Origin of the sequence: Bradyrhizobium sp. AT1 (genome assembly GCF_001590795.1) — a bacterium.
Classification (GTDB): Bacteria; Pseudomonadota; Alphaproteobacteria; order Rhizobiales; family Xanthobacteraceae; genus Bradyrhizobium.
In genome coordinates this window covers 5,521,680-5,577,436 of sequence record NZ_JXDL01000001.1, presented here as the reverse complement: position 1 = coordinate 5,577,436, position 55,757 = coordinate 5,521,680, and the positions used below count along the sequence as shown (strand labels likewise).

At 65.0% G+C, this 55,757-nt stretch carries 52 protein-coding genes and 1 riboswitch; of the genes, 19 read left to right on the top strand and 33 right to left on the bottom strand.

Annotated features, from left to right (window positions below; genetic code table 11):
- Positions 1–31: 31 nt before the first annotated feature.
- Positions 32–448 carry a PAS domain S-box protein gene (locus tag SE92_RS25760; protein WP_063199690.1) on the bottom strand — a complete coding sequence of 139 codons (417 nt, stop codon included), beginning with the start codon at positions 446–448 and terminating at the stop codon, positions 32–34.
- Between the two features lie 105 nt (positions 449–553).
- Entirely contained in the window at positions 554–1,690 is a 1,137-nt protein-coding gene (locus SE92_RS25755) for a 2'-deoxycytidine 5'-triphosphate deaminase (protein ID WP_157095677.1), read from the bottom strand.
- Positions 1,691–1,770: 80 nt separating this feature from the next.
- Positions 1,771–1,850, top strand: a riboswitch (SAM riboswitch).
- Positions 1,851–1,925: 75 nt separating this feature from the next.
- Between SE92_RS25755 and SE92_RS25750 the strand changes: the two genes are divergently transcribed.
- Positions 1,926–3,113, top strand: a complete 1,188-nt coding sequence (locus SE92_RS25750; RefSeq protein WP_063199685.1) for an O-succinylhomoserine sulfhydrylase — start codon at positions 1,926–1,928, stop codon at positions 3,111–3,113.
- Between the two features lie 118 nt (positions 3,114–3,231).
- Here the strand turns inward: SE92_RS25750 and SE92_RS25745 are convergent, their stop codons facing one another.
- The 3 genes from SE92_RS25745 to SE92_RS25735 are packed head-to-tail and all read right to left on the bottom strand — an operon-like array spanning position 3,232 to position 6,275.
- Positions 3,232–4,230, bottom strand: coding sequence for an SGNH/GDSL hydrolase family protein (locus SE92_RS25745; protein WP_063199682.1), 999 nt, complete (start codon positions 4,228–4,230; stop codon positions 3,232–3,234).
- A gap of 12 nt (positions 4,231–4,242) precedes the next feature.
- Positions 4,243–5,019, bottom strand: a complete 777-nt coding sequence (locus SE92_RS25740; RefSeq protein WP_063199679.1) for an SGNH/GDSL hydrolase family protein — start codon at positions 5,017–5,019, stop codon at positions 4,243–4,245.
- A complete protein-coding gene (locus tag SE92_RS25735) occupies positions 5,019–6,275 on the bottom strand; it encodes an OpgC domain-containing protein (RefSeq protein ID WP_063199676.1) in 1,257 nt (418 codons plus the stop codon). The genes SE92_RS25740 and SE92_RS25735 overlap by 1 nt, the downstream gene beginning before the upstream one ends.
- Before the next feature lie 179 nt (positions 6,276–6,454).
- On the opposite strand from SE92_RS25735, the gene apaG reads away from it, so the two are divergent.
- On the top strand, positions 6,455–6,847 hold the full coding sequence (gene apaG / locus SE92_RS25730) for a Co2+/Mg2+ efflux facilitator ApaG/CorD (RefSeq protein WP_063199673.1): 393 nt from the start codon (positions 6,455–6,457) through the stop codon (positions 6,845–6,847).
- Between the two features lie 962 nt (positions 6,848–7,809).
- Here the strand turns inward: apaG and SE92_RS25725 are convergent.
- The 3 genes from SE92_RS25725 to SE92_RS25715 form a co-directional block, all read right to left on the bottom strand.
- On the bottom strand, positions 7,810–8,826 hold the full coding sequence (locus SE92_RS25725; protein ID WP_063199670.1) for an Hsp33 family molecular chaperone: 1,017 nt from the start codon (positions 8,824–8,826) through the stop codon (positions 7,810–7,812).
- A 163-nt stretch (positions 8,827–8,989) separates the two neighbouring features.
- On the bottom strand, positions 8,990–9,925 hold the full coding sequence (gene argF / locus SE92_RS25720; protein WP_063199667.1) for an ornithine carbamoyltransferase: 936 nt from the start codon (positions 9,923–9,925) through the stop codon (positions 8,990–8,992).
- A complete protein-coding gene (locus SE92_RS25715; RefSeq protein WP_063199665.1) occupies positions 9,925–11,133 on the bottom strand; it encodes an aspartate aminotransferase family protein in 1,209 nt (402 codons plus the stop codon). Before SE92_RS25715 ends, argF begins: the two co-directional genes overlap by 1 nt.
- A gap of 455 nt (positions 11,134–11,588) precedes the next feature.
- Here SE92_RS25715 and SE92_RS25710 point away from each other — a divergent pair, with 455 nt between their 5' ends.
- Positions 11,589–12,101, top strand: a complete 513-nt coding sequence (locus SE92_RS25710) for a GcrA family cell cycle regulator (protein ID WP_014491301.1) — start codon at positions 11,589–11,591, stop codon at positions 12,099–12,101.
- 251 nt (positions 12,102–12,352) lie between these two features.
- On the opposite strand, the gene phoB is transcribed toward SE92_RS25710, so the two are convergent.
- The 10 genes from phoB to SE92_RS25660 form a co-directional block, all read right to left on the bottom strand.
- Entirely contained in the window at positions 12,353–13,060 is a 708-nt protein-coding gene (phoB, locus tag SE92_RS25705; protein ID WP_018316913.1) for a phosphate regulon transcriptional regulator PhoB, read from the bottom strand.
- A gap of 23 nt (positions 13,061–13,083) precedes the next feature.
- Entirely contained in the window at positions 13,084–13,800 is a 717-nt protein-coding gene (phoU, locus tag SE92_RS25700; protein WP_063199662.1) for a phosphate signaling complex protein PhoU, read from the bottom strand.
- An 11-nt stretch (positions 13,801–13,811) separates the two neighbouring features.
- Complete coding sequence (pstB, locus tag SE92_RS25695; protein WP_063199660.1) at positions 13,812–14,633, bottom strand: phosphate ABC transporter ATP-binding protein PstB; 822 nt, start codon at positions 14,631–14,633, stop codon at positions 13,812–13,814.
- Entirely contained in the window at positions 14,630–15,481 is an 852-nt protein-coding gene (gene pstA / locus SE92_RS25690; protein ID WP_063199657.1) for a phosphate ABC transporter permease PstA, read from the bottom strand. The genes pstB and pstA overlap by 4 nt, the downstream gene beginning before the upstream one ends.
- Positions 15,482–15,485: 4 nt before the next feature.
- A complete protein-coding gene (pstC, locus tag SE92_RS25685) occupies positions 15,486–16,475 on the bottom strand; it encodes a phosphate ABC transporter permease subunit PstC (protein WP_063199654.1) in 990 nt (329 codons plus the stop codon).
- 169 nt (positions 16,476–16,644) lie between these two features.
- A complete protein-coding gene (pstS, locus tag SE92_RS25680) occupies positions 16,645–17,658 on the bottom strand; it encodes a phosphate ABC transporter substrate-binding protein PstS (RefSeq protein ID WP_063203756.1) in 1,014 nt (337 codons plus the stop codon).
- A 150-nt stretch (positions 17,659–17,808) separates the two neighbouring features.
- Complete coding sequence (locus SE92_RS25675) at positions 17,809–19,101, bottom strand: ATP-binding protein (RefSeq protein ID WP_063199652.1); 1,293 nt, start codon at positions 19,099–19,101, stop codon at positions 17,809–17,811.
- A 45-nt stretch (positions 19,102–19,146) separates the two neighbouring features.
- A complete protein-coding gene (locus SE92_RS25670) occupies positions 19,147–20,202 on the bottom strand; it encodes a lysylphosphatidylglycerol synthase domain-containing protein (protein WP_063199650.1) in 1,056 nt (351 codons plus the stop codon).
- Between the two features lie 467 nt (positions 20,203–20,669).
- Complete coding sequence (locus SE92_RS25665; protein WP_063199647.1) at positions 20,670–20,966, bottom strand: hypothetical protein; 297 nt, start codon at positions 20,964–20,966, stop codon at positions 20,670–20,672.
- A gap of 2 nt (positions 20,967–20,968) precedes the next feature.
- Entirely contained in the window at positions 20,969–22,363 is a 1,395-nt protein-coding gene (locus SE92_RS25660) for an OmpA family protein (RefSeq protein ID WP_063199644.1), read from the bottom strand.
- A 163-nt stretch (positions 22,364–22,526) separates the two neighbouring features.
- Here SE92_RS25660 and SE92_RS25655 point away from each other — a divergent pair, with 163 nt between their 5' ends.
- Both SE92_RS25655 and SE92_RS25650 read left to right on the top strand, forming a co-directional pair.
- Complete coding sequence (locus SE92_RS25655; protein ID WP_063199641.1) at positions 22,527–23,585, top strand: polysaccharide deacetylase family protein; 1,059 nt, start codon at positions 22,527–22,529, stop codon at positions 23,583–23,585.
- A gap of 251 nt (positions 23,586–23,836) precedes the next feature.
- The gene (locus SE92_RS25650) at positions 23,837–24,637 is read left to right on the top strand and encodes an SDR family oxidoreductase (RefSeq protein WP_063199638.1); all 801 of its coding nucleotides are present in this window, start codon (positions 23,837–23,839) and stop codon (positions 24,635–24,637) included.
- 206 nt (positions 24,638–24,843) lie between these two features.
- Here the strand turns inward: SE92_RS25650 and boxB are convergent, their stop codons facing one another.
- From boxB to SE92_RS25625, 5 genes are all read right to left on the bottom strand, one after another.
- Positions 24,844–26,295: a benzoyl-CoA 2,3-epoxidase subunit BoxB gene (gene boxB, locus SE92_RS25645; RefSeq protein ID WP_063199635.1), complete on the bottom strand. Its 1,452-nt coding sequence runs from the start codon at positions 26,293–26,295 to the stop codon at positions 24,844–24,846.
- Positions 26,296–26,443: 148 nt separating this feature from the next.
- Positions 26,444–28,132, bottom strand: a complete 1,689-nt coding sequence (boxC, locus tag SE92_RS25640; protein ID WP_063199633.1) for a 2,3-epoxybenzoyl-CoA dihydrolase — start codon at positions 28,130–28,132, stop codon at positions 26,444–26,446.
- 117 nt (positions 28,133–28,249) lie between these two features.
- Positions 28,250–28,774 (bottom strand): DUF309 domain-containing protein, encoded by a 525-nt coding sequence (locus SE92_RS25635; protein WP_063199630.1) that lies wholly within the window; start codon positions 28,772–28,774, stop codon positions 28,250–28,252.
- Between the two features lie 18 nt (positions 28,775–28,792).
- Positions 28,793–29,611 (bottom strand): alpha/beta fold hydrolase, encoded by an 819-nt coding sequence (locus tag SE92_RS25630; RefSeq protein ID WP_063199627.1) that lies wholly within the window; start codon positions 29,609–29,611, stop codon positions 28,793–28,795.
- A 221-nt stretch (positions 29,612–29,832) separates the two neighbouring features.
- Positions 29,833–31,374, bottom strand: coding sequence for a benzoate-CoA ligase family protein (locus SE92_RS25625; protein WP_063199624.1), 1,542 nt, complete (start codon positions 31,372–31,374; stop codon positions 29,833–29,835).
- Between the two features lie 138 nt (positions 31,375–31,512).
- Here SE92_RS25625 and SE92_RS25620 point away from each other — a divergent pair, with 138 nt between their 5' ends.
- From SE92_RS25620 to SE92_RS25610, 3 genes are all read left to right on the top strand, one after another.
- On the top strand, positions 31,513–32,421 hold the full coding sequence (locus SE92_RS25620) for a helix-turn-helix transcriptional regulator (RefSeq protein WP_063199621.1): 909 nt from the start codon (positions 31,513–31,515) through the stop codon (positions 32,419–32,421).
- Between the two features lie 219 nt (positions 32,422–32,640).
- Positions 32,641–33,036, top strand: coding sequence for a group II truncated hemoglobin (locus tag SE92_RS25615; RefSeq protein WP_063199618.1), 396 nt, complete (start codon positions 32,641–32,643; stop codon positions 33,034–33,036).
- 105 nt (positions 33,037–33,141) lie between these two features.
- A complete protein-coding gene (locus tag SE92_RS25610) occupies positions 33,142–33,822 on the top strand; it encodes a transglutaminase-like domain-containing protein (RefSeq protein WP_063199615.1) in 681 nt (226 codons plus the stop codon).
- On the opposite strand, the gene SE92_RS25605 is transcribed toward SE92_RS25610, so the two are convergent.
- Positions 33,823–34,608, bottom strand: a complete 786-nt coding sequence (locus SE92_RS25605; protein WP_063199613.1) for an IclR family transcriptional regulator domain-containing protein — start codon at positions 34,606–34,608, stop codon at positions 33,823–33,825.
- 110 nt (positions 34,609–34,718) lie between these two features.
- Between SE92_RS25605 and SE92_RS25600 the strand changes: the two genes are divergently transcribed.
- Together SE92_RS25600 and SE92_RS25595 are read left to right on the top strand one after the other, a co-directional pair.
- Positions 34,719–36,077, top strand: a complete 1,359-nt coding sequence (locus tag SE92_RS25600) for an aromatic ring-hydroxylating dioxygenase subunit alpha (protein ID WP_063199610.1) — start codon at positions 34,719–34,721, stop codon at positions 36,075–36,077.
- Positions 36,078–36,207: 130 nt separating this feature from the next.
- Positions 36,208–37,644 carry a glutamine synthetase family protein gene (locus SE92_RS25595; protein ID WP_063199607.1) on the top strand — a complete coding sequence of 479 codons (1,437 nt, stop codon included), beginning with the start codon at positions 36,208–36,210 and terminating at the stop codon, positions 37,642–37,644.
- 32 nt (positions 37,645–37,676) lie between these two features.
- Here SE92_RS25595 and SE92_RS25590 read toward each other — a convergent pair whose 3' ends face one another.
- From SE92_RS25590 to SE92_RS25550, 9 genes are all read right to left on the bottom strand, one after another.
- The gene (locus SE92_RS25590) at positions 37,677–39,965 is read right to left on the bottom strand and encodes a TonB-dependent siderophore receptor (RefSeq protein WP_245324688.1); all 2,289 of its coding nucleotides are present in this window, start codon (positions 39,963–39,965) and stop codon (positions 37,677–37,679) included.
- 110 nt (positions 39,966–40,075) lie between these two features.
- Positions 40,076–40,960 carry a helix-turn-helix transcriptional regulator gene (locus tag SE92_RS25585; RefSeq protein WP_063199605.1) on the bottom strand — a complete coding sequence of 295 codons (885 nt, stop codon included), beginning with the start codon at positions 40,958–40,960 and terminating at the stop codon, positions 40,076–40,078.
- Between the two features lie 134 nt (positions 40,961–41,094).
- Positions 41,095–41,808: an ABC transporter ATP-binding protein gene (locus SE92_RS25580; protein ID WP_063199602.1), complete on the bottom strand. Its 714-nt coding sequence runs from the start codon at positions 41,806–41,808 to the stop codon at positions 41,095–41,097.
- Positions 41,801–42,568 carry an ABC transporter ATP-binding protein gene (locus SE92_RS25575; protein WP_063199599.1) on the bottom strand — a complete coding sequence of 256 codons (768 nt, stop codon included), beginning with the start codon at positions 42,566–42,568 and terminating at the stop codon, positions 41,801–41,803. The genes SE92_RS25580 and SE92_RS25575 overlap by 8 nt, the downstream gene beginning before the upstream one ends.
- The gene (locus tag SE92_RS25570) at positions 42,561–43,505 is read right to left on the bottom strand and encodes a branched-chain amino acid ABC transporter permease (protein ID WP_063199597.1); all 945 of its coding nucleotides are present in this window, start codon (positions 43,503–43,505) and stop codon (positions 42,561–42,563) included. Before SE92_RS25570 ends, SE92_RS25575 begins: the two co-directional genes overlap by 8 nt.
- Positions 43,502–44,419: a branched-chain amino acid ABC transporter permease gene (locus SE92_RS25565; RefSeq protein ID WP_063199594.1), complete on the bottom strand. Its 918-nt coding sequence runs from the start codon at positions 44,417–44,419 to the stop codon at positions 43,502–43,504. The genes SE92_RS25570 and SE92_RS25565 overlap by 4 nt, the downstream gene beginning before the upstream one ends.
- A gap of 444 nt (positions 44,420–44,863) precedes the next feature.
- Positions 44,864–45,082 (bottom strand): hypothetical protein, encoded by a 219-nt coding sequence (locus SE92_RS25560; RefSeq protein ID WP_063199591.1) that lies wholly within the window; start codon positions 45,080–45,082, stop codon positions 44,864–44,866.
- A 1-nt stretch (position 45,083) separates the two neighbouring features.
- Complete coding sequence (locus SE92_RS25555; RefSeq protein WP_063203754.1) at positions 45,084–45,743, bottom strand: acyl-homoserine-lactone synthase; 660 nt, start codon at positions 45,741–45,743, stop codon at positions 45,084–45,086.
- 85 nt (positions 45,744–45,828) lie between these two features.
- Positions 45,829–46,566, bottom strand: coding sequence for a helix-turn-helix transcriptional regulator (locus SE92_RS25550; RefSeq protein WP_063199589.1), 738 nt, complete (start codon positions 46,564–46,566; stop codon positions 45,829–45,831).
- 168 nt (positions 46,567–46,734) lie between these two features.
- Here SE92_RS25550 and SE92_RS36090 point away from each other — a divergent pair, with 168 nt between their 5' ends.
- The 9 genes from SE92_RS36090 (at position 46,735) to SE92_RS25510 (ending at position 55,730) form a co-directional block, all read left to right on the top strand.
- Positions 46,735–46,911 (top strand): hypothetical protein, encoded by a 177-nt coding sequence (locus tag SE92_RS36090; RefSeq protein WP_157095670.1) that lies wholly within the window; start codon positions 46,735–46,737, stop codon positions 46,909–46,911.
- A 278-nt stretch (positions 46,912–47,189) separates the two neighbouring features.
- Entirely contained in the window at positions 47,190–48,128 is a 939-nt protein-coding gene (locus tag SE92_RS25545; RefSeq protein ID WP_063199587.1) for a LysR family transcriptional regulator, read from the top strand.
- A gap of 143 nt (positions 48,129–48,271) precedes the next feature.
- Positions 48,272–49,150 (top strand): shikimate dehydrogenase, encoded by an 879-nt coding sequence (locus tag SE92_RS25540; RefSeq protein WP_063199584.1) that lies wholly within the window; start codon positions 48,272–48,274, stop codon positions 49,148–49,150.
- A gap of 56 nt (positions 49,151–49,206) precedes the next feature.
- Entirely contained in the window at positions 49,207–50,337 is a 1,131-nt protein-coding gene (locus SE92_RS25535; RefSeq protein ID WP_063199581.1) for an ABC transporter substrate-binding protein, read from the top strand.
- A 174-nt stretch (positions 50,338–50,511) separates the two neighbouring features.
- Entirely contained in the window at positions 50,512–51,387 is an 876-nt protein-coding gene (locus SE92_RS25530) for a branched-chain amino acid ABC transporter permease (protein ID WP_063199578.1), read from the top strand.
- On the top strand, positions 51,384–52,382 hold the full coding sequence (locus tag SE92_RS25525; protein ID WP_063199576.1) for a branched-chain amino acid ABC transporter permease: 999 nt from the start codon (positions 51,384–51,386) through the stop codon (positions 52,380–52,382). The genes SE92_RS25530 and SE92_RS25525 overlap by 4 nt, the downstream gene beginning before the upstream one ends.
- Positions 52,379–53,122: an ABC transporter ATP-binding protein gene (locus tag SE92_RS25520; RefSeq protein ID WP_063199574.1), complete on the top strand. Its 744-nt coding sequence runs from the start codon at positions 52,379–52,381 to the stop codon at positions 53,120–53,122. The genes SE92_RS25525 and SE92_RS25520 overlap by 4 nt, the downstream gene beginning before the upstream one ends.
- Positions 53,123–53,124: 2 nt before the next feature.
- Positions 53,125–53,862: an ABC transporter ATP-binding protein gene (locus SE92_RS25515; RefSeq protein ID WP_063199571.1), complete on the top strand. Its 738-nt coding sequence runs from the start codon at positions 53,125–53,127 to the stop codon at positions 53,860–53,862.
- Positions 53,859–55,730 (top strand): bifunctional sugar phosphate isomerase/epimerase/4-hydroxyphenylpyruvate dioxygenase family protein, encoded by a 1,872-nt coding sequence (locus SE92_RS25510; protein ID WP_063199570.1) that lies wholly within the window; start codon positions 53,859–53,861, stop codon positions 55,728–55,730. Before SE92_RS25515 ends, SE92_RS25510 begins: the two co-directional genes overlap by 4 nt.
- The last annotated feature ends 27 nt before the right edge of the window (positions 55,731–55,757 follow it).

The window sequence follows — 55,757 nt, the reverse complement described above, 5'->3', positions numbered from 1 at the left end:
GCACCCTGCGCAGCCGCCCGTCAATTCCGCATCACGAAGTTTGCGGCGGCGTCTTGGCCGCGCGCTCGCGCTCGACCCGTTCGGTGACATCGCGCGCCATCGCCACGGATCCCAGCACGTTGTCGCCGGAATCGCGCACCAGCGCGAAAGTCATCTCGATGTAAAGCTTGCGTCCGCTCTTGTGCAGCGCGCGGGTCAGCGTCGGCCTGCCCGCAAGCTTCATCGCGCCGCTGGCGAGCGCCGCTTCAAAGCCCTTCCAGTGCGCGGCGCGCAGATGCGCGGGAATGATCAGATCGAGATTCTGGCCGAGCGCTTCCGCGGCGGTGAAGCCGAACAGGGCCGTCGCCGCTCCGTTCCAGCGCATGATCGTGCCGGACCGATCCGAATAGATCAGCGCGTCCGCGACGTTCTCGGCAATCTTTGCGTCGAGTTCGGATGGATTGCTCATCTCGTCACCTCGTAGCCCGGATGGAGCGGAGCGCAATCCGGGATTGTGCCACAAGCGAGACTGTCCCGGATGACGCTTGCGCTCTATCCGGGCTACAGGATCGCGCTACGCGCGGAAATGCTTCGATAGTTTGAGGCCCTGGGCCTGGTAGTTCGAGCCGATGCGCTGGCCGTACATCGCGTCGGGACGGGCCAGCATCTTCTCGTAAACGAGGCGGCCGACGATCTGGCCGTGCTCGAGGATGAACGGCACTTCGCGCGAGCGCACTTCCAGCACAGCACGCGAGCCCAACCCGCCGGCGCCGGCATAGCCGAAGCCGGGATCGAAGAATCCGGCGTAATGCACGCGGAATTCGCCGACCAAGGGATCGAACGGCACCATCTCCGCGGCGTAGTCGGGCGGCACCTGCACGGCTTCCTTCGAGGCGAGGATGTAGAACTCGCCGGGATCGAGGATCAGGCTGCCGTCGGGGCGGGCCGAGATCGGTTCCCAGAAATCTTCCACGGCGTAGCCGGAGCGGCGATCGACGTCGACGACGCCGGTGTGGCGCTTGGCGCGGTAGCCGACGAAGCCGCTCGCCTTCTCACCGGACAGGTCGACCGAGACGGCGACGCCGCCCGACAAATCCGCATCGTCGACATCGACGAGGCGCTCTGCGGCGTGCAGACCATCGAGCTCGTCGGCGTTGAGGATGGCATCGCCGGTGCGGAAGCGCACCTGGCTGAGCCGCGAGCCCTCGCGCACCAGCACCGGAAATGTCTTCGGGCTGATCTCGGCATAGAGCGGACCGTGATAGCCGGCGCCGATCATGTCGAAGCGGCGGGTGCCGTCGGCGATCACGCGGGTGAAGACGTCGAGCCGGCCGGTGGAGCTCTTGGGGTTCGCGGCCGCGACGATCTCCGGCGGCAAGGCGAGGCTCTCCAGCAGCGGCACGATGTAGACGCAATTGGTCTCCAGCACCGCGCCGTCGGCGAGGCTGAACTCGTGCAGCTTCAATTCGTCGATGCGCTCGGCGACGGTTGAGCCGGGACCGGGCAGGAAGCTGGCGCGGACGCGATAGGCGATGTCGCCGAGGCGCAGATCGAGGCTCGCCGGCTGGATCTGGCTCTCGACGAAGTCATAGGCGGGCAGGATGAGGCCCGCCTCCGCCATCGCCGCGATCATGCGGTCGGGCAGGATACCATTGGCGTCGGGCGCGACCGTGAACGTCAACCGGGGGTCCTCATCGGGGCTCAAATGCATCCGGGCAGGCCGGAAATACAGGTCTTTTACGGCTATCCGATGGACGCCTTGACGGAAAGGGCATTGCGGAATATGAGCATCACTTATCCCGTGGTGATTTGAGCCGGCCGGCTTGCAGCCACGTTAAATAAGTCGCTAAACAGGCCGGGGACCTCTGAGATCCCGGCCCGTGGACATGTCCAGGCCGGTTTTTTTGTGACCGTTTTCGCGTGAAGCGGTCATGTCGGAGGTACCTATGTCGAAGTCGACCGCCAACTACCGCCCCGAAACCCGCCTGGTCCATTCCGGCACCCTGCGTTCGCAATATGGCGAGACGTCGGAGTCGCTGTTCCTGACCCAGGGCTACGTCTACAACAGCGCCGAGGAGTGCGAGGCGCGGTTCAAGGGCGAGGATCCGGGCTTCATCTATTCGCGCTACTCCAATCCCACCATCGCAATGTTCGAGCGCCGCATGATCGAGCTCGAGGGCGCCGAAGCCGCCCGCTCGGCGGCGACAGGCATGGCCGCGGTGACGACCGCGATCCTAGCGCCGCTCAAGGCCGGCGATCACGTGGTGGCCTCGCGGGCGCTGTTCGGCTCGTGCCTCTACGTCGTGCAGGACCTGTTGCCGCGTTACGGCATCGAGACCACGCTGGTCGACGGGCTCGACCTCGACCAGTGGCAGCGCGCAATGCGACCGAACACCAAGACGTTCTTCCTGGAGAGCCCGACCAATCCGACGCTCGACGTGCTCGACATCCCTGCCATCGCCGAGATCGCGCACAAGGGCGGCGCGCGGCTCGTGGTCGACAACGTGTTCGCAACGCCGATCTGGCAGAGCCCGCTCGCGCTCGGGGCCGACGTCGTCGTCTATTCCGCGACCAAGCATATCGACGGCCAGGGCCGCTGCCTCGGCGGCATCATCCTGTCGTCGGAAGCCTTCATCGCCGAGCACATCCACAATTTCATGCGCCAGACCGGCCCGTCGATCTCGCCGTTCAACGCCTGGGTCCTGCTCAAGGGCCTGGAGACGCTGGGCGTGCGCGTGCGCGCGCAGACCGACACCGCCTCGCGCATCGCCGAGGTGCTGGCGAGCCATCCGAAGATCGCGCGGCTGGTCTATCCCGGCCGCGCCGATCATCCGCAGGCCGCGCTGGTGAAAAAGCAGATGCGCGGCGGCTCGACGCTGGTCGGCTTCGAGGTCAAGGGCGGCAAGGCGGCTGCGTTCCGCGTGCTCAACGAGCTGAAGCTCGCGCGGATCTCGAACAATCTCGGCGACGCCAAGAGCCTCGTCACGCACCCGGCGACCACGACGCATCAGCGCCTGAAGCCGGACGACCGCGCCGCGCTCGGCATCGGCGAAGGTTTTATCCGCTTCTCCGCGGGGCTGGAGCATCCGGACGATCTGATCGAGGATCTGACGGCGGCGCTGGAGAAGGCGTAGCTACGCATCCGCGTCTCGTAGGGTGGGCAAAGCGAAGCGTGCCCACGTCTTCTTCCTTCGTATCACCGAGCGATGGTGGGCACGGCGCTGTGCGCCTTTGCCCACCCTACGGCGCCGCCTACATCGGCCGATACGTTCTCACATCCGCTGGCACGTTCACGCCCAACTTGATCTGCCCCACCGAGCGGATGATGTCGTCGCCGAGCAGCTGGGCGAAGCAGGCGTAGCCCCAATCGTTCATGTGCAGGCCGTCGGCGATGACGAAGCTCTCGACCGGGATCGATTGGTTCTCGTGCCAGTCGCGCATCACCTCGAAGCGCGGGAAGATGCCGACGTGGCGCAGCTCGGCGACCTTGCCGAGCAGGTGCACCATCTTGCCGGCGCTCTCCTTGCGCTGGTTGACGGCCGGCGAATATTGCGGATCGACCAGCACGATGTCGGCACCGCCTGCGGCCTGGATGCGGCTGATGCCGTCCTCGACCAGCTTTGCGGTCTCGCCGGGATCGAGATTGCGCAGCACGGCATTGGTGCCGACCTGCCAGATCACGAGATCCGGATGCACGTCGATCACCTGCGTCTGCAGGCGCTTCATCATCTCGGGCGCGTCCTCGCCGCCGACGCCGGCATTGACGACGGTGATGTCGGCGGTCGGATAGTGCCGGCGCAGCTGCGCGGCGAGCCGGTTCGGATAGTTGAACTCCGGCGAGCTGGCGCCGAAGCCCGCGGTCGACGACGAGCCGAACGCGACGATGACGACAGGCTTGCCCGCGACGAGCTTGCCCGCAACATGCGGGAGCGTGCCCATCGCCTTCGAGCCACCCTTGTTCGCGTCTTTGGGCGGCAGGCAGGGCACGCGGCTGAAAATGTCGGCGGCGGACTTGGCGACCTGCTTCACCTTGTCGACGGCACGCGCCGTGACGCCGCGCTGCTCGGGCGACGTTGCTGCGACCGTGGTCTGGGAAGGCGAAGCGGGGGCGGGATCAACCGACTGCGCGGGTGCGGGCGTCGCCTGCGCGGCCGGCGCCTGCGCATGCGAGGCCGGCGCCAGCAACAGCAGCATCGCGGCTGCAGGTGCGGCCAACCATGCCGTCAGGCAAAAAGGGCGGAGAGAACTCATTAACGCTAGACCTCAATTTTGCTGCTGGGCCGGCTCCAGATGGGCAGCGTCGATCACGAACTGTGCCAACGCCCGGCCAAGGCAATCATGGACCTGTTTCGCCAGTTCGGGCCCGCGGGACGGGCTGAACAGGTCGAACTGACCCTGATCATTCCACTGCCGCATGATCGCAAAACGATCGAACAGCGGAATATCATGCTCCTGCGCCACTACGCGCATATTATCGAGAAAAGGCTGCGCCGAGATCATGGTTTCGGTGCGCGGGCTGTACTGCAAATTCATCAAGACGACGTCAGCCCCTGCCTTTTGCAACGCAACAACCCCTTCGGTCACGGCGCCGCGAAATTCGTCGGGATCGATGGATCGGATGGCGTCCACCGTCCCGGTCTGCCAGATCACCAAAGTAGGCGTTTTTGCTTCTATCAGCTTAACGAAGGTGGAGGCGGCCTCCTCTGCCGTTCGCTTGCTCTGTATTTCTACGGAGACGTGCACCACCTCGGACGCCGGCAGCTTCTCCTTGAGGATCGCCTCCATGCGCGCCGGATAGGAGCTGCTCTCCGACGACGGAATCGTGGTCGAGCGGCTGCCGATGACGAGAATGTCGAGGGGTTTGCCGGCCTTGACGGCCGCGGCCACCTTGGGAAGCTGGCTTTCGCTGGTCAGCAGATAAGACGGCAGCTCGCACGCCGCGGGGACGGCAGGCGCAGGCGCGGCATCGCCCGCGCGCGCCACAGGCGCGGCGAGGCTACCGCATAGCAGGACCAGGCTCAGGAGAACCTTCGCCTTCATCAGCCCCCTCCCGCCAAATCGGCGTTGCCGACGGCGTTTTTGGTCTTCGCACCGCTCTTGTCAGCCACGCGCTTGTACCACGAAATCACCCAGGCCACGCCCCACATGATCAGGACCCCGGAGAGACTAATCAGCGCATGCATGGCCGCGCCGCCGGACACTTCGGCGAGAATGAAATGGCCGGCGAAGGCCAGGAAGACACCGAGACAGAAGATCTCGAGGGAATGCTGGCCACATAGAATCAATGGTCGCAGCCAGCGCGATTTCAAGCCCGGCCAATCCCGGGGCAGGAAGCGCACGGTGAGCGCGGCCAGCGCCAGGAAATGCGTGAAGCGCAGCACGTCGAGATCGGTCTTGTCGATCGGATACATCCACTGCTCGAGCCGTTTCGGCATGAAGTGGGAGAGCTGCGGCACGTACCATGTCAGCGTCACGCAGAACGCCGCCGCGAGATAGGCGATCGATATCCACATCGTCACGGGCGAGGCCAGGATGCGCGACATCCGTCGCGCACCTCCGAGCGCGCACCATGCACCGAACACGAACAGCAATTGCCAGGCGAAGGGATTGAAGGCCCAGAAGCCGTTCGGATAGGCCGACAGGTAGAGGTCGTATTCCCAGGTGACCGCGTAGAGCACGACCGAGAGGCCGAGCGTGACGTCGGGGCGCCATTTCATCGACCACAGGATCAGCGGCAGCGCCAGCATCAGCACGATGTAGAGCGGCAGCACGTCCATGTTGACGGGACGGAAGCGCAGCAGCAGCGCCTGCACGATGGTGATGTCGGGCTGCTTGAGGAAATCCAGAATGCCCATTTCCTCGGTGTAGAGCGGGTTCTCGAACCGGGTCGCGACATAGGAGATCTCGGCGAGGAAGATCGTGAACAGGAAGACGTGGGCGACGTAGATCTGCCAGACCCGGCGCAGGATCCGCGCGGTGGCGATGAGGACGCCACTCTCCAACATCGCTCTTCCGTAGACGAAGGCGGCGGTGTAGCCGGAGATGAAGATGAAGATCTCGGTGGCGTCGCTGAAACCGTAATTGCGGATCGTGAACCACGTCAACAGACTGGCCGGCAGATGGTCGATGAAGATCAGCCACAGCGCGAGGCCGCGGAACAGGTCGAGCCGAAGCTCGCGCTCGCCGATGGCGGGCAGCGTGATGGCCGGCGCGGCGGCGCGGGGCTTGCTCCCTGCGGGTTTGGCCCCCGCGGTTCCCGCGATCGTCTGTCCCGTCACTTGGTCGGCAATGGTCATCGGGGGCCAAAAACCCTTCCGCAAATCGCGACGTGTCAAGGAGTGTACCGGTCCGCTCGCCATCTCGCAAAGCGGCCGGACCTTCGGGGTGTCATTCCCTTTGAATTCTGGCGGGACGATGTCGCCAAAGCCGCCCGCGGCGTTTGGTTCCGGAGCCGGATTTCGGTATGGTAGCAACCATGTACCGCGCCGTGACCCGCCACATCGAAGTGACCGTCGAGCCGAACTTTGTTCCGGAACAGTCGTCGGCCGACCGTTCCCGCTACTTCTGGTCCTACACCATCGTCATCACCAATTCCGGTGAGGAGACCGTGCAGCTCAAGACCCGGCACTGGATCATCACCGATGCCTCTGGCCGCCAGCAGGAGGTGAAGGGCGAGGGCGTGGTCGGCGAGCAGCCGATCCTGGCCCCCGGCGAACGCTTCGAATACACCTCCGGCGTGCCGCTCTCGACCGCCTCCGGCTTCATGACCGGCCGCTACCAGATGGTCACCGAAAGCGGCGAGCGCTTCGAGATCGACGTGCCGGCGTTTTCCCTGGACAGCCCGGACAGCAAGCGGGTGTTGAATTAGGGGCGGTCGGTCTCGATGTCGTAGGGTGGGCAAAGCGAAGCGTGCCCACGTATCTTTCGCGACCGGGAGAAATCGTGGGCGGCGCGAGAGCGCCTTTGGCCACCCTACGAGATCGAGCTTGTGGCAGGCAGCTTGCAGACATGGCTTTGCGGCCTCGCGGCGCGTTTCGCCCGAGCTTTGCTTGATCTCTCCACACCCTCAAATCCAAGAGGGCACAGGGAAGGCCGGGTGCCGACAGGCACCCGCGGTCCGCTGCGCGAAAAGCGCACGCAGAAAACCGCACAGCAGCATACAGGTGTCGCCGATCACTCGGCCTTCCCTGCGCGATGGTTGGACGGCTTATGCCGTGATCTCCCGGGAGCCGAACTTTCCTTTGGCCTCCCTCGCCGTTCGAATTGGATGATGCCGTCCACCCGGTTGGGCTCGCGCACATCTTCGATCCGGCTTGACCGTAGCAACGACGGCCAGGACCACACGGTTTTGCCGTACGCACGGCCCGCCATTTCGCCGCAGTATTCCCGGCCCTGTCGACGAAGCCGGAAACTTACAGGCGAGACGAAGCCTAGCAGCGCCGTCGTCCGCACGCGGTTACGGACTCACAGGGACTACCCGCCCTGCCCGCACCCTTCGTGCCGACGCTGCCGCGTCCACCGCAAGCCCGGCTCGCGATCAAGACGACCTCGAGATCGCCCCTCTTGGTGAGCCGGGATGGGCGATACATACGCCGAAACCGAATTTCGGTAAAGTGGAATATTTTTGGCGAGATGGATTGACAGAGGCCGACACAGGCCAGGTGCCGTAGCCCGGATGGAGCGCAGCGCAATCCGGGACGGCCCGAGATGCCGGGCGGGCGGCCCCGGATTACGCTGACGCTCCATCCGGGCTACGAAAGCAGTGCCCCGTCTTTTGCCGTCATCAGAGAGATCGTGGGCACGGCGCAAGTGCGCCTTTGCCCCCTATGCCTACGAGCCCGACGCGTCTTCTACGCCCGCCTCATGCGGCGTGAACTGGTACACCGACGAGCAGAATTCGCAGGTCACGACCACCTTCTCGTCCTTGACCATCGCGGCGCGGTCGTCGGGCGAGAAGCTCTTGAGCATCGCGGCAACCGCGTCGCGCGAGCAGGAGCACTGCGCCTTGAGCACCATCGGATTGAACACGCGCACGCCGCGCTCGTGGAACAGGCGGAACAGCAGCCGCTCGCCGGAGAGCTCGGGATCGATCAGTTCGACGTCTTCGACCGTCTCGATCAGCGAGCGCGCCTCGACCCAGGCGTCGTCCTCCGCGACAGCGTGCACCTCGACGCCGTCTGGCGCATCGCCGGGATGCAGATCAGCCTGCCGCGCGCGCTCCGGCGCCTTCGGCAGAAACTGCATCAGCATGCCGCCGGCGCGCCAGCGATGCTTACCGCCGTCATTCGAGCGCCACTCCTCGCCGACCGCGAGACGCACCTTGGTGGGGATCTGCTCGGAGCGCAGGAAATATTCGTGGGCGGCGTCTTCCAGGCTGCCGCCGTCGAGCGCGACCAAGCCCTGGTAGCGGCTCATGTCGGGCCCCTGGTCGATGGTCATGGCGAGATGGCCGCGGCCGAGCAGCGTGCCGGAGTCTTTTGCCTCGCCAAGGCGCGCAGCATCGAAGCGCGCATAGGCGCGCAGGCGATCCGGCGCCTGATAGTCCACCACCAGGAACGACACCGGGCCGTCGGTCTGGGCCTGCAGGATGAAGCGGCCCTCGAATTTCAGCGCCGAGCCGAGCAGCGTCGTCAGCACGATGGCCTCGCCGAGCAGCTTGCCGACCGGCGCGGGATAATCGTGCTTGGTGAGAATGTCGTCGAGCGCCGGACCAAGCCGCACCAGGCGGCCGCGCACGTCGAGCGCGTCGACCTCATAGGGCAGCACGGCATCGTCGATCGGAACCGCGGATGGCGCGCGAACCGGGCCTTCGGGCCCGGCTTTCATGTTAGGGGATTGGGAAACCATGGCGCATTATCTGGGGTCGGTCGATGCAAATTGGAAGAGGCATGCCCGCATTCCTCACGGAACGACGGCTCGCGTAGCCCGGATGGAGCGCAGCGCAATCCGGGAGATCTTTCCGCGCGTTGAGAACCCGGATTTCGCTGCGCTCCATCCGGGCTACAAGAGGCTACTTCACCGCGTCGAAGCACCAGGCCAGAATGCCCTTCTGCGCGTGCAGGCGGTTTTCGGCCTCGTCGAACACCACCGATTGCGGGCCGTCGATCACTTCATCGGTGACCTCCTCGCCGCGATGGGCAGGCAGGCAGTGCATGAACAGCGCATCGGGCTTGGCCAGCGACATCAGCTTGCCGTTGACCTGATAGGGCTTCAGCACGTTGTGGCGATGCTCGCCCTCCTTGTCGCCCATCGACACCCAGGTGTCGGTGACGACACAATCGGCGCCCTTCACAGCGGCTTCCGGATCGGTGCCGAGCATGATCGATGCGCCTGATGTCTTGATGAAGTCGCGCATCGCCTTTTTCGGTGCAAGCTCGGGCGGCGTCGCGACGTTGAGCTGGAACTTGAAGCGCTCGGCGGCATGCGCCCAGGACGCCAGCACGTTGTTGTCGTCGCCGGTCCAGGCCACCGTCTTGCCCTCGATCGAGCCGCGGTGCTCCTCGAAGGTCATGAGGTCAGCCATCACCTGGCAGGGATGCGAGCGCCGCGTCAGACCGTTGATGACAGGCACGGTGGCGTTGGCCGCAAGCTCCAGCAGCGCCTCGTGATTGAGGATACGGATCATGATGGCGTCGACATAGCGCGACAGCACGCGCGCGGTGTCGGCGATGGTCTCGCCGCGACCGAGCTGCATCTCGGCACCGGTGAGCATGATGGGCTCGCCGCCGAGCTGGCGCATGGCGACGTCGAACGACACCCGCGTCCGCGTCGAGGGGCGCTCGAAAATCATCGCCAGCGTCTTGCCTTCGAGCGGCCTGACCGGCTGCTGCGCCTTCTGCTTCGCCTTCATGGCGCTTGACGCCGCGAGCATGCGCTTGAGCTCCGACAAGGGGAGCTCGTTGATGTCGAGAAAGTGCTTCGGAGTTTTGTTGGGGGACTTGCTCATCAGCTTGCCGCCCGCTTGGTCTGACTGGACGAGATCGCAGCGCAGGCACGCTCGAGCCTGACGACGCTGTCCTCGATCTCGGCTTCGGTGACGATCAAAGGCGGCAGGAAGCGCACGACGTTGTCGCCCGCGCCGACGGTGAGCAGTTTTTCGCTGCGCAAGGCCGCCACGAGATCGCCCGAGGGCACCACGGCCTTGATGCCGATCAGGAGGCCCTCGCCGCGCACTTCGCTGACGACATCGGGATGGCGGTCGATCACCGAGGCGAGCTTCTGCTTGAGCAGCAGCGACATCTTCTGCACGTGGTCGAAGAAGCCGGGCTTGAGCATGACGTCGAGCACCGCGTTGGCCGCCGAGATCGCCAGCGGGTTGCCGCCGAAGGTCGAACCGTGCGAGCCGGGGCCCATGCCGGAAGCCGCTTCCGCGGTCGCCAGCACCGCGCCGATCGGGAAGCCGCCGCCGAGCGCCTTCGCCAGCGACATCACGTCGGGCGTGACGCCGGTGCGCCTGTAAGCGAACAGATCGCCGCTGCGGCCCATGCCGGTCTGCACCTCGTCGAAGGCCAGCAGCAGGCCCTTGTCGTCGCAGAGCTGGCGCAACGCCTTGAGGAAGGCAGGGGTCGCCGAGCGCACGCCGCCCTCGCCCTGGATCGGCTCGATCAGGATGCCGGCGGTGTGCGGGCCGATCACCTTCTTCACGGTCTCGATGTCGCCGTGCGGCACCTGGTCGAAGCCGTCCATCGGCGGGCCGAACCCTTCGAGATATTTCGCCGAGCCGGTCGCAGCCAGCGTTGCCAGCGTGCGGCCATGGAAGGCGCCTTCGAAGGTGATGATGCGGTAGCGCTCGGGATGCCCCTTGGAGAAGTGATGATGGCGGACCAGCTTGATCACGCCCTCCAGCGCCTCGGCGCCGGAATTGCAGAAGAACACGAAGTCCGCGAAGCTCTCATTGCACAGGCGCACGGCGAGCTTCTCGCCGTCCGGGCTCTGGAACAGGTTCGACATGTGCCAGAGCTTCGTCGCTTGCTCCTGCAACGCCTTGATCAGATGCGGGTGGCAATGGCCGAGCGCATTGACGGCGACGCCGGAGGTGAAATCGAGATAGCGATCGCCATTGGTCGCGATCAGCCAGCAGCCTTCGCCGCGTTCGAAACCGAGGTCGGCCCTGGCGAAAACGGGGAGCAAATGCGGCGCTGCGCTGTTAGTCATGACGGTCACTTGAATGTTGCGGACGGTGTGACGCGTGCATTGCGCAACGCACCAGACCGGCCCGGAAAACGAAACGTGCCGCCTTTTAAGGGCGGCACGTGACACCATCTTATGCCGGGTAGAACGGGTGTCAATGCCGCCCGGAAAGCCTCGGGAAACGCTGAATCCGTAGTCTTGCGGTGCCGATTTCGCGGGTTTTCAGTACGGAACATGTGGAAGCGAGTCGGCGGACTCTTGCGCGGGAGTCACGCCATATTGTAGCGTTTGGATTGTCAGATACGACATCTCGTGCAGCGGTTCTGATCCCAAGAGTCCTCATGTACCGGCGTAAACGTTCGGGCGTCAGTCACGCGCCCGGCGAGCCTTAAGGGATTCTGGCGGCACGGGTTTTTGAAGGCTTAGCAATCGCCGCAAGGGCGCCAGGACGGCAGCCGCGCAGCGAGGGAAAGGGTGCAATGACGGTTTTGACCTGGTCCGATGATCGCGTCGAGCAGCTGAAAAAGCTCTGGGAGGCCGGACTTTCGGCCAGCCAGATCGCAGCAGAGCTCGGCAATGTGACCCGCAATGCCGTGATCGGCAAAGTGCACAGGCTCGGTCTGTCCGGCCGCGCCAAGAGCCCTTCGTCGGCGGCGCCCCGGCCGCGCAAGGCGCGTCCGGCGCAGCACATGATGCGGGTGACCCGCCCCATCGCGCGCGGCAACACCGCGCTGGCGCAGGCCTTCGAGGTCGAGGTGGAAGCCGAACCGGTCACCTACGACAACGTGGTGCCGATGAGCCAGCGGCTGTCGCTGCTCGAGCTGAACGAGGCGACCTGCCACTGGCCGGTCGGCGATCCCTCGAGCCCGGATTTCTTCTTCTGCGGCGGCAAGGCGCTGTCCGGCCTGCCCTATTGCGCGCAGCACTCGCGCGTGGCGTATCAACCGGCGGCGGATCGCCGTCGTGCCCCGGCGAAGCCGGGCCCGCGGTGAGCTTGCGGATTAGTTGACCGTAAGAACGGCAGCCGTCACATGGCGGCGCCTCAACCAACTTGATGTCGTCCCGGACAAGCGCGCCCCAAGCGCGCGCAGATCCGGGACCCATAGCCACCGCAAGATGTGGTTACGGGGACTCGGAGTTACCTTTTCGCAAGACAACTGCTGCCTGTGGTTATGGATCCCGGATCTGCGCTGATGCTTGTCCGGGACGACACCGAGTGTGTAGCGACAGTCTGCCAAAAGCCCTACGTCTGCTCCGCCTTGGCAAACCGATCGTCCAGCGCGTAGCCGGCGCCGCGGACGGTGCGGATCGGGTCCTGCTCGCGGCCGAGATTGAGCAGCTTGCGGAGGCGGCCGATATGGACGTCGACGGTGCGCTCGTCGATATAGATGTCGCGGCCCCAGACGCTGTCGAGCAGCTGCTCGCGCGAGAACACGCGGCCGGGATGCTCCAGGAAGAACTCCAGCAGGCGATATTCGGTCGGGCCGAGATCGATCGGCCGGCCCGAGCGCGCCACGCGGCGCTTGTCGCGGTCGAGCTCGATGTCGCCATAGGCCAGCACTGTCGCGAGCCGCTCGGGGCTGGCGCGCCGCAACAGGCCCTTCACGCGCGCGAGCAGCTCCGGCACCGAGAACGGCTTGACGATGTAATCGTCGGCGCCGGTCGCAAGCCCCCGCACCCGCTCGCTCTCCTCGCCGCGCGCGGTGAGCATGATGATCGGCAGCTGCTTGGTGTCGGGCCGGGTGCGCAGGCGCCGGCACAGCTCGATGCCGGACAGGCCCGGCAGCATCCAGTCGAGCACGATCAGATCGGGAATGTGCTCCTTGAGGCGGGTGTCGGCGTCGTCGCCGCGCATGACCGTCTCGACGTCATAGCCGTCGCCTTCGAGGTTGTAGCGAAGCAGCTCGGTAAGGGCTTCTTCGTCCTCAACCACCATAATGCGTGCGCCCATGGTGTCGTCGCTCCTTAAAGTCTTCAGGTATTCGGGATCGTCGTGGCGAAATTGGTCATGTCGCCCTTCGGCCGCTTGTCGGTGATCGCCTGGCCCTCGATCATGTAGAACACGGTCTCGGCGATGTTGGTGGCGTGGTCGCCGATCCGCTCGATGTTCTTGGCGCAGAACATCAAATGGATGCAGAACGAGATGTTGCGCGGATCCTCCATCATGTAGGTGAGGAGCTCGCGGAACAGCGAGGTGCAGATCGCGTCGACTTCCTCGTCGCCCTTCCACACCGCCATCGCCGCCGGCAGGTCGTGCGCGGCATAGGCATCCAGCACCGACTTGACCTGCTGCTGCACGAGGTCGGTCATGTGCTCCAGGCCGCGAAACAGCTTCAGCGGATGGAAATCCGTCTCAAGCGCGGCGACGCGCTTGCCCATGTTCTTGGCGAGGTCGCCGATCCGCTCGAGGTCGGTCGCGACGCGCATGGCGCCGACGATCTCGCGCAAGTCCACCGCCATCGGCTGGCGGCGGGCGATGGTGAGCACGGCGCGCTCCTCGATGCGCTTCTGCAGCGTGTCGAGGTCGGCGTCGATGGTGACGACGCGCTGGCCGAGCGCGACGTCGCGGCGGATCAGCGCGTCGACGGAATCGACGATCATGCGCTCGGCAATGCCGCCCATCTCGGCGACCAAGCGGGTGAGTTCCTGGAGGTCGGTGTCGAAGGCCTTTGCGGTATGTTCGGTACCCATATTGCGTCTCCTCAGCCGAACCGGCCGGTGATGTAGTCCTGCGTGCGCCGATCGGTCGGCGACGTGAAGATCTTGCTGGTATCGTCGAACTCGATCAGCTCGCCGAGATACATGAAGGCGGTCTTGTCGGAGACGCGCGCCGCCTGCTGCATGTTGTGGGTGACGATCGCGATCGTGTAGTTCTCGGACAGTTCCTGGATCAGCTCCTCGACCTTGGCGGTCGAGATCGGGTCGAGCGCCGAGCAGGGCTCGTCGAACAAGATCACTTCAGGGCGCACCGCGACCGTGCGGGCGATGCACAGGCGCTGCTGCTGGCCACCCGAGAGCGACAGGCCGGAAGCGTTGAGCTTGTCCTTGACCTCGTTCCACAGCGCGCCGCCGCGCAGCGCCTTCTCGACGCGGTCGTCCATCTCGGACTTCGAGATCTTCTCGTAGAGGCGGATGCCGAAGGCGATGTTCTCGTAGATCGTCATCGGGAACGGCGTCGGCTTCTGGAACACCATGCCGACCCGGGCGCGCAGCAGGTTGAGGTCGAGCTTGGGGTCGAGGATGTTGGTCTGGTCCAGCATCAGCTGGCCGGTGGCGCGCTGGCCCGGATAGAGGTCGTACATCCGGTTGAAGATGCGCAGCAGGGTGGACTTGCCGCAGCCCGACGGACCGATGAACGCCGTGACGCGGTTGGCGCCGAGCGTCAGGTTGATGTTCTTCAGCGCGTGGTGCTCGCCGTAATAGAAGTTGAGGTTGCGCACCGTCACCTTGGCGGGCGCCTCGGGCAGCACCGGCGCCTGCGGAAGGCCGCCGGACGCGCTCATCGATACGGAAAGATCACTCATTTTGCGGTCCTCTCGGCGCCAAGGATGCGCGCGCCAATGTTAAGGGCAAGCACGGTCAGGGTGATGAGCAGGGCGCCGCTCCACGCCAACTGCTTCCAGTAGGCGTAGGGGCTCTGCACGAAATTGTTGATGGTGACGGGCAGGTTGGCCATCGTCTTGTTCAGGCCGAGGCTGAAGAACTGGTTCGACAGCGCGGTGAAGAGCAGCGGCGCGGTCTCGCCGGCGACGCGGGCGGTGGCGAGCAGCACGCCGGTGATGAGGCCGGACCGGGCCGCACGATAGGCGATCCGCTTGATCACCAGCGAGCGTGGCAGGCCCAGCGCCGAGGCCGCCTCGCGCAGCGGATTCGGCACCAGCAGCAGCATGTCCTCGGTGGTGCGCAGCACGACCGGGATCACGATGACCGCGAGCGCCAGGCTGCCCGCGATCGCGGAGAAGCCACGCATCGGCACCACCACCGCGCCGTAGATGAACAGGCCGATGATGATCGAGGGCGCCGAGAGCAGGATGTCGTTGATGAAGCGGATCACCGAGGTCAGGCGGTCGTTGCGGCCGTATTCGGCGAGGTAGGTGCCGGCGAACAGGCCGAGCGGCGCGCCGATGCCGACGCCGATCACCGTCATGATGATCGAGCCGACGATCGCGTTGCGCAGGCCGCCTTCGGTCGAACCCGGAGGCGGCGTATCCGCGACGAAGAGCTCGAGATTGAGGCCGGCAAGGCCGTTGAAGAGCAGCGTGATCAGGATCAGCGCGAGCCAGGTGACGCCGAAGGCGGCCGCGGCGAAGCAGAGCCCGCGGATGACGATGTCCGTGCGGCGACGGCGCGAATAGATCGGATTGAGGGCCATGACCTTACTTCCCCGCCTTCTTGTCCAGCCGCATCAGCATCAGCCGCGCGGCGGCCAGCACGAAGAACGTCAGCACGAACAGCAAGAGGCCGAGCAGGATCAGGCCGGACTGGTGCAGGCCGTCGCTCTCGGCGAACTCGGATGCGATCGCCGCCGAGATCGTGGTGCCCGGCGCGAAGATCGATGAGGAGATGCGGAACGAGTTGCCGATGATGAAGGTCACCGCCATGGTCTCGCCGAGCGCGCGGCCCAGCGCCAGCATGACGCCGCCGATGATGCCGACCCGGGTGTAGGGGATCACCACGCTGCGGACGACTTCCCAGGTGGTGCAGCCGACGCCGTAGGCGGCCTCCTTCAGCACCGGCGGCACCGTCTTGAACACGTCGACCGAGATCGAGGTGATGAAGGGCAGCACCATGATGGCGAGGATCAGCGCGGCGTTGAACGTGCTGAGATAGGACGGCGGACCCGCGAAGATCGCGCCCAGCACCGGGACCCCGTCGAAGATCCTGATCATGAAGGGCTGGAAGCTGTTGGCCAGGAACGGGCCCAGCACGAAGAAGCCCCACATGCCGTAGATGATCGAGGGAATGCCGGCGAGCAGCTCGATCGCCATGCCGATCGGGCGGCGCAGCCATTGCGGGCAGAGCTCGGTGAGGAAGATCGCAATACCGAGACCGACCGGAATGGCGATCAGCATCGCGATGAAGGAGGTGACGAGCGTGCCGTACATCGGCCCGAGCGCGCCGAGCACCGGCGGATCGGCCGACGGCGCCCAGCGCTGCGTCCACAGGAAGGAGAAGCCGAACTCCCTCATCGCCGGGTACGCGCCGACGATCAGCGAGATGATGATGCCGCCGAGGATCAGCAGCACCGAGATCGCGGACAGCCGCGTGATCCAGTAGAAGGTGACGTCGCCGAGCTTGAACGCACCCAAGGCCTTGGCGCGGTCATACGGTCCGGCGTCGTCGATTACATCGCTCTGAACGGCCATTTCTGCCACGCCGATCCCCTGTACCCGTTTTATATACGCTTGTTCTTGGTGTTTTTGGTGCCGTGCCCCGGATGCGGTGCGCCGCTGATCCGGGGCCTAGTTCTTGTGGGTCCCGGCTCTGCGCCGCAACGTTTCACGTTGCAGCGCGTCCGGGACAGGAGAGCCTGGCTCAGCTCTTGATCTCGGCAGCCCAGGTCTTCTCGATCAGCTGGACGACGCTGTCCGGCATCGGGATGTAGTCGAGCTCTTCAGCCATCTTGTCGCCGCTCTTGAAGGCCCAGCGGAAGAACTTGATGGCTTCCTGCGAGGCCGCCTTGTCGGTGGCGGATTTGTGCATGAGGATGAAGGTCGCCGCGGTGATCGGCCAGGACTTCTCGCCGGGCTGGTCGGTCAGGATGACGTAATAGCCGGGCGCCTTGGCCCAGTCGGCATTGGAGGCGGCCGCCTGGAAGGCTTCGACGGTCGGCTGCACCGGCTTGCCGGCCTTGTTGACGAGACCGGTGTAGGTCAGCTTGTTCTGCTTGGCATAGGCGTACTCGACATAGCCGATCGAGTTCTTGGTCTGGCTGATGTTGCCCGACACGCCTTCGTTGCCCTTGGCGCCGACGCCGACCGGCCACTCGACCGCGGTGCCCTCACCGACCCTGCTCTTCCAGTCCGCGCTGGCCTTGGAGAGGTAGTTGGTGAAGTTGAAGGTGGTGCCCGAACCGTCCGAGCGGCGGACCACGGTGATGGCTTCCGAAGGCAGCTTCGCGTTCGGATTGAGCTTCTTGATCGCGGCGTCGTCCCACTTGGTGATCTTGCCGAGATAGATGTTGGCCAGCGTCTCGCCGTCGAACACCAGCTCGCCCGGCTTCACGCCCTCGAGGTTGACGACGGGAACGATGGCGCCCATCACCATCGGCCACTGCACGAGGCCGTCCTTCTCGAGCTGCTCGGCCTTGAGCGGCGCGTCGCTGGCGCCGAAGGTCACGGTCTTGGCCTGGATCTGCTTGATGCCGCCGCCGGAACCGATCGACTGGTAGTTCAGGCCGTTGCCGGTCTCCTTCTTGTAGGCGTCAGCCCACTTCGAATAGATCGGGAACGGGAACGTCGCGCCGGCACCCGTGATATCGGCGGCAAGCGCCACCGTCGTCGATGCGGCGACCAAGCCGGCAGCGACGATCGTCTTGAGGAAATTCATGCTGGTCTCCATACGGGGGAGCGAAGCGCCATCCGCGCCCGATCGCGCTCCCCACGCCGCCCCTTTAGGAGCGGTCGGCTGTGCTTTTACGAAGGTTTCGTGACAGTCGGATGACACCTTCAAGCGATTGAAATCGCTTGGTTATCCCGTCTAAACTAAAGTCTTAGCCTGGGGAAAACAGGCGGTGAAAGTGGCGCCCTGTTTGGGCACGCTTTCGATCAAAAGCCGGCCGCGATGGCGGTTAAGAATATGTTTCACCAGCGATAATCCGAGTCCGGTTCCGCCTTGCGAGCGGCTGTCGCCGACGTCCACCCGATAGAACCGCTCGGTCAGCCGCGGCAGGTGCTCGGGCGCGATGCCGGGGCCGAAATCGCGGACCATGATCCGGATTTCCTGAGTTCCATCAGTGGCTGCGGCTGAGCTCAGCGACACGATGACGCGTCCGCCGGAGGCGCCGTATTTGAGCGCGTTCTCGATCAGATTCTCGAACAGGCGGAGCAGCTCCTCGCGGTCGCCCGCGATCATCACCGGCCCCTCGGGCAGATGGATCTCGACCTCGACCTGCCGCTCGCGCGCCAGCGGCTCGAGCCCGTCGGCAACCTGCCGAATGATCGGCAAGAGGTCGACCAGGGTGTCGGGCCGGACATGGGCCGACAGCTCGACCCGCGACAGCGACAACAGATCGTCGATCAGGCGCGCCATCCGGGTCGCCTGGTTGTGCATGATGCCGAGGAAGCGCTCGCGCGCCTTGGGATCGTCCTTGGCCTGGCCCTGCAGCGTGTCGATGAAGCCCGACAGCGCGGCGAGCGGCGTGCGCAGCTCGTGGCTGGCATTGGCGACGAAGTCGGCGCGCATCTCCTCGACCCGGCGCAGCGGCGTCTGGTCGTGAAAGGTCATCAGCATGCATTTGTCGGCGCCGCCGAAGCTGGTCGGCACCGGCACCGGCGTGATCATCAGTTCCATCCAGCGATCGACCGGGACGTGATCGAGATAGGTGGCGCGCCGCAGCTCGGTGGTCGCGATGGCTTCGCGCAGCGCCGTGATGATCTCCGGCGAGCGCAGCGCGAACTGGGCGAGCTCGTTCCGGCGCAGCGCCGGCGCGAGCTGGGCGGCAGCGGCATTGAGGTGGATGACGCGGCCGGCACGGTCGAGCAGCACCGCCGGATCCGGCATGCCGGCGACGACCGCGGCCACGGCCGCGCTCTCGACCGGGTTGATGCGCCTGACATCGTCGCGCGAGGCGGCGGGATCATGCAGGCGCCACGGGATCAGCGCCGCCGCCGCGATGCAGAGGAACACGATCGCAGCGTGCAGCGCCGACAATTCGCCGAGCGAGACCACGACGGACAGCGCCAGCGCCGCGGCGATCAGGATGACGGTCGAATGCCGCAGCCGGTCGGACCAGGGCTGGGCGGCGGGAGAAGATGGGGCGTCGATCGCCATCGGGGCGGACTTCTCCTAAAGGGCCTGTCCTAACGCTTGGCGCCGTCAGGCACCGCTGTCGCTACGCTCTCTCACATAGGCGGCTTCAGGCGCCGGACCGGGGTCGAGCTTGAGCGCCGCCTGCTGCAAGCGCTTCGATCGCGCGCCGATCATAACTTCGCGAAACGTCAGCAAGATTACAGAGATGACGAAGGGGGACAGATAATAGAGCACGCGGAACAGCAGCATGCCGCCGAGCAGCTCCTCGCGGTCCATCTGCCAGAGGCCGACCAGCATGGCGGCGTCGAACACCCCGAGCCCGCCGGGCGAGTGGCTGGCGAAGCCGAGCAGCGTCGCCGAGACGAAGATGACCGCGACCACCACGAAGCCGAGATTGGGCTCGTCCGGGACCAGCACATACATCGCCAGCGCGCAGAAACCGAGATCAATGATGCCGATCGCGATCTGGAGCAGCGTCAGCGCGCCACCCGGCAGCACCACGGTCCAGGGCCCGCGGCCGACCACGCGCGGATGGGTCCAGACCCAGACCACGTAGCCGACCAGCCCCGCGATGATCATCAGCGCCAGCGTCCGGTTCAGCCACGGCGGCAGCTGGTCGATCGAGGCGGCGGCCTCCGGATGATAGGAGATGCCGAGGCCGAGCACGGCGGCATTGCCGAGCCAGAAGGTCAGGCCGGCGAGGAAGCAGATCTTCGCGACGTCGATCGCGTTCAGCCCGTAGGCCGAATAGATGCGATAGCGCACCGCGCCGCCGGTGAAGACGGATGCACCGACATTGTGGCCGATCGAATAGGACGTGAAGGCCGCGAGCGCGTTGATGCGATAGGGCACGTGGGTGTGGCCGATCGCGCGCACGGCGAACAAATCGTAGAAGGTCAGGGTGAAATAGCCCGCGGCGACGAACAGCGCCGCCATCGCGATCTGGCGCGGCTCGGTGCTCTTGATGGCTTCGAGGACCTCGTTGAAATCGATGCCTCGCAGCATGTGGTACAGCACATAGCAAGCGATGCCGATGACCGCGACGCTGATCACAACTCCAAGCTTATGCAGGACTTGCTTCTGGCGCAGAAACGTCATCGCCCTGCGTATGGCTTCCAGCATCTAGACCTCGAACAACGCTTCAGCGGCCAGGGTGGCCGGCGAACGGGCGGACGACGCACAGGCACTCAACGAACCCTCGCCGCCGGCTCCGGCATCGCGCATGCCCCCTGCCCCTCCACTAGCGCGTTTTCGGGCCGAGTGGAATTCGCCAATTCGAACAAAAACACGTGCATTCAATATTTTAGGCAGGGTTGCGGGCTCCTGAAGCACGGTTTGGCGCCTTCGGCGGCAGAACTCGAGGCGAATCTCCCTGGCGATCCTGCGCAGGCGCCATGAAGGTTTGATGATTTCGGCCGCACAATGTTCCGTCACGCCTTAAGCCCAAATCAATCTATGAGGCGCGCCTGCCTGTTGAAAGGGGGCGGATTTTCCGATGCGCCGGAAGGTCGCGGGCGCCGAAAGGCCGGCCCAGGAGCGGCAAGGCGGCTGCGCCGGCCGGCGCCGGTCCGACGCTTGAGGCCAAAGGCTCACGCCGCAGGCTGGCCCCGCGACACCACGCGGTCGCGCAGCCAAGCGCCGATGGTGCAGCCGACGAGGTAGCAGGCGAACATAATCAGGCCGAGGTCGAGCCAGTAGCCGAAGCGGCCGGGGACGACATGGGCGAACGAGGCCGCGACCAGGGCGACGGCGAGCGCGGCCAGCCAGCGCGCCGTCACCTTCGAGGTGCCGTTGCCGCGCTGGACCACCGAGATCCAGCCCATGCAGAAGCCCAGCAGCACCGAGCCGATCAGCCAACCCAGATGGAACGAGACGAGATAGGGCATCGTCACCTCACCAGAAATTCGATGCGGCGGTTCTGCGCCTTGCCGTCGTCGGTGTCGTTGCCGGCGACGGGCTGCGTGCTGCCATGGCCGACTGCGGTGAAGCGGCTGGCGGGCAGGCCGGCCTTGACCAGATAGTCGATCACCGCCTGCGCGCGCTTCTCCGAGAGCGCCTGATTGAAGCCGTCCTCGCCGTCGGCGTCGGTATGCCCGGCCACTTCGATATTGGTGGTGGGGCAGCGCAGCGCCGTCTCGATCAGATGATCGAGGATTGCGGCGGAGTCCGGATCGATGTCGGCGCGCTTGGCTGCGAAGCGGATCTTGCCCTTGGCCAAGAGGTCATTGAACAATTGCTGGCACACGGTGCCGTCGACCGGCCCTGCTGCGGGCTTCACGGTGATCTCCGGCTTGTACTGCCAGTTCTTCGGGAAGTCCTTGCCGAGCCCGGCCCGGATGTCGTTGGCGGCCCCCTCATAGAGGGCATCGCCCGACAGCTTCACCTCGCGGTCGGAGACGACGAGCGTGCCGGTCGACAGCCGCGACAGCGCGCCGAGCGCGGCGACCACGGCCGTGTTGAACGAGCCGGGCGCGCCGATGCTGGCCTTGAGATTGTCGACGACCTTTTCGGTGAAGAATCTTCGCCCCGCGCTGCCGACGATCGCCGCATGCACGTTGTTGTCGGGAACGTAGCCGGTCAGCGTCACCGTCGCGGCGACCGGATCCTTGTAGGCCTGGAAGATATAGGGCGGCGCCTTGACGTCGTTGGCGGCGATCGAAAAGCCCTCGGGAAGGTTCTTCAGCGCGGCTGCGATGGCTTCGCGGCCGCCGAGCTCGCGGGCCATGCCCGACAGATTGACCTTGGTATCCGTGATCGTGACCTTGCCGTCCTTCAGCCTGCCGATCTGGTCGAGCAGCAGCATCGCGGCGGCCTCGAACAGCGGCGGCGCACCGCGCGCCAGGCTCATCTGGTCGGCCACCTCGGCGCCGCCGACCTCCTTGCGGGCCGCCTCGGTCAGCCGGCCCTTCATCGAGGGCAAGGGCGCGGAGCCTGACAGCGTCACCCGCACCACGTCGCGCTCGGCATTCCAGACGAAGGGTTTGGCCTCGGGAACCAGGCGGGTCCGGTCGTCGACCAGGCGGACGCCGGGGACGGTCTCGACCGCCATCACGGCGTCGCGGCGCCCCTCCTCGGAGAAGGCGTCCGCGGCCAGGCTGACGTCGCGGCCGTCCACCGCGATCCGGGTCTTGTCCAGGACGGTCCCCTTCAGCGCGGCCGTGCTGCGGGCCGAGAGGTCGGCCTCGACCGGTAAGGTGTTATTCCAGGCCGCAAATCCCCACATGACGGCCAGGGGAATCAACCCCGGCCACCATTTGCTGGCCCACCTGAAAAGCTTCTGCATTCGACGACCCGAACTCTGGAACCGGAGACAAAACAAACCCTTGGCAGGCTGTCAAACCGGAAATGGTGCCCTTCCGAAGGCGCAGCTGGACAATCGGAATAACTTTTTCTTCAAGGGTTCTTCCGTAAGTTGAAGGTGGAATGCCAAAGCCCGCCAGCCGGTCATGAAACAACTGCGTAACAACGTCATCCGCGCCGGGCTGGGAGCACTTTACTTCAGCGGGGCGCACCACCTCTTGCGCCCGCTTTTGTCGGGTGTCGGTGCCATTTTCATGCTGCACCACGTGCGGCCGGCCCGAGAGGCTGCGTTCCAGCCGAACCGGCATCTCGAAGTCACCCCCGAATTCCTGCGCGAGACGCTGTGTCATTTGCGCTCCCGCGACATCGACATCGTCAGCATGGACGAGCTGCATGAGCGGCTGGTGCAGGGTCGGTTCGACCGCCGCTTCGCCGCCTTCACCTTCGACGACGGCTATCGCGACAATCTGGACCACGCCCTGCCGGTGCTGCGCGAATTCGACGCGCCGGCGACGGTCTATGTCGCAAGCGACTTTGCCGAAGGCATCGGACGGCTGTGGTGGGAAGCGCTGGAGGCCGTGATCGCCAAGGCCGAGCAGATCGAGGTCACGATCGGCCATTCCGCGCTGCGGCTCGACGCGACGACGCCTGCGGCCAAGCAGGCCGCCTATGACCGCCTGCACGACTGGCTGCGCGCGCTGCCCGGCGAGCACGACCTCAAGCGGGAGATCGAGGCGCTCTGCGCGAGATATGACGTCGACATGGCCGCGCTGTGCCGCAGCCTTTGCCTGTCCTGGACCGAGCTGAAGACGTTTGCGGCCGATCCGCTGGTCACGATCGGCGCGCACAGCGTCAGCCATTGCAACCTCGCCAAGCTGGCGGAAGACATCGCCGCACAGGAGCTGGCGACGAGCCGCGCGCGGATCGAACAGGCCCTGCAGCGTCCCGTGCTGCATCTCGCCTATCCCTATGGCGACCGCGAGGCCGCGGGCACGCGCGAATTCGGCCTGGCGGCGACGGCCGGCTTCAAGACCGCGGTGACGACGCGGCCCGGCATGCTGTTCGCCGAGAATGCCGGCCACATGACGGCGCTGCCGCGCGTCTCGCTCAACGGCAATTACCAGGACGCGCGGATCCTCCCCGTGCTGACCTCGGGCGCCGCCACCGCGATGTGGAACGGTTTTCGCCGGATCGCGGCGGCGTAGGCACTGCAATCTCCACTGTCGTCCCTGCGAACGCAGGGACCCATACCGCGTGATCCATCGATCGCGTTTGGTAACAGTCCCGAACCGCGAATCTTCGCCAAACTACTCCCTGTGGTTATGGGTCCCTGCGTTCGCAGGGACGACACTGAGTTGGTGTCGCCGCCGTCGCGCCACACGCCCATCTCATCCCGCGCCTTCCTTGACTCCCTTGCCCGCCCCGCTCAAAACAACGTCAAACCAAGGGAGGCATCATGTTCAACGATCTGTTCTCGCTCAAAGGCCGCATCGCGCTGGTGACCGGCGGCTCGCGCGGCATTGGCAAGATGATTGCGGCGGGATTTCTCAGCGCCGGCGCCGCAAAGGTCTACATCACCGCGCGCAAGGCCGGGCCGTGCGAGGCGACCGCCAGGGAGCTCACCGCGCAATATGACGGCGAGTGCATCGCGCTGCCGATCGACATCTCCACCGTCGAAGGCTGCGACAGGCTCGCATCCGAGATCATCAAGCTGGAGCCGAAGCTCGACATCCTCGTGAACAATGCCGGCGCGGCCTGGGGCGCGGAGTTCGACGAATTCCCCGAAAGCGGCTGGGACAAGGTGATGGACCTCAACGTCAAATCGCTCTTCTTCCTGACCAAGGCGCTGGCCAAGCCGCTGCGCGCGGCGGCCTCGCACGAGCGGCCGGCCAAGGTGATCAACATCGCCTCGGTCGACGGCATCTTCGTCAATCCGGGCGAGACCTATTCCTACGCCGCCAGCAAGGCCGCGGTGATCCATCTGACGCGGCGCCTGGCGACCAAGCTGATCAAGGACAACATCAACGTCACCGCGATCGCGCCCGGCGCGTTCAGGTCCGACATGAACCGTGCCGCGCGCGACCATTCGGACGAGGTCGCAAAGCGCATTCCGTCGCGGCGGATCGGCACCGACGAGGACATGGCGGGCGTTGCGATCTATCTCGCCTCGCGCGCGGGCGATTACGTGGTCGGCAACACCATCGCGGTGGACGGCGGCGTGGTGTATGCGAATGCGGGGTTGGAGATCGCGGGGTAGAGAGCAGGCTTCGACGCGCCGGAGCATCAAACTCCGCCGTCGTCCCTGCGAACGCAGGGACCCATACCGCGGGATCTATCGCGTGTGACCGGTATCAGTACCGGACAACGAATCTTCGCCAAACCACGGCCTGTGGTTATGGGTCCCCGCGTTCGCGGGGACGACAGGTGAATGCGCGGCGCCGCCGTCGCGCCTCGTAACCGCCCTTACGACTCGATCTTCACGTACTCGAAATCGCCCGGCTTGTTGTCGATGCCCACCTTCGGCGGCGAGATCCAGGAGGCGAACTTGCCTTGCTCGGTGACGGGCTGCATCAGCGAGGTGATGAAATCACCGTCGGCCGTCGAGGGCAGCCATTCGTCCTTGCGCTTGGCCCAGGTGGCATCGTCGATCAGGATGCCGTCGGGCGTTGCGTGCACGTCCTTGAACTCGCCGATGTGGCGGTGGAAGGCGACGTTCGGCAACTTGAGCTGGAAGTCGTAGCCCGCGGTCGTGATCACCTTGTTCCAGCGCAGCATGCCCTTGACGCAATCCTGGCTGTAATCGTCGCGCAGGCGCATGTTGAGCGCGGTCAGCGCGGGCTCGTCGACCAGCTTGATCTCGCCGTCGATGAACTTGAGCACCGGATAGGTGGCGTTCTTGAGCTGGTGATCGTCCTCGATCTGGGTCTCGTGATAGCGACCCTTGATGCCGGCGTTGAAGGCGTTGGCGGCGTTGGTCGAGACCTCCGAGCCGAACAGATCGAGCGACAGCGTGTAGTGCAGGTTCAGCTTCTTCTGGATGGTCGGCAGGTCGATCACGCCGAGCGCGCGGACCTTGGCGATGTCGGTGGGGTCGGTAATCCCAGCCTCGCGCATGGCATCGCAGGTGCGCTGCACGACGCGGGTGATGCCGGTCTCGCCGACGAACATGTGGTGCGCTTCTTCGGTCAGCATGAAGCGGCAGGTGCGCGAGAGCGGATCGAAGCCGGACTGCGCGAGCGAGTGCAGCTGCATCTTGCCGTCGCGGTCGGTGAAATAGGTGAACATGAAGAAGGACAGCCAGTCCGGCGTCGCCTCGTTGAAGGCACCGAGCATGCGCGGCGCGTCGGCATCGCCGGAGCGGCGGCGCAAGAGATCATCGGCTTCCTCGCGGCCGTCGCGGCCGAAGTACTTCTGTAGCAGGTAGACCATCGCCCAGAGATGGCGGCCTTCCTCAACATTGACCTGGAACAGATTGCGCATGTCGTAGAGCGAGGGCGCGGTCTTGCCGAGATGGCGCTGCTGCTCGACCGAGGCCGGCTCGGTGTCGCCCTGGATCACGATCAGGCGGCGCAGCATGGCGCGATGCTCGCCCGGGACTTCCTGCCAGGCCGGCTCGCCATAGTGCTCACCGAACGGCACGACGCGATTTTCTTCTTGGGGTGCGAGGAGAATGCCCCAGCGATATTCGGGCATGCGGACATAATCGAACTTGGCCCAGCCGCGCGGGTCGACCGAATAGGCGGTGCGCAAGTACACCAGCGATTCCTGGAAGCCCTCCGGCCCCATGTCGCTCCACCAGTCCATGTAACCGGGATGCCAGCCTTCCAGCGCTTTGAGGACCTGGCGGTCTTCGGCGAGATTGACGTTGTTCGGAATCTTGGTCGAGTAGTCGACGTTCATGATGTTCATGTTCATGGCCGTGCTCCTTGATCGGTCTCGTGTCCCGGACGCAGTGCGGCGCGAAGTGCTGCACTGCTGAGCCGGGACCCATTTCGGTCCGCTGTGGGTCCCGGTTCTGCGCAGCGTCACTTCGTGCCGCAGCGCGCCCGGGACACGCACTTCATCAAACCCGCGTCATATCGAATTTCGGCTTCTGGCCGCTGCCGTAGCGACGCAGCGCGCCTTCCTCGCCGACCGCGTTGGGGCGCTGGAAGATCCAGTTCTGCCAGGCGGTGAGGCGCGCGAAGATCTTGGATTCCATGGTCTCGGGGCCGACGAAGCGCAGGCTCGCTTCCATGCCGGTGAGACTGTCGGGCGAGAAGCTGGCGCGCTCCTCCAGGAAGACGCGAACCTCGTCGTCCCAATCGATGTCGTCGAGCGCGAAGGTGACGAGGCCGAGCTCCTCGGCCTGCTCGGCGTCGAGGCTGGTACCGAGGGTTGCTTCCGCGCGCTCGACGTCGGCGGGATCGGCCTGGAAGCGCGATTGCAACCGGGTCAGGCCATGGCTCATCGGATAGGGGCCGAAATTCATGGCAGAGAGCTCGATCGACGGCGGCGGACGGTTGTCGCCCTGGCGCGTGCCGATCAGCATGTAGGAGCGGTCGGCGGCGAACACGAGTTCGGCGAGCGTGCCGGCAAAGCACGAGCCGGGCTCGACCAGCGTCACCAACGTGCGCGAGGTGACGTCGATGCGCTTGAGCACGCGCTTCCAATAGTGCCTGATCTCGTTGACCAGCCAATGCGCCTTGTTGGCTTCGAGGAAGGCATCGTGCGCGAGCACATGGGCGCGGTCGCCGTGGCTCTTGAACACCAGCATGGCGATCTCGAGCTCGTTGATGCGCAAATGCAGGATGGCGTCGTCGAGTTCGCGCGCGACCTGGAGTGACCAGAACGAAGCGCCTTGCGCCATCATGCCGTCGATGTCGGCGGGCGGCGCGGCCTCCGGCGCCTTGATGGAGATGGTGGCGATGCGGGCGGCGCGATCGATGTCGACGGTGACGAAGCCGTAACGGATGCTGTTTTCGTCGATGACGCGCTTGAGCGGCGTCAACGCGATGCCCTTGCCGCTGCCCTTGCGCTTCGATTGGCCCGCGAATTCCCTGGCGCGCTCGGCGATCCTGGCCTCGAGCTTGGAGTTCGGCGCGATCTCGTCGACGAGGCGCCATTGCACCGCGCGCTTGCCCTTGACGCCTTCCTCGATGGTGCAGAAGAAATCGGCGTGGTCGCGGCGCACCTTGCGCTTGTCGACGACGCGGGTGAGACCGCCGGTGCCCGGCAGCACCGCGAGCAGCGGCACCTCGGGCAGCGCGACGGCAGAGGCGCCGTCGTCGGCGAGGATGATGTGGTCGGTCGCGAGCGCCAGCTCATAGCCGCCGCCGGCGGCGGAGCCGTTCACCACGGTGATGAAGCGCTGGCCGGAATTCTCGGACGAGTCTTCCATGCCGTTGCGGGTCTCGTTGGTGAACTTGCAGAAGTTGACCTTGTGGGCATGGGTGGAGCCCGCGAGCATGCGGATGTTGGCGCCGGCGCAGAACACACGGTTCTTGGCCGAGCGCATCACCACGACCTTCACCTCGGGATGCTCGAAGCGCAGGCGCTGGACCACGTCCGCCAGCTCGATGTCGACGCCGAGGTCATAAGAGTTGAGCTTGAGCAGATAGCCCTCGAACAGGCCGCCATTCTCGTCGACATCCATGGTCAACGTCGCGACATCGCCCTCGACCGCCAGCTTCCAGTGCTTGTAGCGGGACGGTTCGGTCTGGAAATCGATGAATGTCGCGCCGCCTGCGAGGCGCCGATCTTCCCCGGCCATGGGTCATCCCTGAGCTCGATTATGCATTTTCGCCGTAGCGTTAGATGCACAATAATGCATCTTTCTGAGCGCGTCTACCCCTTATTCGGGTTCACATGCATTTTGCTTCATGATGCCTCAGGTCCGCGCGGTCGCCCCGAGTGCGATCCAGTCGGCCTTGGAAAGCTCTGGACGGCCGAGCTTGGCTTGCAACAGCGCGACCAGAGCCGGGACAGGGAAGGTCTCCACGAAGCCGTCGCCGGCCGCAGCCGCCTTGCGGGAATTCAATGCCCGCAACTCTCCGAGCGCGTCCCCGAACAGCCGCGCGGCCGAGCGCGCGCGCTGCATCCGCAGTCGCAAATTGGCATTGGCGATCTGGATGCAGGCGCGCAGCAGAATTCGCTCGCGGCCGCCCTGGGGCGCCGCGGCCCACACCGCCTCCAGCACTTCCTGTGCTTCCCAGAAATAGCCGCGGTCGTTGAGCGCAAGCCCGTAGCGCAGCGCCGGATGGCGCGCCGGCACGTAGCCGCGGAAGGCCGAGGGCACCATCGCCTTGGCCAAGCCAAGCGTCTCGTAATCGGCATCCACAGCGCCGGGCTCGCCCGGCACATGGGCCCATTGCGGCCACGGCAATGGGCCGCTCGCATGTGAAGGCACATTCACAACTGTGCCTCCGCGTGGTCATGCGGCGTGTCCTTGAAGTCCCTGATCGTCGCGCAGGGCCGCCTTTGCAAATTGCTCAATTGCGTCAAGCGTCGCCCCCGGCGCTTCACGATGCGGGGAATGGCCCGCCTCTGAAATGACTTTAATATCGACTGGACAATAGCACTCTTCCCTGGCGATTTCGACCTGGCGCATTGTCCCATATTGATCGTTCTCGCCCTGCAGGATCAGGACGGGAACGCGGACATAAGCGAGGTATTCCGAGATGTCCCAATCGCGGAAGTGCGGATCGAGCCAGGCGCCATTCCAGCCGTAGAAGGCGTTGTCGACGTCCTTGTGCCAGCGCGCCAGCTTTGCCTTGAGGTCGGTGGTCTCGAACGTCGCCTTGATCTCCGCGATGGATTTGACCGACACGTCCTCGACGATGAAATGCGGTGCGATCAACGCAACGCCCTGCAATCGGTGGTCCTGATGTGAACCGGCATAGATGGTTGCGATCGAGGCGCCGTCGGAATGGCCGAGCAAGAGGCCGCGCTTGAACGGAATCGTATCGAGGATTTTCGGCAGCACGTCGCGCGCCTCGCGCTGCATGTAATCGAGTGGGCGCGGCAGCGTGACCGGGCTCGACTGGCCATAACCCGCACGCGAATAGGCGAAGATGCCGGCGCCAGTGGCCTGTTGCAGCTTCTCGGGAAAATCGCCCCAGAGCCCGACCGAGCCGAGCCCTTCATGCAGCATGACGATGGTGGGTGCGTCGGCGAATGCGGGCGCGAGCCATTTGTATTCGAGGCTGGCGCCGCCGATGTCGAGGAAGCCGGTGGGGGTGAGGTTGGTCATGAGCGAATTCCGGTCTCTGCCACCCTCCCCTGGAGGGGAGGGTCGATTCACAGCGAGCGTAGCGAGATGTGAATCGGGGTGGGGGTGACAGTCTCTCGACGGATGCGGTGCTCGCGTGGAGAGATCACCCCACCCCGTCACGCATCTCGCTGCGCTCGATTGCGTGCTGACCCTCCCCCTCCAGGGGAGGGTCAGCAAGGGAGTCGGCCTCACAGTCACACTCACTGCGCGCCCTCACGCAGCTTGAACCGCTGGACCTTCCCGGTCGCCGTCTTCGGTAGCGAGTCCACCACGTCGATCCAGCGCGGATATTTCCACGGGCCGATCTTCTGCTTGACGTGCTCCTTGAGCATCTCCTGGAGCCCCGTCGTGGTCGCGCCTGGGCGCAGCACGACGAAGGCCTTTGGCTTGAGCAATCCTTCCTGATCGGCTTCCGGCACCACAGCCGCTTCCAGCACGGCGGGATGCGTGATCAGCGCGCTCTCGACCTCGAACGGCGAGACCCAGATGCCGGAGACCTTGAACATGTCGTCGGCACGGCCGCAGAAGGTGTAGCGGCCTTCGGCGTCGCGGACATATTTGTCGCCGGTGCGGGTCCACGGTCCCTCGAACGTACGCCGGCTCTTGTGGCGCTGATTCCAGTAGCCTTCGCCGGCCGAGGGCGCATCGACCAGCAATTCGCCGACCTCTCCGTCGGCGACATCCTGGCCGGCCTCGTTGACGAGCCGCACCGCATAGCCCGGCACCGGCTTGCCGGAGGAGCCGTATTTGATGTCGCCGGGCGCGTTCGAGAGGAAGATGTGCAGCAGCTCGGTCGAGCCGACGCCATCGAGGATGTCGACGCCGAAGCGCGCCTTCCAGCTGTTGCCGACGGATTCCGGCAGTGCCTCGCCTGCGGAGGTGCAGATGCGCAAAGCGCCGCCGCCGCGCTCGCTCTTCATGGTCTCGTCGTTGAGCATCGCCGCGAACAGCGTCGGCACGCCATAGAAGATCGAGGGGTTGTAGCGGTTCATCAGGTCGAACATGCGCGCCGGCGTCGGCCGCTCGCTGTTGAGGATCACGCTGGCACCGACCGACATCGGGAAGGTCAGCGCGTTGCCGAGACCATAGGCGAAGAACAGCTTTGCCGCGGACAGACACACATCGCTCTCGCGGATGCCGAGCACCTGTCTTGCGTAGGTGTCCGCGGTTGCCTGCAGATTGGAATGGATGTGGCGCACGCCCTTGGGCATGCCGGTCGAGCCCGACGAGTAGAGCCAGAATGCCGGCTCGTCCGGATGCGTCGCGGCCGTGGTAAACTGATCGCTCTCGCCGGCGATCTCTTCCGCGAGCTGCTTGTGGCCGTTCTGCTTGGCGCCGGAGACCACGACATGCTCGAGATCGGGCATGCGGCCGACCACATCCTTGATGACGGGATAGAGCGCCTCGGAGACGAACAGCACGCGCGCGCGGCAGTCGGCGAGGATGTAGGCGTATTGATCCGCCGTCAGCAGCGTGTTGAGCGGCACCGGCACGATGCCGGCGCGGATCGCGCCCAAAAACACGACCGGAAAGTCGACCGTGTCCAGCATGATCATCGCGACGCGCTCCTCGCGGCGGACGCCGAGCCGGCGCAGCATGTTGGCGGCGCGGCGGGTCTGCTGCTGAAGCTCGCGATAGGTCAGCCGCGAGACGGTGTCGTCGAAGGCGAGCTTGCTGCCCCGGCCTTCGGCGACGTTACGGTCGAGCAGCCAGGACACCGCGTTGTAGGATCCCTCGCTCACGGACTTCTCCCCCGAATTTAGAATTATAATTCATAGAAAGACACCGCGACGGCTTGCTGTCAATGCCAGCAGGCACTATGTTTCATTAAAATGCGCCGCAGGACAACCTTCAAGAAAGACATCCCTTAAAGAAGGCTCATGACCGACAGTCCCGACGCCGAATCCCGCTTTCTCGAACAGCTCGGCCAACGCGTGCGCACCATGCGCGCGCTGCGCGGCATGTCGCGCAAAGTGCTCGCCAAGGTATCGGGAATCTCGGAGCGCTACATCGCGCAGCTCGAGAGCGGCAAGGGTAATGTCTCGATCGTGCTGCTGCGCCGCGTCTCCGACGCGATGGGCGCGCATCTCGAGGATTTGCTTCCCAGCCCCGATCCGACGCCGGATTGGCAGATGTTTCGCGACCTCCTTCGCAAGGCGACGCCCGCGCAGATCGCGCAGGCCAAGGACCTGCTCGCAGGCGGAAGCGCCACCGCGCCGCGGCGCGCGCCGTTCTGCGGCATCGCGCTGATCGGCCTGCGCGGCGCCGGCAAGTCCACGCTCGGCAAGATTCTCGCGAAGAAGATCGGCTGGAGTTTCGTCGAGCTCAACAAGGAGGTCGAGCAGCAGAACGGCCTCTCGGTCGCCGAGATCATCGCGCTGTACGGCCAGGAAGGCTTTCGCCGCATGGAGCAGGCGGCGCTGCAGCAGCTGCTCGCACGCAACGAGCTGATGGTGCTGGCAACCGGCGGCGGCATCGTCTCCGAGCCCTTGACCTTCGACCAGATCCTGAGCTCGTTCTACACGATCTGGCTGAAGGCCGAGCCCGAGGAGCACATGGCCCGCGTGCGCCGTCAGGGCGATCTTCGTCCGATGGCCGATGACCGCTCCGCGATGGCCGAGCTGCGCAACATTTTGCTCAGCCGTGAGCCGCTGTATGCACGCGCGACCGCGGTGGTGGACACGGCGGGACTCAGCGTGGATGCGGCGGCAGCAAGGCTGATCGATGCGGTGCGGCCGGTGCTGCAGAACGAGGCCCGCAGCTTCGGGCTGCGCAGTGTGGCGTTGTAGGGCGAGCTGCATTCAAACCCACCGCCGTCGTCCCTGCGAACGCAGGGACCCATACCGCGTGATCCATCGATTGTGCACGCAGCCAATCCCGAACGACCAGCCTTCGCCAAACAATTCCCTGGGTAATGGGTCCCTGCATTCGCAGGGACGACCGCGGAGGTTTGTGCGCGAGTTCGGCTCACCCTATATGCGAGCCCAGCAGCAACATCCGGACGACCAATGACCTCCACCGACGTCACCACCTCCATGTTCGAACGGATCGGCGGCAGCGCCACGATCAACGCTCTCGTCGACCGCTTCTACGACCGCATGGACACGCTGCCGGAGGCGAAGGTGATCCGCGCGATGCATGCGGACGATCTCAGCCTGATCCGGGACGTCTTGAAGCGCTATCTCACCGAATGGACCGGCGGCCCGCGCCTTTATACGCCAGAGAAAGGGCACCCGCGGCTGCGCCAGCGCCATTTCGGCTTTGCCATCGGCGACGCCGAGCGCGACGCGTGGATGCTCTGCATGCGCGGCGCGATCGAAGAGACGATCACCGACGCGGCCGCGCGACAGGATCTCGACAAGGCGCTGTCGGGTCTCGCGGACTGGATGCGGAACCGGCAGTGAGTTGGCGGCAGCGCCTCGACGCAAATCGAAGACGTGCAACGCACGTGCACATCGCATGCATCGCGTCAATTGAGTTCCGTGGCGATCGCCTGCTAATCTCCAGACATGACCGATAGTCTTCCCGACACCATCCGCCGCCTCTACACCGATCCCGGCGAATACATCGACAGCGATCATCCTGCTGTGCAGCAGTTCGCCAACGACGCCGTGCGCGCGGAGGCGAGCGCGCGCGAGAAGGCAAGCGTGCTCTACAAGGCGGTGCGCGACGGCATCCGCTATAATCCGTATGTCAGCATGCGCGTCGCCGAGACGTTTCGCGCCTCCAGCGTGCTCGCCGCCGGACAGGGCTATTGCGTCGGAAAGGCCGCGCTCTACGCCGCCGCCTGCCGCGTCCACGGCATTCCCGCCCGGGTCGGCTTCGCCGACGTCAAGAACCATCTCACCACCGAAAAGCTGCGTGCCAGCATGGGCACCGACATCTTCACCTGGCACGGCTTTACCGAGGTGCATGTCGACGGCGCCTGGCGCAAGGCGACGCCGACCTTCAACGACTCGCTGTGCGCCAAGGTCGGCGTAGCCCCGCTCGATTTCGACGGCCACACCGACGCGCTGCTGCATCCCTTCGACGGCGAGGGCCGCGCCTACATGCAATACGTCAACGACCGCGGCACCTATCACGACGTGCCGGCGAAGTTTTTGATGCGCGAGATGGCGCGGGACTACGCCAACATGCAGGGCGAGGATCTTTCGGGCCGCGACATGGAGCGTGAGGCGGAGAGGCGGTAGTTACAGCAACTGCGACCTCACCGTTTCCGCGCCTTCGCGCAACAGCGGCAGGAATCTCTCGATCAATTCCTGCGCCGGCACGCGGTCGACATGCGCGCCCATGTTGATGGCGGCGACGATGACGCCGTCATAGCGGCGCACCGGAACCGAGATCGAGCGGAAATGCGGCTCGGCCTCGCGGTCGACCAGCGAATAGTTTTGCGCACGGTCGGCGGCGATGCGCGTGAGCAACGCCTCCGGGTCCGTCACCGTCTGCTGCGTGAGCTGCTCGCGCGTCATCGCCTTCAGGCGCGCGGCAAGCTCGGCATCATCGAGCTGGCCGAGCATGGCGCGGCCGACCGAGGTGCAGAAGGCCGGCAGGCGATAGCCGATTTCGAGTCCGCCTGAGAACATCCGCGCCGGACTGCTGCGCGCGACGAACACGACGTCGTCGCCGTCGAGCACGGCGAGCGAGGAAATTTCGTTGGCCGCGGTCGCGACGCGATCGAGCACGGGCTGCAGCACGACGACGAGCTGGCTGGAACGCAAATACGACGCCGCCAGCGTCAGCACATGCGGTGTCAGCGAGAACAGCTTTCCGTCACCGGCGACGTAGCCGCCGCGTTGCAGCGTGAACAGCATGCGACGCGCGGTGGCGCGTGGCAGATCGGCGGCGCGGGCGAGGTCGCTCAGCGTCATCGGGCCAGCGTGCGTGCCGAAACACTGCAGCAGGCGCAGGCCGCGATCGAGCGCCTCGACGAAATCCGTCGCACGCTCCTCCGTCTCGCTCCGCTTCAGCTTGGGCATGGCGTGGGACAATCCTGCAAAATAGTGCTTGCCGCCTTTTCAAGGCATGTCATAATTCGCCCATTCGTTCAATAGGCGAACAAACACCCCTCCACAAGGATGCCCCCGCCATGATGAGCCAGGAGCAGAACGACCTGATCACCCGCACCGGGCCGAAGGATCCGTGCGGAAAGCTGATGCGGAGCTATTGGCAGCCGGCGGCGCTGGTGGATGAGCTGGAAGGCGATCGCCCGATCCGCCCCGTCAGACTGCTCGGCGAGAACCTCGTGCTGTTTCGCGACGAGACCGGACGTTACGGCCTGATGGATCGCCACTGCGCGCACCGCGGCGCCGATCTCGCCTTCGGGCGATTGGAGCATGGCGGCCTGCGCTGCGCCTTCCATGGCTGGCTGTTCGACGCCACCGGCCAATGCATCGAGACGCCCGCCGAGCCCAAGGATTCAAAGCTCTGCCACAACATCCGGCAGCGCTCCTATCCCGTGGTGGAGAAGAGCGGCATCCTCTGGGCCTATCTCGGCGAAGGCACCCCGCCGGCCTTTCCGGAGATCGACTGCTTCGTCGCGCCCGGCACACACACCTTCGCCTTCAAGGGCCACATGGCGTGCAACTGGCTGCAGGCGCTCGAAGTCGGCATCGATCCCGCGCACGCCTCCTATCTGCATCGCTTCTTCGAGGACGAGGACACCTCCACCGCTTACGGCAAGCAGTTTCGCGGCGCGTCCGCCGGAAGCGATCTGCCAATGACGAAGATCCTGCGCGAATACGATCGGCCGATCATCAATGTCGAGCACACCGAATATGGATTGCGGCTGATCGCGCTGCGCGAGATCGACGAGGAGCGCACCCACGTGCGCGTCACCAACCAGCTGTTCCCGCACGGCTTCGTCATCCCCATGAGCACGGAGATGACGATCACGCAGTGGCACGTGCCGGTCGACGACGAGAACTGCTATTGGTACGCGATCTTTACCAGCTACGCGAACCCCGTCGACAAGAAGAAGATGCGCGACCAGCGGCTCGAGCTCTATGAATTGCCCGACTACGTCTCGCGCAAGAACAGAGCCAACGATTACGGCTTCGATCCGCACGAACAGCAGACCGCGACCTATACCGGCATGGGCACCGACATCAACGTTCACGACCAGTGGGCGGTGGAATCGATGGGCGCGATCCAGGACCGCACCAAGGAGCATCTCGGATCGAGCGACAAGGCGATCGTGCAATATCGCCGCCTGCTGCGGCAGGAGATCGAGAAGGTCCAGGGCGGCGAGAAGCCGATGCTGTTTTTGGACGACAGCAGAGCACGCAGCATCCAGGGTCCGGCCACCATGGACGGCATCGGGCCGACTCAGGGCTGGGAGCTCTACTGGATGGAGGTCGACGTCAAGCGCCGCCGCGGCGCTCCCTGGGCCGCACCGGTGCCGAAGGAGATCGCCGACAACGTGCACCGGCTGACGGCGGCGGAGTGACGTCCATGCACGCACCCCGTAGGGTGGGCAAAGGCGCAACGCGCCGTGCCCACCATGTTTCTGCTCGGACGATAGAGACGGTGGGCACGCTTCGCTTTGCCCACCCTACGGCAGTTGAGGGAGTGATGAAGTGACTTTCGTCGCGCGTCATGCGCTGTGGTCGGATGAGCAGAAGGACGCCGCGGCGCGGATGCGCCGCCTCGTCGAAGAGAAGAACCTCGAGGTCATCCGCCTCGCCTTCCCCGACCAGCACGGCATTTTGCGCGGCAAGACCATCGTCGCCAGCGAAGCGATCGCCTCGCTGGAGAGCGGCTGCTCCATCACCACCACCATGCTGGCGAAGGACACCTCGCACCGCACGGTGTTTCCGGTGTTCACCGCGGGCGGCGGTTTCGGCATGAAGGAGATGGAAGGCGCAGCCGACGTGCTGATGGTCGCCGACCCCACCACGTTTCGCGTGTTGCCCTGGGCGCCGACGACGGGCTGGGTGCTGTGCGACCTGTATTTTGGCGACGGCCGCCCGGTGCCGTTCGCAACGCGCTCGCTGTATCGAAAGGTGCTCGACGAGCTCGCGGGCCGCGGCCACGATTTCGTCGCGGGGCTCGAAGTCGAATTCCACATCTTCAGGCTCGACGATCCGCATATGCGCGCTGAGGACGCGGGCCAGCCGGGCACGCCGCCGTCGGTGAGCCTGCTCAGCCACGGCTATCAATATCTCACCGAACAGCGCTTCGACCAGATGGAGCCGGTGCTGGAGATCTTGCGTCGCGACATCGTCGCGCTCGGCCTGCCGCTGCGCTCGGTCGAGGTCGAGTTCGGTCCGAGCCAGTGCGAATTCACCTTCGCGCCGAAGAAGGGCCTGGAGCCCGCCGACAACATGGTGCTGTTCCGCAGCGCCGTGAAGCAGATCGCGCGGCGCCACGGCTATCACGCCACCTTCATGTGCCGGCCGAAACTGCCGAACGTGTTCGCCAGCGGCTGGCACCTGCATCAGTCGGTCGTCTCGCGCGCGAGCGGTGAGAACCAGTTCATGGCGAAGGACGGCAGCGAGCCGCTCAGCGCGTTCGGCAAGGCCTGGCTCGCCGGCCTGCTCGACCACGCCCGCGCCTCCACTGTGTTCACCACCCCGACCATCAACGGCTACAAGCGCTATCGCTCCTACTCGCTGGCACCGGACCGCGCGATCTGGGGCCGCGACAATCGCGGCGTGATGATCCGCGTGCTCGGCGGCGCAGGCGATGCCGCAACGCGCCTGGAGAACCGCATCGGCGAGCCCGCCGCCAATCCCTATCTCTACATGGCCTCGCAGATTCTCTCGGGCCTCGACGGCGTCGACCGCAAGCTCGATCCCGGCCCCTCGGCCGACACGCCCTACGAGACCAAGGCCCCGCTGCTGCCGAAGAGCTTGCGCGATGCGGTCTCGGCACTGAAGGACGATCCGTTCTTCCGCGAGAAGCTCGGGGCGGAGTTCGTCGATTATTACACCCACATCAAGAACGCCGAGATCGACCGCTTCCTGAGCGAGGTGACGGATTGGGAGCACCGCGAATATTTCGAGGTGTTCTGAACCTGCGGGCAGAACACACCTCGAAGGTCTTTTCACCAGCGATAGCCGAGCGTCGCGATGACGGTCAGCGGGGCGCCGCGGTAGCAATAGCCGACCTGGCACGTCGTGTAGTGCAGGTTGAACAGGTTCTTGGCGTTGACCTGGAACGAGAGGCCCTTCAGCTCCTTCGCCGCCTGGCCGAAATCATATTTCAGCGCTGCGTCGACCAGGGTCACCGAGCTGTTCTTGAACGTGTTGAGATCGTCGCCATAGTTCGAGGACATGTAGCGCGCGCCGGCGCCGAGGCTCAGTCCTGCGAACGGGCCTGCCAGCGGCAGCGCGTAGTTCGCCCACAGCGTCGCGGTGTGCGGCGGATTGCCTGATGGAAACTTACCGATCAGCGCGCTGTCTCCGGCCTGCTTGGTGACCATGTCGAGATAGGTATAGGACGCGGTGATGTCGAAGCCGCCGCCGAGGCTCGCCAGCCCCTGCAGTTCGAAGCCGCGGCTTTGGATCTCGCCGCGCTGGACCGTGATGCCCGTTCCCGTCGTTACGAGACCGCCGGTCTGGGTCAGGTCGAACAATGCAGCGGTGACGAAACTCCGCGTCCCCAGCGGCTGATATTTGACGCCGATCTCGGTCTGCTCGCCGGTGGTGGGCTTGAAAAAGGCGCCGGAGGGATCGACGCCGAGATTGGGAAAGAACGAGGTCGAATAGGCGACGTAGGGCGCAACTCCGGAATCGAACACGTAGGTGAGCCCGGCTCGGCCGCTATAGGCCTGATCGGATTGCTGCTGCCGCGTCAGCGCGAACAGATCCTCACCGGTGGTGCGCACCCAGTCGCTGCGACCGCTCAGCGTCAGGATCCAGTGATCGAGTCTGGCCTGGTCCTGGATGTAGACGCCGGACTGGGTCTGCCGCTGCCGCGTCGAGGAGGAGATCGCGGGATCCGGAATCGATTCGGGCACATAGGCCGGGGCGGCCAGATTGAGATCGGAGACGCCGAAGCCAAATCCCTGCTTGTCGTTGAATTTCGACGACGTGTAGTCGGTGCCGACCAGGAACGTGTGCTGCACGGGGCCGGTGGAGAGCTTGGCCTCCACCTGGTTGTCGATGATGGCCGATTGCAGGGTGTCGTGGACGTAGCCGGTGTAGCGCGAGACGACATTGCCGACGGGCGCGCCGAGAAAACCGACATAGCGGGTGACCGCGTCGACATCGACGTAGCGGAATTTCTGGCGAACGGTCACGGCGTTGTTGAACGCATGCTCGAACAGATAACCGACGCGTCCCTGCTCCTGATCGAGCGAATTGTAGGACGGGCTGCCGGTGAAGATGTCGGTGGTCGTGCCGGTGCCCGACGAGTAGGTGAACATCGACCCGGGCGTCTTCGATTTCTGGTAGGCGCCGAGAATCGTCAGGGTCGTCGACTGATCCGGTTTCCAGGTGACGGCCGGAGCGATATAGGTGCGATTGTCCTTGCCGCCTGGCACGAACAGATCGGCGTCGCGCACCACGCCGGTCAGCCGATACGAGAACTGGCCGTTGGGATCGATCGGCCCCGAAAAATCGAAATTGCCCTGCGCACGCTCGCGGTCGCCGAACAGCGTCTGCACCTCGTGGAACGGCTGGCTGGTCGGCAGCTTGCTCTGCAGGTCGATCAGTCCGCCGGGCGAGCCGAGGCCGTAGAGCGCCGAGCTCGGTCCGCGCACCACGGTGATGCTGTCGGCGCCATAGGGCTCGGTCTTGAACACGCTGAGGCCGGCGCCGACGAGCCGCAGGCCGTCGAGATAGACGCCGTTGTAGGTGACGTCGAAGCCGCGGATCGCGATGGCGTCAAAGCGCGGATCGTAGCCGGAGGCATCGATGCGGACGCCCGGTTGATAGCCGACGGCCTCGGTCAGCGTCTGGACCGCGCGATCGTTGAGCTCCTTGCGCGTCACCACCGAGATCGACTGCGGCGTCTCCAGCAACGGCGTGTTCGTCTTCGTGCCCGCCGAGCTGCCGCTCGCAACATAGCTGCTCTCGCTCGACGCATTGGCGAGGCCGCTACCTGCCTCGCGCGTATTCGGGTTTCTGGTTTGCCCGGCTGCGGAATTGCGCGGCGTGGCGCGGCCACGCTGCGATTGCGAGGTGCGCTGGGCCGATTGGGCGCGCGGACGCACCTGGTTCGGCGCCTCGACCGTGACAGGCGGCAATGTCGCCGCCGTCGATGTCGAACTGGTTCCGGAAACCTGTGCAAACGAGGGCGTCGCGTGCAACACCATACCCAAGCCAGCCATGCCCAGGCTGGCCTTCATCATTTGTTCCCAGCCGGGCACCTGCCCGTCGTTGCGCCTCATCGTCTTTCCCAAGCTCCGTATTTGAACAACCCGGGAGTAATCAGATCGAGGCGCGCGCCGCCTTTGCGCGTGCGCAAATCACCTTTGATCGCGCGTGGAGGCTTTCGAGTTTACTGGCAGCGCTTCGGCGAATGGCCGAAACGCCTGCGGAACGCCGTGGCGAAATTGGCCGGATGGGCATAGCCGACCCGATAGGCCGCTTCGGAGACCGACAAGCGCTGGTGAATCAGAAGGGCACGTGCGGCATCGAGTCGCTGCGCGCGCAAATAATCGATTGCGCTCGCGCCATGCGCCATCTGGAATTTCTGGTTGAAGGACCTGCGGCTCAGCCCTGCGCTCCGCGCCAGCTCGTCGATGCTCCAGGGGTAGGCGAGATCGGCATCCATCCGTTCTTTGACCGATTGCAGCCGCATCCGTTGCAGGTCGGTAGCGGGATCGACCGCAATCCGGCCGCGCTCGCTGAACAAGGCGTGGACGATGACCTCGGCGGCGTGCGCGGACAGCAACAATCGACCTGCATGTCCCGCGACCGGCGGAGAGAACATCTCCGCCGCGACGGCCTCGATGCGTGGCGATGCCGTCAAAGAGATGACGGCCGTGCCTGCCCCGTCGTCTTTGAACAGCGCCTGAAAGGCGTCGCCCAGTCCAAGCTCAAAGATGGATGCCTTGGGAAGAGCAAGGCCGATGGCAGGACGATCGCCACAGCGTGCCGCGCGTTCCACAGCGCGATCTTCGCGCACGGCAATTGCCGTCATCTGCCTTTCGCCGCTGGCCGCGCGTGTCAGAATGCCGCGGCCAGCGCTCTCGTCGAATGCCACGGAGATGAACAGGCCCGAAGCTGCGATCGCAGGGCCGTCGGACTCAGCGCGGAATTCGCCCCTGACAAACACGCAGCCCGGAAAATCCAGCCATTGGCCCGCCGTCGAAGCGTCGGGCTGTGCGGAACCGATGTCGTCTTGAAGCCGCCCGACTATTTGATCGTAAAAGTCCCGCATCGAATTCCGCTTACGCAGCGGCTTCTTTGACGGCTGACGACGGCGCGCTCAAGGGCTCAGCGCGCAGTTTGGAGGATTTCGAAACTGGATTTGCTCGAAGAGGCTTTGCGCTGCGCGCGAGGGCGACGAACGCCTCAGATCCCCAGATATTTGTGCTGCAGATCCGGCTCGGCCATCAGCTCGTCCGAGGTGCCGCTCCACACCGTCTTGCCGCGCTCGATGATGAAGTGTCGATCGCAGATACGGGCGAGGTGGTCGACGTTCTTGTCGACGACCAGGATCGACTGCCCCCGGCTCTTGAGCAGCGACAGGCAGTGCCAGATCTCTTCGCGGATCAGTGGTGCGAGCCCTTCCGTCGCTTCGTCCAGAATGAGCAGCTTCGGGTTGGTCATCAGCGCGCGGCCGATCGCGAGCATCTGCTGCTCGCCGCCGGAGAGCTGGTTGCCCATGTTGGCCGCGCGCTCGGCGAGGCGCGGAAACAGCACGTAGATCGCGGCGAGTGTCCAGGGATTGGGGCTGTCGAAGCGATCCGCCGCGGCCGCGACCAGGTTTTCACGCACCGTGAGGTTCGGGAAGATCTGGCGTCCCTCGGGAACGAGCCCGATGCCGAGCTTCGCGATCCGGTAGGACGGAAGCTGCCTGACCTCGGTGCCCGCGAAACGGATGCTGCCGGCGCGTGCCGGGGTCAGGCCCATGATGGAGCGGATGGTCGTGGTCTTGCCCATGCCGTTGCGGCCCATCAGCGAAACCATCTCGCCCGGCTTGATCGACAGCGACAGGCCGAACAGCACCTGGGAGAGGCCGTAGCAGGTCTCGATGCCGTCGACGTCCAGCAGCGTGTCAGCCATGATGCGTCACCACGTGCTGGTCGCCGAGATAGGCGCGCTTGACGTCCTCGTTGGCCCGGATCGCAGCGGGATCGCCGGAGGCGATGACGCGGCCATAGACCAGCACCGAGATGCGGTCGGCGAGCGCGAACACCGCCGGCATGTCGTGCTCGACCAGCACGATCGAGACCTCTTTCCGCAGCTCCTGGAGCAGCTTCACCATGCCCTGGGATTCGGTGACGCCGAGACCGGCCATGGGCTCGTCGAGCAGCAGCAGTTTCGGCTTGCTGGCGAGCGCGACCGCAAGCTCGATCTGGCGCCGCTCGCCATGGCTGAGCTTCGACACCAGCACGTCGGCGCGATGAGCGAGGCCAACGCGGTCGAGCGCGGCGTGCGCGGCATCGCGCAGGCCCTTCTCCTTGCGCGCATCGGCGAAGAAACGGAACGAGGTGCCGGCATGGGCCTGCGCCGCCAGCGCGACATTGTCGGCGGCGGTGAAATCGAGCAGCAGCGAGGTGATCTGGAACGAGCGGGCAAGGCCCAGCGCGCAGCGGCGATAGGCCGGAAGATAGGTGATATCGCGCCCCCCCAGCGAGACGCTGCCGGAATGCGGTTCGAGATGCCCGGTCAGCTGGCTGATCAGCGTGGTCTTGCCGGCGCCGTTCGGGCCGATGATGGCGTGCAGCTCGCCCGCCGCGACGTCGAGCGAGACGTTGTCGGTGGCGATGATGCCGCCGAAACGGCGCACCAGCTTTTCGACGCGGAGCAGCGGTTCAGCCACGGCCGGCCCTCCCGAGCATGCCCATGATGCCGCCGCGCCCGAACAGGACGATGAGCAGCAAGAGCGGCCCCATGATCAGCGCCCAATATTCGGTGATCTGCGACAGGAATTCTTCGAGCAGCAGGAACACCACCGCGCCCATCACAGGGCCGAACAGCGTGCCCATGCCGCCGAGGATCACCATCACCATGAGGTCACCGGAACGGGTCCAGTACATCACGGCCGGGCTGACGAAATCGGTGTTGTTGGCGAGCAGCGCGCCGGCGAGGCCGCACATGGTGCCCGAGATGACGAAGCAGACCAGCTGGTAGCGTTTTGCGGGAAAGCCGATCGCCTGCATGCGCTGCTCGTTGGAGCGCAACCCCTGCACGACGAGGCCGAAGCGCGAATTGACGATGCGCCAGATCAGGAAGATCACGCCGAACAGGCAGGCGAGGCAGAGATAATAGAATTGCGTGCGGTTGCCGAGATCGATCAGCCCGGAGAAGTCGCTGCGCTTGTACACGGTGAGGCCATCGTCGCCGCCGTAACGCGCAAGGCCCGAGGCGACGTAATAGGCCATCTGCGCGAAGGCGAGCGTGATCATGATGAAATAGACGCCGCGGGTGCGAAGTGAGAGCGCGCCGATCACGAGGGCGTAGAGCGCGGAGGCCGCGAGCGCGACCGGAAACTGGATGAAGCCGCTCCCGACGCCTTCCTGCGCCAGCATGCCGACCGCGTAGCCGCCGATGCCGAGATAGGCGGCGTGGCCGAAGCTCATCATGCCGCCGAAACCCATGATGAGGTTGAGGCTTGCCGCGGCCAGCGCCAGGATGACGATGCGGGTGAACAGCGTCAGGATGAAGATGTTGCCGGACAGATGCGAATAGAGCGGCAACAGCACGAGGCCCGCCAGCATCAGGGCCGTGACGGCCTTGCTCACCGTGAAAGCCTTCATCGACGGTTGGCCGGAAACAGCCCCTCCGGCCGGACCACCAGCACGATCGCCATCAGGAGATAGATCAGCATGGACGACAATGCGGGTGCGGCGGTGGAGGCGGCGGCGCCACTCAGCACCTGCCGTAGCAAATTGGGCAGGAAGGCGCGGCCGAGCGTGTCGATCATGCCGACGAAGATCGCGGCGAGGAAGGCGCCGCGGATCGAGCCGATGCCGCCGATCACGATGATGACGAAGGCGAGGATCAGGATGTTCTCGCCCATGCCGATCTGCACGGTGAGGATCGGCGCCTGCATCAGCCCAGCCAATCCTGCAAGCGCGGCTCCCAAGCCGAACACCAGCGTGTAGAGCAGCTTGATGTTGATGCCGAGGGCACCGATCATCTCGCGGTTGGAGGCGCCGGCGCGGATCAGCATGCCGATGCGGGTGCGCATCACGCCGAGATAAAGCAGCAGCGCGACCAAGAGCGCGACAGCGATGATGGCGAGGCGATAGGCGGGATAGTGGATGCCGGGCAGGATCGGCACCGGCACGGTGAGCCAGACCGGCAGCGGCAGCGCGAGGCCCGCCGGCCCCCAGATCAGCCGCACGGCTTCGTTGAAGAACAGGATCAGGCCGAAGGTCGCGAGCACGTGGTCGAGATGATCGCGGCCGTAAAGATGCCGCAGCGCGCTCATCTCCAGCACGATGCCGAGCACCAGCGTCGCGCCGAGCGCCAGCAGCGCGCCGAGCAGGAAGCTGCCAGTCCACGCCGCGAAGGTCGCGGCGAAATAGGCGCCCATCATGTAGAGCGAGCCGTGCGCAAGGTTGACGAGATCCATGATCCCGAACACCAGCGTCAGGCCGGCGGCGAGCAGGAACAGCAGCAGGCCGAACTGCAATCCGTTCAAGAACTGTTCGACGACGAGCAGCATCAGGACTCTTTCAGGCGCATACGGACGCGCGCCGATGTTCGAACACAGTCGCCATCAGTGAAAGAGCTCCCCCTGCCTGTTCAAGGCGGAAAAATGGGTAATGGCAGTATCGTTCCGAGGCAAGAGCGATTCGACACCAAACATGCACTTTGTTGCATGCCGGTGCATGCGATCAAAATGACCTTGCAAAATGACCTTGCAAGAAGGCTGCCGCGCCGGGCTGGGGCAACCTGCCGCACCTCGTCATGCCCGGGCTTGTCCCGCCTGCGCGGCCGAAGCCGCTTCGGCGCGGCGAAGGCCCGCGCATCCAATTTCTTCGTGCCGCGCGGTGAGATGTGGATGGCCGGGACAAGCCCGGTTCATGAAGACCTCTGTTGCATGAATGCGATCACCCTCCCCCGTTGCCGGAGGAGGGTGCTGCAATCTTCGGCTCCCTGGATGCGTCTAGTGCGACGTCATCTGCTGGGGAAGGTCATCCGGCTCGGCGAGCACGCTGTTGGCCGTCGAGGCCTCCAGCGCCGCCATCCGGAACAGATAGGCGAGCGTCGCCAGTCCGGTGTCTTCCGCCATCTGCGCCAGCTCGAGCGCCATGTCGGACATGTAGCCGAGATTCTCGTCCCTGGTCTGCGCCATGATCTGGTTGTCCCGCATCATGTTCGACATCTCAGGCGCTCTTTCGTTGCGCGGCAGCAGCGCCGCAGAGGTTGGCACGGGCGATACAGTCGATCCGCGGACCGTCCTGCTGGACCACGCTCGTCATCCCGATCCGGTCGCGCACGACATCGAGCGACTCCTGACGGATCTCGATCGTCGCCGCCATGGTCCAGGAATTTTCCACCAGTGCCGGCAATCCCAGCGGCGTGACGACGAATCCGATATCGTGGAACCGCGGCAGCCACCAGGTCTCCATGACGAGACAAAGCCGCTCAATGCCCTGCTCCAGGCAGAACTCCTGCGCCGCCGCCATCAATTGCAGATTGAACAAGCCGTCACGGCGCTCGCGCGAGACGAAGAAGCGCGACCATTCCCAGATCAGAGGGTCCGACGGACAACCGCGCACAGACGCGAGATGCGGGAACACCTCGCTGATCATCGTCGGCCTGGTGGTGGGATACAGGCGCGAGCCGCCGAGCACCCGGCGGTTCTCCAGCGCCAGCAGATAGACCGCGTCGTCATTGTCGTAGGTGTCGATCTCGCGTCCGTCAGGCTTGCGCAACGCTTCCCATTTCCGTTCCTCGACGAATATCTCGTGGCGGATCCGGAAATGCTGTTCGAGGACGTCCTCGTAGAGGTGCCGATTGACGGCCGAAATCACATGAATCATGAACTCCCCCATGGCTCGCAATGGGGGAAACCTCAGCGAAAACGGCCGAGCCGACTATTGGGAAATTTCCCAGTAGCCGAATATTTCAGGGATTGATGATTCTGTGGCGGATCGCGATCGCGACCGCATGCGTCCGGTTGACCGCACCGAGCTTGCGCGCGGCAGTTGCAAGATGCTCTTCGGCGGTGCGTTGCGTGATGTGCAGGATCTCGCCGATCTCCCAGGCTGACTTGCCTTGCGAGGCCCAGGCGAGCGCCTCGCGCTCGCGGGGCGTCAGGCGCATCGACGGATGCGGCGTCGGATCGAGCAGACGGCGAATGTGATCGAAGCCGTACATCCCGATCAGGTGCAGTGCCGGCTTGCTGCGCGCATTGAGGTCGAGGTGGACGCCGCCGAGCGAGACGCCGGCCTCGTAGCCGGTCAGGCCGTGGATCGGCACGACGAAGCCGCGCGACATGCGGAAGTCGGCGGCGCGCCGCATCACTTCCACCGCGCCCGGCTCCGAATCCGGATCGTACGGGGCTTCAGACCACTCGAACGGGTTCACCGTCTGCCGGCATTTGCGGATCACGGGATCGACGCGGTCGTAGCTTTTCTGGGTGTAGAGGCTGAACCACTCCGCCGGCCATTTCTTGGCCAGCACCATCTGGGAAAAGCGCTGCTCGGGATTCGGCAAGCCCGTCACGATGATATGTTCGAAGCCGTACCGGCCGAACGCGGTCGCGAGCGCGTCCATGGCATCCGGAACCTTGGTATAGGCTCCGAGCCCTTCGATGAAGTCGAGCGCCTCGCGGCCATAATCAACGGCATCAACGGCGGACATTCGGTACGTTTCCTGACCTTCGCCCTCGCATATAGCACGTATTTGGGGACTGCCTCAATTCGCTGCTCCCCGTAGTTTGCCGGTATTCCGTCCGCCTGAAGATTTAATCTACTTGTGGCAGAATGGGCGTCACGATACACCTGAAGCGTCTGCAGCGGGAAACTCACGATGGAAGACGAGGACATCGCCCTCAACAGCGTGCTCGGCCTGGAATTGAACCGCGTGTTTTTCGCCGTCCGCGAAACGGCAAACAAGCAGAAGATCATCGAGTTCGCGCGCAAGGTGCTGCAAAGCGAGCGTGCAGAGCTGGCCGACAGCCGCTTGCCCGAGGGCCCGGCGAGCTAGAGCGCAGTTGCGGCGTTACGCGCTCCGCGACGCCCTTGCACTCGAACACGCTGATTTTAATCGAAACATTCCGACCGTAAAGTTGCTTTCCCTTCGCCCCTTGTGGGAGAAGGTGGCGCGAAGCGCCGGATGAGGGGTTCTCTCCGCGCACTCACTGCGACAGGATCATTCGCGGAGAGAACCCCTCACCCGTCTCGCCGCTGCGCGGCGATCCACCCTCTCCCACAAGGGGAGAGGGGAGAGGTCGCCGCCACGATCCTCTTTCGGACGCAAACAGCATGATGACGCTGCGCCAGGTGGAAGTGATCCGTGCCGTGATGGTGACGGGCACCATCGGCGGCGCGGCCAAGCTGCTCAACGTCTCGGCGCCGGGGATCAGCCGCCTCGTCAAATACACCGAGCGCTCCCTCGGCATCCGTTTCTTCCAGCGCCAGAACGGGCGTTACTTCCCGACGCCGGAAGCCGAGAACATCTTCGAGCAGATCAACGGCGTCTACAAGAAGGTCGACGACCTCTCCGAGATCATCTCCAAGATCGGCCGTGGCGGCCTCTCCGAACTGCGCATCGGTTCGGTGCCGAGCATCTCGCAGGTGATGGTGCCGCGCGCGATCGAGCGCGTGCGCCGCCGCTATCCCGACCTCGGCATCGACATCAACATCCTCAAGCTCGAGGAGGCCATCGACTATCTCATGCTCGGCCGCGGCGAGTGCGTTGCGATGAGCTATCGGCTGGAGCATTCCGCGCTCGACTTCATGCCGCTGGCCTCGGGCGAATTGTACTGCATCGTGCCGCCGGGCCACGAGCTCGCCGGCCGCAAGCAGGTCTCGGCCGCCGAGATCACCCGCTATCCCTTGATCGGCATCGACCCCAACGATCCCTACGGCCGCATCATGGCCGAGATCTTCGCGCGCCACCGGCTCGACTACAACATCACCATCCGCGCGCGCTTCGGCACCACGGTCTGCGCGCTGGTGAAGGCCGGCCTCGGCATCGCCATCATCGACCAGTTCACCGTGGCCCATGGCGGCTATCCCGGGATCGAGTTGCTCAAGATCGCCGAGCCGACGCGGTTCGACACCTATATCGCGGTCAAGCGCGGCGCGCCGCTGTCGCTCCATGCGGAGGCCTTCATCGCAGCGCTGCGCGCCGAGATGCAGGCGGTCGAGCCGTCCCGCGGCCGCGGCAAGATCGCGCCGGGACGCGGCCGGAAGAAATAACATAATGTTAGGTTCACCACATAAAAGGGTAATTGTGTTAGCCTTGGGAAAGACTATCGTCGGGTCAGGAAGCCCCTTGGAATTGCGCGGGTTTCCCCGCTAATGACCGGGACAGAACGCTCCTTTTGAGACGATAGCGAACCATGTCGAAGCGCGGATACGCCGCCAGCCAGAAGCTCCTCACCGGCCTGATCGGCGCGCCGATCGCGCACTCCGCGTCTCCCGCCATGCATGAGCGCGCCGCCGAGGCGCTCGGCCTGCGCGGTCACTACCAGCTCATCGAGGTCGCGGGGGCTGACGCGTCGGGGCTGCGCATGATGCTCGAAGGCGTGCGGCGGCTCGGCTTTGCCGGCGTCAATGTCACCTTTCCCTACAAGGAGGCGGTGGTCCCGCTGCTCGACGAACTGGCGCCGGCTGCGGCGACCATGGCCGCGGTCAATACCGTCGTCGTCAGGGATAACAGGCTGATCGGCCACAACACCGATACGACCGGCTTTGCGCGTGCCGTCGCCCCGCTGCTGGCGCGCACTGGAAACGCGGTGGCCGTGATCGGCACCGGCGGCGTCGGCAAGGCGATCGCCTTTGCGCTGGCGAACCTGAAAGTGGCTGACCTCCGCATCTTCGACAGCGAGCCGGCGCGAGCGGAAAAGCTTGCGACGCTGCTGGCCCCGCACGGTGGCGCGCGGGTGGCCCGAAGCGTCGAGGATGCGCTTGCCGGCGCAACCGGCCTCGTCAACGGCACGCCGGTCGGCATGCTGCCGAACCGGGACACGCCGGTGCCGGCGGCACTGCTCAGGGCAGACCTGTGGGTCGCCGACGCCGTCTATTCGCCGCTGATCACGCCGCTGCTCGCCGCAGCGCGAGAGAAAGGCGCTCGGATCATGACCGGTCGCGAGCTCGCGATCTACCAGGCCGCCGACGCCTTCGAACTGTTCACCGGCCTTGCCCCATCGACTGACGTCATGGGAGAGGCTTTCGATGCCGTGATGGCTGCGCGCAGCGCCGCCTATCAGGCAGCTTGAGACAAAGCGGCCGGATACAAGGCCGCTTGCAAAACTTGAAACGTGAGGAGACGACGATGAAATCAACGCTAATGGTGGGCGCGCTGCTCACCGCCCTGACGGCCACCAGCGCCTTTGCCCAGGCGATCAAGCTCGCCGATGTCGCCGAGCTCTCCGGCGGCGGCGCCACCGTCGGCACCAATTGGAAGAACGGCATCGACCTCGCGATCGAGGAGATCAACGCCAAGGGCGGCGTGCTCGGCCGCAAGCTGGAAGTCACCCACGCCGACTCGCAGTCCAACCCGGGCGTGGCGCGCGCCCAGGTGCAGAAGGCGCTCGATGCCGAGCCCTATGTGCTGCTCGGCCCCGGCTATTCCGGCTCGGTGAAGGTGACGGCGCCGCTGGCGGCCGAAGCCGGCATCGCGCAGATCATGGGCGGCGAGGCCGCCGAGCTGACGCAGGCCGGCAACAAGTTTCTGTTCCGCACTTCCTTCGGCCAGCAATCCTCTATGCCGAAGGTCGCAAAATACATCCACGACGACATGAAGGCGAAGACGGTCGCGGTGGTCTGGGTCAACAACGATTTCGGCCGCGGCGGCCGCGACATGGTGACCAAGGAGCTCGAGCGGCTCGGCTCCAAGGTCGTCGCCGATCTCTCGACCGAAGCGGGCCAGGCCGACTTCGCTGCTGACGTCGGCAAGATCAAGGCGGCCAATCCCGATGCCGTGTTCGTCTATCTCAACGAGGAAGAGAGCGCGCGCATCCTGAAAGAGCTGAAGCGCCAGGGCGTCACCGCACCGCTGATGGGCGAGACCACGCTGATCGGCCAGAAGGTGATCGAGCTCGCCGGCGATGCCGCCAACGGCGCACGCGGCCATGTCGGCCTCACCACGGATGCGCCGGTCGATTTGATCAAGGCGTTCCGCGAGAAGTTCTCCAAGAAGTACAATTACGTCCCCGACCATAACGGCCTGAAGGGCTATCTCGCCGTCTACATGGTGAAGGCCACCACCGAGAAGATGGGCAAGGTCGACCCGAAGAAGTTCGCCGAGACGCTGCACGGCCTCACCATCAAGGCCGCGGACGAGCCGGGCATCCTGATGGACGTCACCTTCAGCGACACCGGCGACATCGATCGCCAGAGCTTTCTGGTCGAGGTGGTCGAAGGCAAGCAGGTCGTGAAGCAGGTGCTGCCGAAGGTGAAGTGAGGTCTATCCTTCTCCCTCGCCCCGCTCTTCGCGGGGAGAGGGTCGGGGTGAGGAGGAGTTTGGCTCGCGGAGAGAGCCCCTCACCCCACCCTCTCCCCGTAAGGACGGGGAGAGGGAGCGATCGGCCTGAATTCGCATCAAGTCTGCTCGGCCTCTAACGATCCAAGAGAACCCATGTCCAACCTATTCGATCTTCTGGTCGCGGGGCTCGCCACCGGCGCGATCTATGCGCTGGTCGCGGTCGGCTTCACGCTGCTGTGGCAGACCTCGCAGACCATCAATTTCGCGCAAGGCGAGTTCGTGATGCTGCCGGCGTTCCTGATGCTGGCGGCGATGCACGCCGGCGCGCCGTTCTGGCTCGCGATCATCCTCGGCATCCTGCTCTCGATGATCCTTCTCGGCCTCGGCTTCAAGATGCTGCTGGTCGATCCCATGATGCGCCACGGCGTGCTGCCGCTGGCGATTGCGACCATGGCGCTCGCCATTGGCCTCAAGGAAGCCGTCAAGCAGTTCTTCAGCGCCGAAGCCTCGCCCTTTCCCTCGATCGTGCCGACCGGTGACGTCTCCATCTTCGGCCACGCGGTGTCGCTGCAGAGCATCGGCGTGCTCATCGTCGCCATTCTCGCCGTGGTTGGCCTCACCACGCTGCTGAACCGCACGTCGCTCGGCCACCAGATGCAGGCGGCGGCGCAGAACCCGACGGTGGCGCGTATCATCGGCGTGCCCGTGGAGCGCATGATCCTGCTGACCTTCCTGATCAACGCTTTCCTGGTCGCGCTGGCCTCGCTGCTGATCACGCCGATCTATCTCGCAAAATTCTCCTCCGGCGAGGTGCTGGGCCAGGCCGCCTTCATCGCCGCGATCGTCGGCGGCTTCAACCAGGTCCGCGGCGCGATCGCCGGCGGCCTCCTGATCGGCGTGCTCGACAATCTCGCGGCCGCCTATGTCTCGACGCAGTACCGCGCCGCCGTGCCGATGATCTTCCTGATCGCCGTCATCCTGTTCCGGCCGCAAGGATTGCTCGGCCGCGCCGAGGAGCGCACGGTATGACCGGCTTCGCCAAACCCCTGAAGATCGCGCTCGGCCTTGCCGTCATCGCCGGCCTGATCGTCGTCCCCATGAACTTCAACCGCTACGGCCTGTTCATCCTGAGCCAGTGGGCCGTGATGAGCATCGCCGCGATGGGGCTGAACCTCACGCTCGGCTATGCCGGCCAGGTCTCGCTGGCGCAGGGCGCCTTCGTCGGCATCGGCGCCTATGCCGCGGCGATCATGACCACGCATGGCTGGCCGCTGCCCGCCGCGATCCTCGTCGCGATCGTCTTGAGCTTCGCGGTCGGCTGGGTGCTCGGCTATCCCGCGCTGCGCGTGCAGCACCACTATCTCGCCTTCGTCACGCTGGCCTTCTCCACCCTCGCCTTCCTGGTGTTCCGCAATGAGAGCTGGCTCACCGGCGGCATCTACGGCATCTCCAACATCCCGCGCCCGCACATCTTCGGCATCGCCACCAACAAGCCGCTGCCGTTCTATTATGTCTGCCTCGGCACGCTCGCGATCGTGTCGCTCGCGGTATGGTGGCTGATCCGGTCGCCCTGGGGACGCGCCTTCATGGCGCTGCGCGAAAACCCGCTGCGCGCGCAATCGCTCGGCATCGACACGCGCCGTTACACGCTGATGGCCTTCGCGATCGGCTCGGCGCTCGGCGGCGTCGCCGGTGCGCTCTATGCGCCGCTGACGCAATATATCGACCCTGTGCCGTTCAACCTGTCGCTCTCGCTCGATCTCCTGATGATGGTGATCGTCGGCGGCGCGGGCTTCTATTTCGGTCCGTTCCTCGGCGCGATGATCGCGGTGCTGCTGCCGGAATGGCTGCGCTTCACGGAGGGCTATTATCTGATGCTCTACGCGATCGCGGTGATGCTGCTGCTGATCTGGTCGCCGACCGGCATTTTGGGAATTCTCGACCGCTATCTCGCCGAGCGCCGCACCAAGGCCGCGTCCGCATTGCGCGCCGTCGCAAAATCCCGCCTGGAGACGGCGCAATGAGTGCGGTCCTCGAAGTCACCGACATCAAGAAGAATTTTGGCGGCATCAGCGCCGTCGACAGCGTCTCCTTCGACGTGCGCGAAGGCGAGATCCTCGGCCTGATCGGGCCGAATGGCTGCGGCAAGTCCACGCTGTTCAACTGCATCCTCGGCCAGCTCACCCCAAGTGGTGGCGAGGTCAAGCTCGACGGCAAGCTCGTCACCGGGCTGCGTCCCGCCGAGCTCAACAAGCTCGGCGTCAGCCGCACCTTCCAGCTGCTGCAGGTGTTCCCAAAGCTCTCGGTGCGCGAGAATTTGATCCTCGCCGGACAGGAGCACCAGGGCAACATGGCCTCGCGCCTGGTCGGCCGTTCCGATGCCGGCCTCACCGACGCCGCCAACCAGATGATCGGCTTCTTCAAGCTCGACCATCTCGCCGACGAGCCGGCCGGCGGCCTGTCCTACGGCCAGCAGAAGCTGCTCGATGCCGCCATGGCCTTCATGGGCGGCCCGCGCCTCGTGCTGCTCGACGAGCCCGCCGGCGGCGTCAACCCGTCGATGCTGGCGGACCTCAAGGAAAGACTGGTTGCGATCAACCGCGAGAAGAACGCGACCTTCGTCGTGATCGAGCACAATATGGAGTTCGTGATGTCGCTGTGCTCGCGCGTGATGGTGATGGCGGAAGGCAAGGTGCTGGCGATGGGCCGGCCGGACGAGGTGCGGAAAAACCCGGCCGTGATCGAAGCCTATTTGGGACATTGACCATGAGCGATCCGATCCTCTCGGTGCACAATCTCGTCGGCGGCTACGGCAAGATGACGATCTTGAACGGCACCACTTTCTCGGTGCCGGCGGCCACGATTACCACCATCATCGGCCCGAACGGCGCCGGCAAATCCACCGTGTTCAAGGCGATCTTCGGCCTGCTCAAGCTGCGCGACGGCAAGATCAGCTTCGCCGGCCGCGACGTCACGAACCTGAGCCAGCGCGCGTTGCTCAATGCCGGCATCTGCTACGTGCCGCAGGGCCGCAACATCTTTCCGGAGCTGTCCGTCCGCAGCAACATCGAGCTGGGCGGCGTCTCGGCCGGCAAGGGCCTCGACCTGCCGGCGCGCATCGAAGCGGCGCTCGATCTGTTCCCGGCGCTGCGCCGCAAGTCGACGCAACAGGCCTCGACATTATCTGGCGGCGAGCAGAAGCAGCTCGAGATCGCGCGCTCGCTGCTGCTCGAGCCGAAGCTGGTGCTGATCGACGAGCCCTCGATCGGCTTGTCGCCGCTGATGGTGCAGCAGACCTTCGACATCCTCAAGAGCCTGCGCGACCGCGGCGTCACTATCCTAATGATCGAGCAGAACGCGCGCTCGGCGCTGGAAATCTCGGACATCGGCATCGTGCTCGAGCTCGGCCAGACCCGCATGGTCGACGACGCCAGGCGCATCCTGAACGACCCGCGCATCGGCCAGCTCTTTCTTGGCGGCGCCATGGAGGAGAGTGCGGCATGAACAAGCGCTCGATCGCAACGGTCTCGCTCTCAGGCAGCCTCGACGAGAAGCTCCGCGCCATCGCATCCGCCGGCTTCAACGCGGTCGAGATTTTCGAGAACGACCTGCTGTCGTTCGGCGCAGGCCCGCGCGACATCGCAAAGCTCTGCGGCGATCTCAACCTGAAGATCTCTGCGTTCCAGCCGTTCCGCGATTTCGAGGGCATGCCGGAGCCGCAGCGTGCGCGCAATTTTGCCCGCGCGGAGCGGAAGTTCGATTTGATGCAGGAGCTCGGCACCGATCTGCTGCTGATCTGCTCCAACGTCTCGCCTGCCTCGCTCGGCGGCATCGACCGCGCCGCCGACGATTTTCGCGAGCTGGGCGAGCATGCCGCCAAACGGGGCTTGCGGGTCGGCTACGAAGCACTGGCCTGGGGCCGCCACGTCAACGACTATCGTGACGCCTGGGAGATCGTGCGACGTGCCGATCATCCAGCGATCGGCATCATCCTCGACAGCTTTCATGCGCTGGCGCCGGGACTTCCGACCCGCGCGATGGCCTCGATCCCCGGCGACAAGATCTTCCTGGTGCAGCTCGCCGACGCGCCCAAGCTCGAGCTCGACATTCTCTCGTGGAGCCGGCATTTCCGCTCCTTCCCCGGCCAGGGCGATCTGCCGGTCGGCGAATTCATGGCGGCTGTCGCGGCGACCGGCTATGCCGGACCGCTGTCGCTGGAGATCTTCAACGACCAGTTCCGCGCCGGCTCGGCCGCGCAGACCGCGCTCGATGGCCTGCGCTCGCTGATCCTGCTGGAGGACCAGCTTGCGCCGGATTGGCCGAAATTCGCCGCCGAGCCGCTGGCGCCGAAGGCGAAGAGCCGCGGCACCGGCTTCATCGAGTTTGCGGTCAACGAGACCAAAGCCGGAGACCTCGCCCGCCTGTTTTCGCAGCTCGGCTTCCGCAAGACCGGTCAGCATCGCAGCAAGGCTGTGGAGCGCTGGACGCAAGGCAAGGTCGAGCTCGTCATCAACAGCGAGACCGACGGCTTTGCGCATTCGCATTATGTGACGCACGGCCCCGGTGTCTGCGCGATTGCGCTCGACGTCGACAATGCCGGTCTTGCGATGCAGCGTGCCGAAATGCTGAAGGCGCGCACCTTCTATCAGCCGGTCGGACCGGGCGAACTGGAGATCCCCGCGATCCACGGCGTCGGCGGCAGCCTGCTCTATTTCCTCGATCAGGCCGGCAAGAACTGGGACACCGATTTCGAGCCGGTCGCGAGCGATGCGGGCACCGACGCGCTGCTCGCGGTCGATCACATCGCGCAGTCGATGCCCTATGACGAGATGCTGTCCTGGCTGCTGTTCTACACCGGCATCCTCGACCTGAAGCGCCTGCCGCAGATGGAGATCGCGGACCCCCGCGGCCTCGTGCAGAGCCAGGCCATCGTCAACGAAGACCAGAGCCTGCGCTTCGTGCTCAACGGCTCCTCAGCCAACCGCACGCTGCCGGCGCGCTTCATCTCGGAGTTCTTCGGATCAGGCGTGCAGCACGTCGCGTTCTCGTGCCGGGACATCTTTGCGACGGTAGCCGCGATGCGCCAGCGAGGCGCGGATTTTCTCGATATCCCCGACAATTATTACGACGACATCGAAGCCAAATACGATCTCACCCCGGAGCTGATGGCACAGCTGCGCGCCAACCACATTCTCTACGACCGCGAGGGCGACGGCGAGTTCTTCCAGGTCTACACCCACATCTTCGACGAGCGGTTCTTCTTCGAGATCGTCGAGCGCAGGGATTATCAGGGCTTTGGCGCAGCGAACGCCGGCATCAGGCTGGCAGCGCAAGCGCGCGAAGTGCGACCCGCGAGCATGCCGCGGGTGTAGGTGCCTCTTTCCCTCTCCCCTTGTGGG

What these genes read in the sequence shown, in the direction of transcription:
- SE92_RS25590 (WP_245324688.1), bottom strand. Translation starts at nt 39,965, where the DNA reads ATGAGGCGCAACGACGGGCAGGTGCCCGGCTGGGAACAAATGATGAAG.
- SE92_RS25630 (WP_063199627.1), bottom strand. Translation starts at nt 29,611, where the DNA reads ATGACCAACCTCACCCCCACCGGCTTCCTCGACATCGGCGGCGCCAGC.
- SE92_RS25620 (WP_063199621.1), top strand. Translation starts at nt 31,513, where the DNA reads ATGACCGACAGTCCCGACGCCGAATCCCGCTTTCTCGAACAGCTCGGC.
- SE92_RS25650 (WP_063199638.1), top strand. Translation starts at nt 23,837, where the DNA reads ATGTTCAACGATCTGTTCTCGCTCAAAGGCCGCATCGCGCTGGTGACC.
- SE92_RS25715 (WP_063199665.1), bottom strand. Translation starts at nt 11,133, where the DNA reads ATGACTAACAGCGCAGCGCCGCATTTGCTCCCCGTTTTCGCCAGGGCC.
- SE92_RS25515 (WP_063199571.1), top strand. Translation starts at nt 53,125, where the DNA reads ATGAGCGATCCGATCCTCTCGGTGCACAATCTCGTCGGCGGCTACGGC.
- SE92_RS25675 (WP_063199652.1), bottom strand. Translation starts at nt 19,101, where the DNA reads ATGGCGATCGACGCCCCATCTTCTCCCGCCGCCCAGCCCTGGTCCGAC.
- SE92_RS25755 (WP_157095677.1), bottom strand. Translation starts at nt 1,690, where the DNA reads ATGCATTTGAGCCCCGATGAGGACCCCCGGTTGACGTTCACGGTCGCG.
- pstA (WP_063199657.1), bottom strand. Translation starts at nt 15,481, where the DNA reads ATGGCCCTCAATCCGATCTATTCGCGCCGTCGCCGCACGGACATCGTC.
- boxC (WP_063199633.1), bottom strand. Translation starts at nt 28,132, where the DNA reads ATGGCCGGGGAAGATCGGCGCCTCGCAGGCGGCGCGACATTCATCGAT.
- pstC (WP_063199654.1), bottom strand. Translation starts at nt 16,475, where the DNA reads ATGGCCGTTCAGAGCGATGTAATCGACGACGCCGGACCGTATGACCGC.
- SE92_RS25750 (WP_063199685.1), top strand. Translation starts at nt 1,926, where the DNA reads ATGTCGAAGTCGACCGCCAACTACCGCCCCGAAACCCGCCTGGTCCAT.
- SE92_RS25535 (WP_063199581.1), top strand. Translation starts at nt 49,207, where the DNA reads ATGAAATCAACGCTAATGGTGGGCGCGCTGCTCACCGCCCTGACGGCC.
- SE92_RS25665 (WP_063199647.1), bottom strand. Translation starts at nt 20,966, where the DNA reads ATGCCCTATCTCGTCTCGTTCCATCTGGGTTGGCTGATCGGCTCGGTG.
- SE92_RS25655 (WP_063199641.1), top strand. Translation starts at nt 22,527, where the DNA reads ATGAAACAACTGCGTAACAACGTCATCCGCGCCGGGCTGGGAGCACTT.
- SE92_RS25605 (WP_063199613.1), bottom strand. Translation starts at nt 34,608, where the DNA reads ATGCCCAAGCTGAAGCGGAGCGAGACGGAGGAGCGTGCGACGGATTTC.
- SE92_RS25550 (WP_063199589.1), bottom strand. Translation starts at nt 46,566, where the DNA reads ATGTCCGCCGTTGATGCCGTTGATTATGGCCGCGAGGCGCTCGACTTC.
- SE92_RS25710 (WP_014491301.1), top strand. Translation starts at nt 11,589, where the DNA reads ATGACGGTTTTGACCTGGTCCGATGATCGCGTCGAGCAGCTGAAAAAG.
- SE92_RS25760 (WP_063199690.1), bottom strand. Translation starts at nt 448, where the DNA reads ATGAGCAATCCATCCGAACTCGACGCAAAGATTGCCGAGAACGTCGCG.
- SE92_RS25615 (WP_063199618.1), top strand. Translation starts at nt 32,641, where the DNA reads ATGACCTCCACCGACGTCACCACCTCCATGTTCGAACGGATCGGCGGC.
- SE92_RS25555 (WP_063203754.1), bottom strand. Translation starts at nt 45,743, where the DNA reads ATGATTCATGTGATTTCGGCCGTCAATCGGCACCTCTACGAGGACGTC.
- SE92_RS25740 (WP_063199679.1), bottom strand. Translation starts at nt 5,019, where the DNA reads ATGAAGGCGAAGGTTCTCCTGAGCCTGGTCCTGCTATGCGGTAGCCTC.
- SE92_RS25580 (WP_063199602.1), bottom strand. Translation starts at nt 41,808, where the DNA reads ATGGCTGACACGCTGCTGGACGTCGACGGCATCGAGACCTGCTACGGC.
- SE92_RS25660 (WP_063199644.1), bottom strand. Translation starts at nt 22,363, where the DNA reads ATGCAGAAGCTTTTCAGGTGGGCCAGCAAATGGTGGCCGGGGTTGATT.
- apaG (WP_063199673.1), top strand. Translation starts at nt 6,455, where the DNA reads ATGTACCGCGCCGTGACCCGCCACATCGAAGTGACCGTCGAGCCGAAC.
- SE92_RS25570 (WP_063199597.1), bottom strand. Translation starts at nt 43,505, where the DNA reads ATGAAGGCTTTCACGGTGAGCAAGGCCGTCACGGCCCTGATGCTGGCG.
- SE92_RS25670 (WP_063199650.1), bottom strand. Translation starts at nt 20,202, where the DNA reads ATGCTGGAAGCCATACGCAGGGCGATGACGTTTCTGCGCCAGAAGCAA.
- SE92_RS25735 (WP_063199676.1), bottom strand. Translation starts at nt 6,275, where the DNA reads ATGACCATTGCCGACCAAGTGACGGGACAGACGATCGCGGGAACCGCG.
- SE92_RS25565 (WP_063199594.1), bottom strand. Translation starts at nt 44,419, where the DNA reads ATGCTGCTCGTCGTCGAACAGTTCTTGAACGGATTGCAGTTCGGCCTG.
- SE92_RS25560 (WP_063199591.1), bottom strand. Translation starts at nt 45,082, where the DNA reads ATGTCGAACATGATGCGGGACAACCAGATCATGGCGCAGACCAGGGAC.
- SE92_RS25520 (WP_063199574.1), top strand. Translation starts at nt 52,379, where the DNA reads ATGAGTGCGGTCCTCGAAGTCACCGACATCAAGAAGAATTTTGGCGGC.
- SE92_RS25525 (WP_063199576.1), top strand. Translation starts at nt 51,384, where the DNA reads ATGACCGGCTTCGCCAAACCCCTGAAGATCGCGCTCGGCCTTGCCGTC.
- SE92_RS25545 (WP_063199587.1), top strand. Translation starts at nt 47,190, where the DNA reads ATGATGACGCTGCGCCAGGTGGAAGTGATCCGTGCCGTGATGGTGACG.
- phoU (WP_063199662.1), bottom strand. Translation starts at nt 13,800, where the DNA reads ATGGGTACCGAACATACCGCAAAGGCCTTCGACACCGACCTCCAGGAA.
- pstB (WP_063199660.1), bottom strand. Translation starts at nt 14,633, where the DNA reads ATGAGTGATCTTTCCGTATCGATGAGCGCGTCCGGCGGCCTTCCGCAG.
- boxB (WP_063199635.1), bottom strand. Translation starts at nt 26,295, where the DNA reads ATGAACATGAACATCATGAACGTCGACTACTCGACCAAGATTCCGAAC.
- SE92_RS25745 (WP_063199682.1), bottom strand. Translation starts at nt 4,230, where the DNA reads ATGAGTTCTCTCCGCCCTTTTTGCCTGACGGCATGGTTGGCCGCACCT.
- SE92_RS25600 (WP_063199610.1), top strand. Translation starts at nt 34,719, where the DNA reads ATGATGAGCCAGGAGCAGAACGACCTGATCACCCGCACCGGGCCGAAG.
- SE92_RS36090 (WP_157095670.1), top strand. Translation starts at nt 46,735, where the DNA reads ATGGAAGACGAGGACATCGCCCTCAACAGCGTGCTCGGCCTGGAATTG.
- SE92_RS25610 (WP_063199615.1), top strand. Translation starts at nt 33,142, where the DNA reads ATGACCGATAGTCTTCCCGACACCATCCGCCGCCTCTACACCGATCCC.
- SE92_RS25540 (WP_063199584.1), top strand. Translation starts at nt 48,272, where the DNA reads ATGTCGAAGCGCGGATACGCCGCCAGCCAGAAGCTCCTCACCGGCCTG.
- SE92_RS25530 (WP_063199578.1), top strand. Translation starts at nt 50,512, where the DNA reads ATGTCCAACCTATTCGATCTTCTGGTCGCGGGGCTCGCCACCGGCGCG.
- argF (WP_063199667.1), bottom strand. Translation starts at nt 9,925, where the DNA reads ATGAGCAAGTCCCCCAACAAAACTCCGAAGCACTTTCTCGACATCAAC.
- SE92_RS25510 (WP_063199570.1), top strand. Translation starts at nt 53,859, where the DNA reads ATGAACAAGCGCTCGATCGCAACGGTCTCGCTCTCAGGCAGCCTCGAC.
- SE92_RS25725 (WP_063199670.1), bottom strand. Translation starts at nt 8,826, where the DNA reads ATGGTTTCCCAATCCCCTAACATGAAAGCCGGGCCCGAAGGCCCGGTT.
- pstS (WP_063203756.1), bottom strand. Translation starts at nt 17,658, where the DNA reads ATGAATTTCCTCAAGACGATCGTCGCTGCCGGCTTGGTCGCCGCATCG.
- SE92_RS25585 (WP_063199605.1), bottom strand. Translation starts at nt 40,960, where the DNA reads ATGCGGGACTTTTACGATCAAATAGTCGGGCGGCTTCAAGACGACATC.
- phoB (WP_018316913.1), bottom strand. Translation starts at nt 13,060, where the DNA reads ATGGGCGCACGCATTATGGTGGTTGAGGACGAAGAAGCCCTTACCGAG.